At 71.5% G+C, this 56,907-nt stretch carries 46 protein-coding genes, 1 tRNA gene and 2 pseudogenes (2 of these 49 running past the window's edge); 24 read left to right on the top strand and 25 right to left on the bottom strand.

Features of this window, described 5'->3' with window-relative positions:
• Positions 1-2,831 carry the 5' portion of a DEAD/DEAH box helicase gene (locus tag E6P78_RS18065; protein ID WP_136204627.1) on the bottom strand. It extends 73 nt beyond the left edge of the window, so 2,831 of the gene's 2,904 nt are visible here — the first part of the coding sequence; the start codon lies at positions 2,829-2,831; its stop codon lies off the left edge, out of view.
• Between the two features lie 336 nt (positions 2,832-3,167).
• Positions 3,168-4,244, bottom strand: coding sequence for a slipin family protein (locus E6P78_RS18060; protein ID WP_240799256.1), 1,077 nt, complete (start codon positions 4,242-4,244; stop codon positions 3,168-3,170).
• 257 nt (positions 4,245-4,501) lie between these two features.
• Here E6P78_RS18060 and E6P78_RS18055 point away from each other — a divergent pair, with 257 nt between their 5' ends.
• Positions 4,502-4,849, top strand: coding sequence for a hypothetical protein (locus tag E6P78_RS18055; RefSeq protein WP_136204626.1), 348 nt, complete (start codon positions 4,502-4,504; stop codon positions 4,847-4,849).
• Positions 4,850-4,863: 14 nt separating this feature from the next.
• On the opposite strand, the gene E6P78_RS18050 is transcribed toward E6P78_RS18055, so the two are convergent.
• Positions 4,864-5,559, bottom strand: a complete 696-nt coding sequence (locus E6P78_RS18050) for a class I SAM-dependent methyltransferase (protein WP_136204625.1) — start codon at positions 5,557-5,559, stop codon at positions 4,864-4,866.
• Between the two features lie 52 nt (positions 5,560-5,611).
• Positions 5,612-6,007 (bottom strand): annotated as a pseudogene (locus E6P78_RS18045) (helix-turn-helix domain-containing protein); the annotation flags it as partial.
• Between E6P78_RS18045 and E6P78_RS18040 the strand changes: the two are divergent.
• The 4 genes and pseudogenes from E6P78_RS18040 to E6P78_RS18030 form a co-directional block, all read left to right on the top strand.
• Positions 5,975-7,489 (top strand): annotated as a pseudogene (locus E6P78_RS18040) (hypothetical protein); the annotation flags it as partial. The pseudogenes E6P78_RS18045 and E6P78_RS18040 sit on opposite strands and share 33 nt — an antisense overlap.
• A gap of 38 nt (positions 7,490-7,527) precedes the next feature.
• A complete protein-coding gene (locus E6P78_RS33455; RefSeq protein WP_240799253.1) occupies positions 7,528-7,803 on the top strand; it encodes a hypothetical protein in 276 nt (91 codons plus the stop codon).
• 82 nt (positions 7,804-7,885) lie between these two features.
• Entirely contained in the window at positions 7,886-8,236 is a 351-nt protein-coding gene (locus E6P78_RS33450) for a tyrosine-protein phosphatase (RefSeq protein WP_240799251.1), read from the top strand.
• 161 nt (positions 8,237-8,397) lie between these two features.
• Complete coding sequence (locus tag E6P78_RS18030; protein WP_136204624.1) at positions 8,398-8,661, top strand: DUF6343 family protein; 264 nt, start codon at positions 8,398-8,400, stop codon at positions 8,659-8,661.
• 30 nt (positions 8,662-8,691) lie between these two features.
• Here E6P78_RS18030 and E6P78_RS18025 read toward each other — a convergent pair whose 3' ends face one another.
• The 3 genes from E6P78_RS18025 to E6P78_RS18015 all read right to left on the bottom strand — a co-directional run bounded on the left by E6P78_RS18025 (position 8,692) and on the right by E6P78_RS18015 (position 10,808).
• Positions 8,692-9,060, bottom strand: coding sequence for a tetratricopeptide repeat protein (locus E6P78_RS18025; protein ID WP_136204623.1), 369 nt, complete (start codon positions 9,058-9,060; stop codon positions 8,692-8,694).
• A 69-nt stretch (positions 9,061-9,129) separates the two neighbouring features.
• Positions 9,130-9,732 (bottom strand): dephospho-CoA kinase, encoded by a 603-nt coding sequence (gene coaE / locus E6P78_RS18020; protein ID WP_136204622.1) that lies wholly within the window; start codon positions 9,730-9,732, stop codon positions 9,130-9,132.
• A 137-nt stretch (positions 9,733-9,869) separates the two neighbouring features.
• Positions 9,870-10,808: a PAC2 family protein gene (locus E6P78_RS18015; RefSeq protein ID WP_206307833.1), complete on the bottom strand. Its 939-nt coding sequence runs from the start codon at positions 10,806-10,808 to the stop codon at positions 9,870-9,872.
• A 156-nt stretch (positions 10,809-10,964) separates the two neighbouring features.
• On the opposite strand from E6P78_RS18015, the gene E6P78_RS18010 reads away from it, so the two are divergent.
• On the top strand, positions 10,965-11,927 hold the full coding sequence (locus E6P78_RS18010; RefSeq protein WP_136204621.1) for a right-handed parallel beta-helix repeat-containing protein: 963 nt from the start codon (positions 10,965-10,967) through the stop codon (positions 11,925-11,927).
• A gap of 90 nt (positions 11,928-12,017) precedes the next feature.
• Here E6P78_RS18010 and rpsA read toward each other — a convergent pair whose 3' ends face one another.
• Positions 12,018-13,529: a 30S ribosomal protein S1 gene (rpsA, locus tag E6P78_RS18005; protein ID WP_018555634.1), complete on the bottom strand. Its 1,512-nt coding sequence runs from the start codon at positions 13,527-13,529 to the stop codon at positions 12,018-12,020.
• Positions 13,530-13,925: 396 nt separating this feature from the next.
• Between rpsA and E6P78_RS18000 the strand changes: the two genes are divergently transcribed.
• Together E6P78_RS18000 and hrpB are read left to right on the top strand one after the other, a co-directional pair.
• On the top strand, positions 13,926-14,738 hold the full coding sequence (locus E6P78_RS18000; RefSeq protein ID WP_136204620.1) for a class I SAM-dependent methyltransferase: 813 nt from the start codon (positions 13,926-13,928) through the stop codon (positions 14,736-14,738).
• A 49-nt stretch (positions 14,739-14,787) separates the two neighbouring features.
• Positions 14,788-17,295 carry an ATP-dependent helicase HrpB gene (gene hrpB / locus E6P78_RS17995; RefSeq protein WP_136204619.1) on the top strand — a complete coding sequence of 836 codons (2,508 nt, stop codon included), beginning with the start codon at positions 14,788-14,790 and terminating at the stop codon, positions 17,293-17,295.
• On the opposite strand, the gene E6P78_RS17990 is transcribed toward hrpB, so the two are convergent.
• From E6P78_RS17990 to E6P78_RS17980, 3 genes are all read right to left on the bottom strand, one after another.
• The gene (locus tag E6P78_RS17990; protein WP_136204618.1) at positions 17,282-18,259 is read right to left on the bottom strand and encodes a DUF3068 domain-containing protein; all 978 of its coding nucleotides are present in this window, start codon (positions 18,257-18,259) and stop codon (positions 17,282-17,284) included. The genes hrpB and E6P78_RS17990 overlap by 14 nt on opposite strands.
• Before the next feature lie 36 nt (positions 18,260-18,295).
• Positions 18,296-18,433 (bottom strand): SPW_0924 family protein, encoded by a 138-nt coding sequence (locus E6P78_RS17985; protein WP_136204617.1) that lies wholly within the window; start codon positions 18,431-18,433, stop codon positions 18,296-18,298.
• 138 nt (positions 18,434-18,571) lie between these two features.
• The gene (locus tag E6P78_RS17980) at positions 18,572-20,326 is read right to left on the bottom strand and encodes a lytic murein transglycosylase (RefSeq protein ID WP_136204616.1); all 1,755 of its coding nucleotides are present in this window, start codon (positions 20,324-20,326) and stop codon (positions 18,572-18,574) included.
• A 223-nt stretch (positions 20,327-20,549) separates the two neighbouring features.
• Between E6P78_RS17980 and E6P78_RS17975 the strand changes: the two genes are divergently transcribed.
• Positions 20,550-21,431 carry a DUF4184 family protein gene (locus E6P78_RS17975; protein ID WP_136204615.1) on the top strand — a complete coding sequence of 294 codons (882 nt, stop codon included), beginning with the start codon at positions 20,550-20,552 and terminating at the stop codon, positions 21,429-21,431.
• Here E6P78_RS17975 and polA read toward each other — a convergent pair.
• Positions 21,417-24,128 (bottom strand): DNA polymerase I, encoded by a 2,712-nt coding sequence (gene polA / locus E6P78_RS17970; protein ID WP_136204614.1) that lies wholly within the window; start codon positions 24,126-24,128, stop codon positions 21,417-21,419. The two genes, E6P78_RS17975 and polA, sit on opposite strands and share 15 nt — an antisense overlap.
• 157 nt (positions 24,129-24,285) lie before the next feature.
• Between polA and E6P78_RS17965 the strand changes: the two genes are divergently transcribed.
• The 7 genes from E6P78_RS17965 to E6P78_RS17935 all read left to right on the top strand — a co-directional run bounded on the left by E6P78_RS17965 (position 24,286) and on the right by E6P78_RS17935 (position 33,491).
• Entirely contained in the window at positions 24,286-26,559 is a 2,274-nt protein-coding gene (locus E6P78_RS17965; protein ID WP_136204613.1) for an FdhF/YdeP family oxidoreductase, read from the top strand.
• A gap of 108 nt (positions 26,560-26,667) precedes the next feature.
• Positions 26,668-27,138: a hotdog fold thioesterase gene (locus E6P78_RS17960; RefSeq protein ID WP_136204612.1), complete on the top strand. Its 471-nt coding sequence runs from the start codon at positions 26,668-26,670 to the stop codon at positions 27,136-27,138.
• A 647-nt stretch (positions 27,139-27,785) separates the two neighbouring features.
• A complete protein-coding gene (locus E6P78_RS17955) occupies positions 27,786-29,003 on the top strand; it encodes a branched-chain amino acid ABC transporter substrate-binding protein (protein WP_136204650.1) in 1,218 nt (405 codons plus the stop codon).
• Positions 29,004-29,102: 99 nt separating this feature from the next.
• On the top strand, positions 29,103-30,032 hold the full coding sequence (locus E6P78_RS17950; protein WP_136204611.1) for a branched-chain amino acid ABC transporter permease: 930 nt from the start codon (positions 29,103-29,105) through the stop codon (positions 30,030-30,032).
• Between the two features lie 5 nt (positions 30,033-30,037).
• The gene (locus tag E6P78_RS17945) at positions 30,038-31,822 is read left to right on the top strand and encodes a branched-chain amino acid ABC transporter permease (protein ID WP_136204610.1); all 1,785 of its coding nucleotides are present in this window, start codon (positions 30,038-30,040) and stop codon (positions 31,820-31,822) included.
• Positions 31,823-31,827: 5 nt separating this feature from the next.
• The gene (locus tag E6P78_RS17940) at positions 31,828-32,778 is read left to right on the top strand and encodes an ABC transporter ATP-binding protein (RefSeq protein WP_136204609.1); all 951 of its coding nucleotides are present in this window, start codon (positions 31,828-31,830) and stop codon (positions 32,776-32,778) included.
• Entirely contained in the window at positions 32,775-33,491 is a 717-nt protein-coding gene (locus E6P78_RS17935) for an ABC transporter ATP-binding protein (RefSeq protein ID WP_136204608.1), read from the top strand. Before E6P78_RS17940 ends, E6P78_RS17935 begins: the two co-directional genes overlap by 4 nt.
• Positions 33,492-33,554: 63 nt before the next feature.
• On the opposite strand, the gene E6P78_RS17930 is transcribed toward E6P78_RS17935, so the two are convergent.
• Positions 33,555-34,205 (bottom strand): response regulator, encoded by a 651-nt coding sequence (locus tag E6P78_RS17930; RefSeq protein ID WP_136204607.1) that lies wholly within the window; start codon positions 34,203-34,205, stop codon positions 33,555-33,557.
• Between the two features lie 100 nt (positions 34,206-34,305).
• Here E6P78_RS17930 and E6P78_RS17925 point away from each other — a divergent pair.
• Both E6P78_RS17925 and E6P78_RS17920 read left to right on the top strand, forming a co-directional pair.
• Positions 34,306-34,378: transfer RNA gene (locus E6P78_RS17925), tRNA-Leu, on the top strand.
• 111 nt (positions 34,379-34,489) lie between these two features.
• Complete coding sequence (locus E6P78_RS17920) at positions 34,490-35,269, top strand: helix-turn-helix domain-containing protein (protein ID WP_136204606.1); 780 nt, start codon at positions 34,490-34,492, stop codon at positions 35,267-35,269.
• 10 nt (positions 35,270-35,279) lie between these two features.
• On the opposite strand, the gene pyk is transcribed toward E6P78_RS17920, so the two are convergent.
• Entirely contained in the window at positions 35,280-36,713 is a 1,434-nt protein-coding gene (pyk, locus tag E6P78_RS17915; RefSeq protein ID WP_136204605.1) for a pyruvate kinase, read from the bottom strand.
• 145 nt (positions 36,714-36,858) lie between these two features.
• Complete coding sequence (locus E6P78_RS17910; RefSeq protein WP_136204604.1) at positions 36,859-37,554, bottom strand: SIMPL domain-containing protein; 696 nt, start codon at positions 37,552-37,554, stop codon at positions 36,859-36,861.
• Positions 37,555-37,839: 285 nt separating this feature from the next.
• On the opposite strand from E6P78_RS17910, the gene E6P78_RS17905 reads away from it, so the two are divergent.
• A complete protein-coding gene (locus E6P78_RS17905; protein ID WP_136204603.1) occupies positions 37,840-39,651 on the top strand; it encodes a 5'-nucleotidase C-terminal domain-containing protein in 1,812 nt (603 codons plus the stop codon).
• Between the two features lie 82 nt (positions 39,652-39,733).
• Here E6P78_RS17905 and E6P78_RS17900 read toward each other — a convergent pair whose 3' ends face one another.
• From E6P78_RS17900 to E6P78_RS17880, 5 genes are all read right to left on the bottom strand, one after another.
• The gene (locus tag E6P78_RS17900; RefSeq protein WP_136204602.1) at positions 39,734-41,137 is read right to left on the bottom strand and encodes a SidA/IucD/PvdA family monooxygenase; all 1,404 of its coding nucleotides are present in this window, start codon (positions 41,135-41,137) and stop codon (positions 39,734-39,736) included.
• Positions 41,134-42,537 (bottom strand): aminotransferase class V-fold PLP-dependent enzyme, encoded by a 1,404-nt coding sequence (locus E6P78_RS17895; protein WP_136204601.1) that lies wholly within the window; start codon positions 42,535-42,537, stop codon positions 41,134-41,136. The genes E6P78_RS17900 and E6P78_RS17895 overlap by 4 nt, the downstream gene beginning before the upstream one ends.
• A gap of 247 nt (positions 42,538-42,784) precedes the next feature.
• Positions 42,785-45,325 carry an aminopeptidase N gene (gene pepN / locus E6P78_RS17890; RefSeq protein WP_136204600.1) on the bottom strand — a complete coding sequence of 847 codons (2,541 nt, stop codon included), beginning with the start codon at positions 45,323-45,325 and terminating at the stop codon, positions 42,785-42,787.
• Between the two features lie 72 nt (positions 45,326-45,397).
• Positions 45,398-45,715 carry a chorismate mutase gene (locus E6P78_RS17885; protein WP_136204599.1) on the bottom strand — a complete coding sequence of 106 codons (318 nt, stop codon included), beginning with the start codon at positions 45,713-45,715 and terminating at the stop codon, positions 45,398-45,400.
• A gap of 25 nt (positions 45,716-45,740) precedes the next feature.
• Positions 45,741-46,619 carry an AraC family transcriptional regulator gene (locus E6P78_RS17880; RefSeq protein ID WP_136204598.1) on the bottom strand — a complete coding sequence of 293 codons (879 nt, stop codon included), beginning with the start codon at positions 46,617-46,619 and terminating at the stop codon, positions 45,741-45,743.
• Positions 46,620-46,765: 146 nt separating this feature from the next.
• Between E6P78_RS17880 and E6P78_RS17875 the strand changes: the two genes are divergently transcribed.
• The 3 genes from E6P78_RS17875 to E6P78_RS17865 all read left to right on the top strand — a co-directional run bounded on the left by E6P78_RS17875 (position 46,766) and on the right by E6P78_RS17865 (position 50,576).
• Positions 46,766-48,553, top strand: coding sequence for a glycoside hydrolase family 35 protein (locus E6P78_RS17875; RefSeq protein WP_136204597.1), 1,788 nt, complete (start codon positions 46,766-46,768; stop codon positions 48,551-48,553).
• 70 nt (positions 48,554-48,623) lie between these two features.
• Positions 48,624-49,532 (top strand): hypothetical protein, encoded by a 909-nt coding sequence (locus tag E6P78_RS17870; RefSeq protein WP_136204596.1) that lies wholly within the window; start codon positions 48,624-48,626, stop codon positions 49,530-49,532.
• A 39-nt stretch (positions 49,533-49,571) separates the two neighbouring features.
• Positions 49,572-50,576, top strand: coding sequence for an ankyrin repeat domain-containing protein (locus E6P78_RS17865; RefSeq protein WP_240799249.1), 1,005 nt, complete (start codon positions 49,572-49,574; stop codon positions 50,574-50,576).
• A gap of 32 nt (positions 50,577-50,608) precedes the next feature.
• On the opposite strand, the gene E6P78_RS17860 is transcribed toward E6P78_RS17865, so the two are convergent.
• From E6P78_RS17860 to E6P78_RS17845, 4 genes are all read right to left on the bottom strand, one after another.
• Positions 50,609-52,213 carry a DEAD/DEAH box helicase gene (locus E6P78_RS17860; RefSeq protein WP_136204595.1) on the bottom strand — a complete coding sequence of 535 codons (1,605 nt, stop codon included), beginning with the start codon at positions 52,211-52,213 and terminating at the stop codon, positions 50,609-50,611.
• 85 nt (positions 52,214-52,298) lie between these two features.
• Positions 52,299-52,502, bottom strand: a complete 204-nt coding sequence (locus E6P78_RS17855; RefSeq protein ID WP_018555593.1) for a cold-shock protein — start codon at positions 52,500-52,502, stop codon at positions 52,299-52,301.
• 209 nt (positions 52,503-52,711) lie between these two features.
• Positions 52,712-53,323, bottom strand: coding sequence for a TetR/AcrR family transcriptional regulator (locus E6P78_RS17850; protein ID WP_136204594.1), 612 nt, complete (start codon positions 53,321-53,323; stop codon positions 52,712-52,714).
• Between the two features lie 60 nt (positions 53,324-53,383).
• Positions 53,384-53,890 (bottom strand): pyridoxamine 5'-phosphate oxidase family protein, encoded by a 507-nt coding sequence (locus E6P78_RS17845; RefSeq protein WP_136204593.1) that lies wholly within the window; start codon positions 53,888-53,890, stop codon positions 53,384-53,386.
• Positions 53,891-54,076: 186 nt separating this feature from the next.
• Here E6P78_RS17845 and E6P78_RS17840 point away from each other — a divergent pair, with 186 nt between their 5' ends.
• Both E6P78_RS17840 and E6P78_RS17835 read left to right on the top strand, forming a co-directional pair.
• Positions 54,077-55,000 carry a rhomboid family intramembrane serine protease gene (locus E6P78_RS17840; protein WP_136204592.1) on the top strand — a complete coding sequence of 308 codons (924 nt, stop codon included), beginning with the start codon at positions 54,077-54,079 and terminating at the stop codon, positions 54,998-55,000.
• 35 nt (positions 55,001-55,035) lie between these two features.
• Positions 55,036-56,265 carry an SLC13 family permease gene (locus E6P78_RS17835; RefSeq protein ID WP_136204591.1) on the top strand — a complete coding sequence of 410 codons (1,230 nt, stop codon included), beginning with the start codon at positions 55,036-55,038 and terminating at the stop codon, positions 56,263-56,265.
• A gap of 117 nt (positions 56,266-56,382) precedes the next feature.
• On the opposite strand, the gene E6P78_RS17830 is transcribed toward E6P78_RS17835, so the two are convergent.
• Positions 56,383-56,907: the 3' portion of a glutamate synthase subunit beta gene (locus E6P78_RS17830; protein ID WP_136204590.1), read on the bottom strand. The gene runs 936 nt beyond the window's last position; the window shows 525 of its 1,461 coding nt (coding positions 937-1,461); its start codon lies off the right edge, out of view; its stop codon occupies positions 56,383-56,385.

The raw sequence follows: 56,907 nt of genomic DNA, 5'->3' as shown, positions 1-56,907 counted from the left end.
GTGCCTAGGACGGCGTCGGCCAGGGCGCGCTTGGCGAGCAGCATCTCGCCGATGCGGTCCTCCACCGTGCCCTCGGCGATCAGCCGGTGCACCTGGACGGGCTGGGTCTGGCCGATGCGGTAGGCGCGGTCCGTGGCCTGTTCCTCGACGGCCGGGTTCCACCAGCGGTCGTAGTGGATGACATGCGCGGCCCGGGTGAGGTTGAGGCCGGTGCCGGCCGCCTTCAGGGAGAGCAGGAAGACCGGGACCTCGCCGGACTGGAAGCGGTCCACCATCCGTTCCCGCTCGGGCACCGGGGTGCCGCCGTGCAGCAGCTGGGACGGGATCGCGCGCGAGGTGAGGTGCGCGGACAGCAGCCGGGCCATCGTCACGTACTGGGTGAAGACGAGGACGGAGCCGTCCTCGGCGAGGATCGTGTCGAGGAGTTCGTCCAGCAGGGCGAGCTTGCCCGAGCGGCCGGTGAGGCGGGCCTGGTCCTCCTTCAGGTACTGCGCGGGGTGGTTGCAGATCTGTTTGAGCGAGGCCAGCAGCTTCATGATCAGTCCGCGCCGGGCGATGCCTTCCGACGCCTCGATGTACGCCATGGTCTCGCGCACGGTGGCCTCGTAGAGCGTGGCCTGTTCGCGGGTGAGGAAGACGGGGTGGTCGGTCTCCGTCTTGGGCGGCAGCTCGGGCGCGATGCCGGGGTCGGACTTCTTGCGGCGCAGCAGGAAGGGCCGGACCAGCCGGGAGAGCCGTTCCACCGCCTCGTCGTTGCCGAGGCCCGCCGCCGTGCCGGTGTTCTCCACGATCCGGGCGTGGCGGGCCCGGAACGCCTTGAGGGGGCCGAGCAGTCCTGGCGTGGTCCAGTCGAGCAGCGCCCAGAGCTCGGAGAGGTTGTTCTCCACGGGGGTGCCGGTCAGGGCGACCCTCGCCGGGGAGGGGATGGTGCGCAGGGCCTTCGCGGTGGAGGAGTGGGGGTTCTTCACGTGCTGCGCCTCGTCGGCGACGACCAGTCCCCAGCTGTGGGCGGCCAGTTCGGCCGCGCTGGAGCGCATCGTGCCGTACGTGGTGAGGACGAAGCCGCCGTCGGCTCCGGCGAGGGTGCGGCCGGTGCCGTGGAACCGGCGCACGGGCACCCCGGGTGCGAAGCGGTTGATCTCGCGGTGCCAGTTGCCCAGCAGGGACGCGGGGCAGATCACCAGGGTGGGCGCGGGGTGGGCGCGGTGCAGGTGGAGGGCGATCAGGGTGATCGTCTTGCCGAGGCCCATGTCGTCGGCGAGGCAGCCACCGAGGCCGAGCGAGGTCATCCGGTCCAGCCAGGCGAGCCCGCGCAGTTGGTAGTCGCGGAGCGTCGCGTGGAGTCCGGGCGGCGGGGCGAGGGGTGCGTGGTCGGCGAGGATGCGCGTACGCAGCTGGGCCAGCGCGCCGAGCGGCACCGCCTCGACCTGCTCGCCGTCCACGTCCGCGCTGCCGGTCAGGGCGACGGCCAGGGCGTCCACGGGGTCGAGCAGGCCCAGCTCCCGCTTGCGCGCCTTGCGTACGAGCGCGGGGTCGACCACGACCCACTGGTCGCGCAGCCGCACCACGGGCCGGTGGGCCTCGGCGAGCGCGTCCATCTCCGCCTCGGTGAGCTGCTGGTCGCCCAGGGAGAGCTGCCAGTTGAAGGCGAAGAGCTGTTCGGCGTCGAAGAACGAGGTGCCGTCCGTGGCGGTCCCGGGTGCGGGTCTGACCACGGCCGCCGCGGTGAGGGAGCGGGCCAGTTCCCTGGGCCAGTGCACGCTCACCCCGGCGGCGGACAGCCGGGCCCCCGCGTCGCCCAGCAGTTCGTACAGCTCGTCCTCGTCGAGGGCCAGCGCGTCGGGCACCGGCTGGTCCAGCAGCCGTTCGAGCGGGGCCCAGACCCGGGCGGCGCGGCGCAGGGCGAGCGCGGTGTCGACCCGCGCCCGGGGGCCGAAGGGCTCGCCCACCTCGCCGGCCCACAGGGCGGCGGCGTCGACCACGTGGGTGGGGTCGGCGAGGCTGTGGACCTGGGTCACGGCGGCCGCGGCATGCCGTGCGGCGGCCGGGGCCGTGTCGTCCGGTGCGGTGTCCTCGGGGTCGTACGCCGTGTCGGCGGGGCCGGTCGTGTCGAAGAGTTCGTACGCGGAGAGGTCCAGGCGCAGCGAGACCCGCACCCCCGCGTCCAGCCCCGAGGCGACCTCCACGGCCCACTCCCGCGCCCCGGGCAGGTGCTGGGGCTCGGGCGCGGCGAAGGGCGCGCCCATGGCGAACGCGGCGGCGGGGGTACGGGGCAGCGTGTCGGCGACCGCATCGAGGAAGGAGCCGATGAGCGCTTCGGGGTCGGGGAGCCGCAGCGGGGTCCGGTCGGGCAGGGGAACGGCGTACCCCTGCCACGGCAGGGCGGCGGCCACCGCCCGCAGGTGGGCGACGTCCCCGGCGTCACGGGGGCCGGCCCGCCAGGCGTCGTGGTCGTCGGCCGTCAGCCCGGGGAGCGTACGGCCGCCGGCCACCAGATGCAGCGCGTGCAGGGCGGCGGCCCCCCAGCACCGGGTCGCGGGGTGGGCGGAGCGCAGGTGCCGGGCGCGGGCCAGCAGGGGCAGGGCTTCGGCGACGGGCAGCAGGAGGGCGGGCACGGTGTGCCGGCGGACCTCGCCCTCGTCACCGTACGGCCGCACCACCGTGATCTCTTCGCTCCGGGCACCGCCGTCCGCTCCCGCGGGCAGCGGGGCGTCCTGCGGGTCCCAGAAGGCGATGCGCCCCCGGCGGGGCGGCGTACCGGGCAGGAAGACGGCGGCGCAGCGCAGCAGACGGCCGTCGTCCGCGTCCTGCGGCGGTGATGCGGTGCCCACCGGTCCCTCCCCTCCCGTGACGCGCGGCCCCGGGCCGCGTCCTCATGCTCCGTGCCTGGTCAGCACGGGAATCCTCGGAATCGAATCCTCTGACTCGCGAGTCTAGGCGGGGGGTCTGACAACGGACCGGCCGCCGCCGTTCCCGCAGCTCGTACGGGTCGTGCGACGGCGGCCGGGGAAGGGGCCGCGCGGGCGGCACGAGCCTGACCCGTGCCTCTGGCGGCTCCGGCGGCTCCGGTCGCTCGGGGCGCCCAGGTGGCCCCGGGTCGCTCCGGCTGCTCCGGTCACTCCGGCCGCTCCGGAGCAGCCGGAGCAGCCGGAGCCATCGGTAACCGGTCAGTGCCTGGCGAACCGCTGCGACGCGCCGGGTGTCTGCGACGCCGCGGGGTCGGGCGCCTGCGACCCCACAGGGTCCGGCGCCTGCGGCCCCACCGGGTCCGGCGCCTGCGACCCCATAGGGTCCGGCGACCCCGCCGCGTCCGGCGCCTGCACCACATCCGGGCCAGGCTCGGGCGGCTGCTCCGGCGGCGCGGACCGCGTCACCGGCGGCTCGGGCGGCGCGGGCGGGCCGGACTGCTCGGCCCCCGTCGCCGCCTGCTGGGGCCGCTCGGGCCGGGCCGTCTGCGGCGGCGCGGTCTGCTCCGGCGCCGGCCCCGGCTGGGCCCGTTCCAGGAAGCGCAGCAGCTCCACCGGGAACGGCAGCACCAGCGTGGAGTTCTTCTCGGCCGCGACCGCCACCACGGTCTGGAGCAGTCGCAGCTGGAGCGCCGCGGGCTCGGCGGACATCTCCGACGCCGCCTCGGCCAGCTTCTTGGACGCCTGGAGCTCCGCGTCCGCGTTGATGACCCGGGCGCGCCGCTCACGGTCCGCCTCGGCCTGGCGGGCCATGGAGCGTTTCATCGTCTCCGGCAGCGAGACGTCCTTGATCTCGACCCGGTCGATCTGGATGCCCCAGCCGACCGCCGGGCTGTCGATCATGAGTTCCAGGCCCTGGTTCAGCTTCTCCCGGTTGGAGAGGAGGTCGTCCAGATCGCTCTTTCCGATGATGGAACGGAGCGACGTCTGCGCCATCTGCGAGACCGCGAAGCGGTAGTCCTCGACCTCGACGACCGCGCTCGCCGCGTCGACCACCTTGAAGTAGATGACCGCGTCCACCCGGACCGTGACGTTGTCCCGGGTGATCCCGTCCTGGGCCGGCACGGGCATGGTGACGATCTGCATGTTGACCTTGCGCAGCCGCTCGACACCGGGCAGCACCATCGTGAACCCGGGCCCGCGCACGTCGTCGCGGAGCCGGCCGAGTCTGAGGACCACACCCCGTTCGTACTGCTTGACGATCCGGGCGGCGCACGCCATGTACAGGGCGGCCGCCGCCACCACCACGATCACCGCGATCAGGAGTTCCTGGACCATGACGGCCCCCTGCCAGCCGAAAGAACCGGACCCGCTACTCACACTTCCTCGCACCCCGCAGGGCGCTGTTACCACGGTATGCCCGGTTTTGCCGTGGGTCGAACTGCTCTTCGCACGCCCGTCCTCGTCCCTCTCCCCCACCCGGCCGACTCCCGGATGCCGGGGTCCGGGGAAGCGGGCAGGGTGACCAGCACCGGCACGTACACCGGCGCGTGCACCGCGGTGTGCGTGGTGACGAGACAGACGAGGACCCCGCCATGCCCGTGATCGACCGCCGACGCCGCCGGCTCGGCATCGCCGCCCAGGCCGTGTTCCTGACCCTCACCGTCGCAGGCTGTTCGAGCCTCGGCCGGACCGCGGTCGGTCCGGTCATCTACACGACCGACCGGGACGCCGTGGTCGAGGTGAACAGCCCCTTGGTCAAGGGCTGCCACCGGCTCGCCCACGGGGGTGCGAAAGAGGTCGCCAACGACACCCTGATCGACATCGTCCTGTACCGGACACCGGACTGCACCGGACCGGGCACGACGTATCTGGCCACCACGTTCTCCGACGTCAACCCGTCCAGCGCGCAGCCCTGGCGCAGCTTCACCACCGTCCACTGACCGCCGCGACGCCCCTACGCGGGCACGGCCCGCACCCAGATGCCGTCGTCCGTCAGATAGCGGTCCACCCTCAGACCGGCCGCCGCCACGTACCCCTCGAACGCCTCCTTCGTCAGTTCCCGGGACAGGAAGGTCTGCGTCCACCGGGCGTCGTCGAACTCGTACTCGGCGCGCACCGAGCGCACCCCGTCCCCGACCGGCTCCGACGAGACGATGCGCACCGTGTAACCGGCGGGGTGGACGCGCTCGCGCGGGAGGGCGTCGTGGTAGTCGGCGCCCTCGCGCTGGATGAGCACCGCGCCCCCGTCGCGCACATATCTGCGGCAGGTCCGCAGCAGCCCGTCGCGCACCCGGTGATCGCCCGAGTGCACCAGGAACGACGCCAGCATCACCACGTCGAAGGTCTCGTCCCCGAGCTCCAGCGACTCGATGGGGCTGCACACCGTCCGCGCGCCGCGCACCTGTTCCAGCATCTGCGCCGACTCGTCCACCGCCGTGACCCGGAAGCCGCGCTCGACCAGCGGATGCGTCACCCGGCCCGCCCCGCAGCCCAGTTCCAGGATGCTCGCCCCGGCGGGGACGGCCGCCTCGATCACGTCCGGTTCGTCGCCCACCGCCAGCCGTGTGTACAACTCGACCGCGCAGCCGTCCGGGGTGATGGCGCCCGGCCCCGTCCCTGAGTAACCCTCACGTACCAGTTGTCCGCTCATACGGGACGAACGAGCGTTCATTCGCGGCCGTTCCCGGCCCGCTTCCGGGGTCTCACACCGAGCGGCGCGCGACCAGGGCCGCGCTCAGGTGCTGGAGGTCGGCGGGGCGGGCCGGGGAGGGGCCGGTGAGGCGGTCGATGCGGCGGATGCGGTAGTCGACGGTGTTGGGGTGGACGTGCAGCGCGGCTGCCGCGGCCCGGCGGTCCAGCCCGTGCCCGAGGTACGTCTCCAGCGTGTGCAGCAGCTCCGGTTTGGCCTCCAGCGGGTTGAGGAGGCCCGCGAGCCCGCGCAGCGCCTCGCTCGGCCTGCTCAGCTGGTACTCCAGCAGTACGTCGGCCAGCCGGTAGAGGCCGGGGGCCCGTCCGGTACGGGCGACGAGGTCGACGATCTCGGCGTTACGGGCCACCGCCGCGGGCACCCCAGCCGGTTCCGCGGTCTCGGCGGCGGCCACCACTACGCAGTGGCGCTGCGGCGGCTCAGGGACGGCGCGGGCCGCACCATCCCGGCCGCCGCCCCGTTCGCCGCCGTCGCCGGGAAACGGCTGCCGGCGCACGATCCGCTGCGCGCCCGCCAGGACCGGCTGCGACCCGCGCTGACCGCCCTGCGCAGGGCCGGAGTCGGCACCCAAGGGCTCAATCTGGCCTGGGACTTCACGGTCGCCTCCACCCGCGGCCTCACCGGCGACCTCTTCACCATCCGCGACGACGCGTTCCGCCGCCTCGGCAACCGCTCACCCGACTTCACGGTCACCGGGGTCAGGGACTTCACCGCGGACCAGGACCCCCGGATCGCCCGCGAGGTCACCGGGCAGCTCACCGTCCCCGGTTATCTGGACCGGCCCGGCGGCCCGCCCGGCTCCGTGCTCCACCGCGACCGCGACGGCACCCCGCGCAGGCTCCCGCTCGCCACCCAGCTCGCCACGTTCCGCTGCGAGATCCCGCGCGCCGCGTTCCGCAACCCCTCCCGGCCCTCGCTCCACGGGCACGGGCTGCTCGGCTCCCGCAACGAGGTGGGCGCGGGCAACGTCAAGGACATGGCCGCCGAGCACGACTTCACCTTCTGCGCGACCGACTGGATCGGCATGGCGAAGGACGACGTCCCCGTCGTGCTGGCCGCGCTCGCCGACCCGAACCTCTTCCCGGCCGTCCCCGAGCGCAGCGAACAGGGCATGCTGAACGCCCTGTTCCTCGGCCGCGCCCTGATCCACGCCAAGGGCCTGACCAGCGACCCGGCGTTCCGTACCGCCGGCGGGCGTCCGCTCGTCGACATCCGGCACGGTCTGGCGTACGACGGGAACAGCCAGGGCGGCATCCTCGGCGGGGCCCTGGTCGCCGCCTCGTCCGACATCCGGCGCGGGGTGCTCGGCGTCACCGGCATGAACTACGGGCTGCTCCTCGACCGCAGCGCCGACCTCGCCCCGTTCCAGCGGGTCCTGGACGTCGCCTACCCGGACGAGCTGCGCCGGCAGCTGGTCCTCCAGCTGTTCCAGATGGTCTGGGACCGGGGCGAGACCAACGCGTACGCGAACCACCTCACCGACCACCACCAGGTCCTGATGCACATCGCGTACGGCGACCACCAGGTCGCGAACGCGGCGGCCGACGTGGAGGCGCGGACCATCGGTGCCCGGCTGCTCTCCCCCGCGCTCACCGCCGGCCGGAGCCCGGACACCGTCCCGTACTGGGGCATCCGCCGCATCGGGCCTGGCCACCTGCCCTACCGGGGCTCGGCCATGACCGTCTGGGACAGCGGCACGCCCACGCCCCCCGTCAGCAACACCCCGCCCGCCGGGCCGGCCTACGGGCACGACCCGCACGAAGATCCCCGCAACTCGCCCGCCGCGCGTCAGCAGAAGGCCACCTTCCTGACCACCGGCCGTGTCATCAATGTCTGCGGCACCACCCCGTGCACCGCCTCACCGACCTCCTGACGCCTCCCCTGCCCTACAGGGACCTGACAAGGAGCACCATGCGTACGCACCGCATAGCCGGAGCCGCCCTCGCGGCCGCCCTCCTCACCGGTACGGCCGTGGCGCCGGCCGCGTTCGCCGCGCCGCCCGCGGCCGCGTCGGCCGTCGCGCAGTCCGCCGTACCGTTCACGGCGGCCACCGCCGCGCGCACGGCCGACGGCGGCCACACCCTCTCCTGGGCCTCGCCCGCCGGATCGGTGACCGTCACCGCCGTGACCTCGCCCGACGCCACCACCGGCACCGCGCTCGGCACGGCACCGGGACCGGCTCGCTGACCGTGGCCCCCGGGACGCTCCCGGAGGCCGGGCGCTCTTCTCCGGCTCGTCCGACCTGGGCCAGTCCATCGGCTACCCGTTCATGGTCAACTTCGTGGGCGCGGACTACGCCTTCCGCGACCTCGTCACGGCCGTCACCACGAACACCTCGGGCGCCACGGTCTTCCACTGCAGCGCCGGAAAGGACCGCACCGGCTGGGGCACCGCCGTCCTGCTGACCCTGCTCGGCGTCCCCCGGGAGACGGTCGAGGCGGACTTCCTCGCCAGCAACCAGTACACCGGCAACCCGAGGGCCGTCGAACTGAGCTGGCTGCGCGCCGCGTTCGCGGAGGTGGACCACATCTACGGCGACTTCGACACGTACGTACGCGAGGGGCTGAAGCTTGACGCGGCGACCGTGACGACGCTGCGCGCCAAGATGCTGACCGACTGAGCCGTATCCCCGGCTCCCGGCCGCCGGGGCAGCGGTCGTGGGGCCGGTCGACGGCGTGCTCGAACTCCGCAGCGAGGCCGTCGGCCGCCCCAGTGCGGCCCCGATCGCCCCCGCTGCACATGCACCGCCGCGGGTCCATGCTGGGTAGGTGAGGCGATGCCATGCGTACCGGCAATGAACCGACGACCGCCCGCAGTCCGCTGCGGATGCGGCTCTGGCTGAGTCTGTGGGGACTGGCCTGGGCCGTCTTCGGCGTGACTGCCTTCGCCGTGAACGGCCGCACCGGCTGGGCGGCGGTCTGCGGGGTGCTGCTCGCGCTGGTCCTCGCGGACCTGTGCGTGGTCGTGTACCGGCTGCGTCACGGCACGCAGCCGGGCCGCTCCGAGCCGCCGGACGAGCCCGGCAGCGGGAAACGCAGACGCTGAGGGCCGTCAGTCCGCAGACGCTGGGGGCCGTCAGTCCTTCGTGTCGAAGCGGGCCGCCCGCAGGTACTCCGGCTTCGGGTCGAGCGCGGCGGCCAGCCGGAAGTGGCGCACGGCCCGCTCGGGGTGGCCGGAACGCTCGAAGGTGCGCGCGAGGGCGAAGTGCGCGAAGGCGTTGTCCGGCTCCCGTTCGAGCACCAGCTCGAATTCCAGCTCGGCGGGGCGCAGCTGCGCGGCCGCGAAGAACGCGCGGGCGCGCAGCAGACGGGCCGCGGTGTTCTCCGGGTGGGCGGCGATCACCGAATCGAGCAGCCGCACGGCGCCGCGGGGGTCGCGCGCGGCGAGCAGCTGTTCGGCCGCGCGGAAGTCGATGACGTCGGTTTCCGGGTTCCTCTCGGGCACGGTCGCTTCCTTCCCTCGTCCGTGCCGGGGTGAACATCGGCCCGGCCGTCGGTATTCCGGCCCCGGGGGTCAGCCGGTCTCGGCCCGCCGTACCAGCTCCGCCCAGACCGCACGCACCTGCGCCTCCAGCTCCTCGACCGGCCCGTCGTTGTCGATGACCAGGTCCGCCACGGCGCGCCGCTGCTCGCGGGTGGCCTGGGCGGCCATGCGGGCGCGGGCGTCCTCCTCGGTCATGCCGCGCAGCCGTACGAGCCGGTCGAGCTGGGTCCGCGGGGCGGCGTCGACCACGACGACCAGGTCGTAGAGGGAGGCGAGCCCGTTCTCGGTGAGGAGCGGCACGTCGTGGACGACGACCGAGTCGGGGCCCGCGGCCTTCTCCAGTTCGGCGGAACGGGCGCCGACGAGGGGGTGGACGATCGCGTTGAGCGCGGCGAGGCGGCCGGGGTCGGCGAAGACGATGGAGCCGAGCGCGGGCCGGTCCAGGGTGCCTTCCGGGGTCAGGATGTCCGGGCCGAACTCCGCGACGACGGCGGCGAGGCCCGGGGTGCCGGGCTCGACCACCTCTCGGGCGATCCGGTCCGCGTCGATGAGGACGGCTCCGTGGCCGACGAGCAGCCGGGACACTTCGCTCTTGCCGGCGCCGATGCCACCGGTCAGGCCCACTTTCAGCATGGGCGGCAGCCTAGCGCCCGCCACCCCCGGCTCTCAGGCCCTGCCGTCGCATTCCCGTCTGCCGCCCTCCGGGCGAACGACGGGAATGCGACGACAGGGCCCCAGGCGCGGGGCGGCGGGCAGGAACCTGCCACGGGTCAGGCGTCGCCCTCGCGTTCGGCGAGGAACTTCTCGAATTCGCGGCCGATCTCGTCGGCGGACGGCAGGTCCGCCGGTTCGGCGACCAGGCTGCCCCGGGTCTCGGCGCCCGCGACCGCGTCGTACTGGTGCTCAAGGCCCTCGACCAGCGAGACCAGATCCTCGTCACCCTGGTCGATCTGGCGGTCGATCTCGGTCTGGGTGCGGTGCGCCTCGGTGCGCAGGGCGTGCGCGATGGACGGCAGGACCAGTCCGGTCGCGGCCGTGATCGCCTCCAGGGCGGTGAGCGCGGCGTCGGGGTAGGAGGAGCGGGCCACGTAGTGCGGTACGTGGGCGGCGACGCCCAGCACGTCGTGTCCGGCCTCCATCAGCCGGTACTCGACCAGCGCCTCGGCGGAGCCGGGCACCTGCGCCTCCTCGAAGGGGCTGCGGTGGCCGGGCGTCAGGTCGGTGCGGTTGCCGTGCGGGGTGATGCCGACGGGGCGGGTGTGCGGGACGCCCATCGGGATGCCGTGGAAATTGACGGCGAGGCGGACGCCGAGCCGCTCCACGATCTCCTCGACGGCGGCGGCGAACCTCTCCCACTCGACGTCGGGCTCCGGCCCGGACAGCAGCAGGAACGGCGCCCCGGTGGCGTCCTGGACCACGCGGACGTCCAGGGTCGGGGTCTCGTACGCCGACCAGCGGTCGCGCTTGAAGGTCAGCAGCGGGCGCCGGGCCCGGTAGTCGATCAGGCGGTCGTGGTCGAAGCGGGCCACGACCTGGTGCGGCAGCGATTCCAGCAGGCCGTCGACGATCTGCTCACCCGTCTCACCCGCGTCGATGTATCCCTCGAAGTGGTAGAGCATGACCAGGCCGGCCGACTCCTGGGCGAGCGCCATGTCGACGACAGCCAGGCCCTTCGGCTCCCATTCGTACAAACTCTGCGGATCAGGCACGGTTACCGCTCCTCCTTGTATTCCTGGGGAAGAACGTCCCGCGGATCACGAGCATTCCCGTACACGCCCTTTCCCCGGCGGAACTTGCCGATCTTCGCCGGGGGGAAGTCTCAAGTGCCAGAACATCCTGACACCCCTTCACGGGAAGGCACCCCCATGCACACCCGCACCCTGCTCCCCGCCCTGGTGAGCACCGCCCTCGCCACCGGCGGCCTGGTCCTCGGCTGCGCCGGCAGCGCCGGCGCCGCGTCCGTCATCGAGGTGAGCACCGCCGCCCAGCTCAAGGCGGCGCTGACCGCCGTCGCCCCCGGCGACACGATCCACCTCGCGGACGGCGCGTACACCGGGAACTTCAAGGCGCTCGTCCCCGCGACCGTCGCCGCGCGCATCACACTGACCGGCTCCGCCGGGGCGGTCCTGACGGCCGGCGGCGGCTACGGGCTGCACCTCAACGGCGCCTCGTACTGGACGGTGCGCGGCGTCACCGTCACCGGCGGCCAGAAGGGCATCGTGACCGACGGCGCGAACGGCGTGGTCATCGAATCGGTGACCGTGCACGACCTCGACATGGAGGGCGTCCACTTCCGCACGTCCAGCAGCGACGGTGTCATCCGGAACTCGCGGATCTACGACACCGGGCACAACGGCCGCGGCATGGGCGAGGGCGTCTACGTCGGCACGGCCGGCGATCTCTCCGACCACAGCGACCGGGTGCGGATACTGGACAACACGATCGGGCCGGACGTCGGCGGCGAGAACGTCGACATCAAGGAGGGCACCACCGGCACCCGCGTCGTCGGCAACACCTTCGACGGCAGCGGACTGACCGGCGCCAACTACGACGACTCCTGGGTCGACGTGAAGGGCAACGACGTCCTGGTCCAGGGCAACCACGGCACCCGTACGACCAACAACGGCTACGAGACGCACACCCAGCAGAGCGGCTGGGGCTGCGGGACCGTCTTCAAGGACAACACCTCGGACCTGTCGGGCGCGACCGGCGACAAGCGGATCGCGTTCAACGTCACCAACTACGGCACGGGCTGCCCCACGACGGTCTACGCGAGCAACACCGTCTCCGGCGGCAACGGCCTGACCAACATCCCGGTGACCCCGTAGGCAGGAACGCGTGAGGCCCGCTCCCCGAGGGGGAGCGGGCCTCACGGTCACCTACAACCGCAGCCGATGACCGGCCGGAGGGTCAGAGCGTCAGCTCTGGCCGCCCGCCAGCTTCTCGCGCAGCGCGGCCAGGGCCTCGTCCGACGCCAGGGCGCCGGAGTTGTCCGCCGACTCCGAGGAGTAGGAGCCGCCACCGCTGCCGCCCGAGGCGGCCGGGGCGTTGCCGGCGGGGGCGGCAGCGCCCTCGGCGGCAGCGGCCTCGTCGGCCTCGCGGGACTTGATGACCTGGGCCTGGTGCTGCTCGAAGCGCTGCTGCGCCTCGGCGTACTGGGTCTCCCAGATCTCGCGCTGAGCCTCGAAGCCCTCGAGCCAGTCGTTGGTCTCGGGGTCGAAGCCCTCGGGGTAGATGTAGTTGCCCTGGTCGTCGTAGGACGCGGCCATGCCGTACAGGGTCGGGTCGAACTCGACCGAGGCCGGGTCGCCACCGAAGGACTCGTTGGCCTGCTTCAGCGAGAGGCTGATGCGACGGCGCTCCAGGTCGATGTCGATGACCTTGACGAAGATCTCGTCGTTGACCTGGACGACCTGCTCCGGGATCTCCACGTGGCGCTCGGCCAGCTCGGAGATGTGGACCAGGCCCTCGATGCCCTCGTCGACGCGCACGAACGCACCGAACGGAACGAGCTTGGTGACCTTACCGGGGACGACCTGCCCGATCTGGTGCGTACGGGCGAACTGCTGCCACGGGTCTTCCTGCGTCGCCTTGAGCGACAGGGACACGCGCTCGCGGTCCATGTCCACGTCGAGGACCTCGACGGTGACTTCCTGGCCGACCTCGACAACCTCGGAGGGGTGGTCGATGTGCTTCCAGGACAGCTCGGAGACGTGCACCAGACCGTCGACGCCACCCAGGTCCACGAAGGCACCGAAGTTGACGATCGAGGAGACGACGCCGGAGCGGACCTGACCCTTCTGGAGGGTCGTGAGGAACGTCTGACGGACCTCGGACTGGGTCTGCTCGAGCCAGGCACGGCGGGACAGGACCACGTTGTTGCGGTTCTTGTCCAGCTCGATGATCTTGGCTTCGAGCTCCTTGCCCACGTACGGCTGGAGGTCACGGACGCGGCGCATCTCGACGAGCGACGCCGGCAGGAAGCCACGGAGGCCGATGTCGAGGATGAGACCACCCTTGACGACCTCGATGACGGTACCGGTGACGATGCCGTCTTCTTCCTTGATCTTCTCGATGGTGCCCCAGGCACGCTCGTACTGAGCGCGCTTCTTCGAGAGGATCAGGCGGCCTTCCTTGTCCTCCTTCTGGAGAACCAGGGCCTCGATCTCGTCACCGACCTTGACGACCTCGTTCGGGTCGACGTCGTGCTTGATCGAGAGCTCGCGGCTCGGGATGACACCTTCGGTCTTGTAACCGATGTCGAGGAGAACCTCGTCCCGGTCAACCTTGACGATGACACCGTCAACGATGTCGCCGTCGTTGAAGTACTTGATCGTCTCGTCGATCGCCGCGAGGAACGCGTCCGCGTCGCCGATGTCGTTGACCGCAACCTGCGGAGTGGTGGCGGTGGTCTCGGTGCTGCTCGTCATGTGGGAAAGGGCTCCGGTACGGACAGTGAGTCGTAGGTACTGCTACGCCGAAAGCCCGTATCGCCTCTGCATAAGCCGGACAGCCTGGGAAACGCCCAGCCCGTGACCGGGAGGCGCCTCGTGAACCGAGGGGACATACAACAGATGCGAGCGCGGCCTGCTAGGTCTGAGGCGCGCAGGCTCGCAGCGCAACTTGTAGCATACGGGGGCAGCAGGGCACGGTCAATGCGCGAAGGCGCACACCACGGGCGGAACGACCCATACCCGGCACAACTCGGCCTCACCGGGGCCGGATCGGCCCCGACGAGGTCCGGACACACGGGCCCCGCGCTTCACAGGCCCCCTTGGTACGTACCGCGTACGACGGGGTGAAGGCAAACTACAACGACGGACACGATGAGCCAAGAGATGTACGCCGCCGAACCCGAGGCGACACGCCGTGACGCCGGTGAGGCCGAGAGCAGCCGGGCCAGCCGCGGCTGGTGGGACCGCAATGCCGACGAGTACCAGGGCGACCACGGCGCCTTCCTCGGCGACGACCGCTTCGTCTGGGGCCCGGAGGGCCTGGACGAGGCCGAGGCCCGGCTCCTCGGCCCCACCGGGGCGCTGAAGGGGCTCGACGTCCTGGAGATCGGCGCCGGCGCGGCGCAGTGCTCGCGCTGGCTGGCCGCCCAGGGCGCCCGCCCGGTCGCCCTCGACCTGTCCCACCGCCAGCTCCAGCACGCCCTGCGCATCGGCGAGGGCGTCCCGCTGGTCGAGGCGGACGCCGGGCGGCTGCCGTTCCGGGACGGCTCCTTCGACCTGGCCTGCTCCGCCTACGGCGCGGTGCCCTTCGTCGCCGACCCGGTCCGGGTCTTCCGCGAGGTCCACCGGGTGCTGCGCCCCGGCGGCCGCTGGGCCTTCTCCGTGACGCACCCCATCCGCTGGGCGTTCCCGGACGAGCCGGGGCCCGAGGGCCTGTCGGTGGCCGCCTCGTACTTCGACCGCACCCCGTACGTCGAGCAGGACGAGCGGGGCGACGCGGTGTACGTCGAGCACCACCGCACGCTGGGCGACCGGGTGCGCGACGTGGTGGCGGGCGGTTTCCGGCTGGCCGACCTGGTCGAGCCGGAGTGGCCCGCCTGGAACGACCAGGAGTGGGGCGGCTGGTCCCCGCTGCGCGGCAACCTGATCCCGGGCACCGCGATCTTCGTCTGCGTACGCGACTGAGCCACCGGCCGGTGCGGGGGGCGGGGCCGGGCCGTACGAGACTGGGGGCGTGATCCGCACCGACGCCCTCGACCGGCTGCCCGTCCGCTCCGCCGTGCCCGCGCTGCGGCGGGCGCTCGACGACCGCGGGGTCGCGGTGCTGTGCGCACCCCCCGGCACCGGCAAGACCACGCTCGTCCCCCTCGTCCTGGCCGGTCTGACCGGGGACGGTCCGGTGCGCCGGGTCGTGGTCGCCGAACCGCGCCGGATCGCCGCCCGCGCGGCGGCCCGGCGCATGGCCTGGCTGCTCGGCGAGCGCACCGGCGAGCGGGTCGGTTTCACCGTGCGCGGCGAGCGGGTGGTGGGCCCCGGCACCGTGGTGGAGGTCGTCACCACCGGGGTCCTGCTCCAGCGGCTGCAACGCGACCAGGAGCTGGCGGGCGTGGACGCGGTGATCATCGACGAGTGCCACGAGCGCCATCTCGACGCGGACACGGTGGCCGCGTTCCTCCTGGACGTGCGCGAGGCGATCCGCCCCGATCTGCGGCTGGTGGCCGCGTCGGCGACGACGGACGCGGAGGGCTGGGCGCGGCTGCTGGGCGACGCCCCGGTGGTGGAGGCGCAGGGCGTGTCGCATCCGGTGGAGGTGGTGTGGGCCCCGCCGGCCAAGCCGGTGCGGCCGCCGCACGGGATGAGGGTGGACCCGGCGCTGCTGAGCCATGTCGCCTCCGTGGTGCGGCGGGCCCTGGCCGAGCGGGAGGGCGACGTGCTGTGTTTCCTGCCGGGGGTGGGCGAGATCGGCCGGGTGGCCGGTGAGCTGTCCGGCGTGGGGGCCGAGGTGCTCCAGGTGCACGGGCGGGCCCCGGCTGCGGTGCAGGACGCCGTGCTCGCCGGATCGTCCGAGGGGCGGCGGGTCGTGCTGGCGACCTCGGTCGCGGAGTCGTCGCTGACCGTTCCCGGGGTGCGGACGGTGGTCGACTCCGGGCTGGCCAGGGAGCCGCGCACCGATCACGCCCGGGGGCTGAGCGCGCTGACGACGGTACGGGCCTCGCAAGCGGCGGGCCGCCAGCGCGCGGGCCGGGCGGGGCGCGAAGCACCGGGGACGGTCTACCGGTGCTGGGACCGGGCGGAGGACGGGCGGCTCGCCCGGTTCCCGTCCCCGGAGATCAAGGTGGCCGACCTGGCGGCGTTCGCCCTCCAGGCGGCCTGCTGGGGCGATCCGGACGCCTCGGGGCTCGCGCTGCTAGACGCGCCGCCGGACGGGGCGATGGCCGCCGCGCGCGAGGTGCTGGGCGCGGTCGGCGCGGTGGGCCCGGACGGGCGGGTCACCGAGCGGGGCGTGCGCATGTCCCGCCTCGGGCTGCATCCGCGGCTGGCCCGGGCGCTGCTGGACGGGGCGGCCGAGGTCGGCGGGCGCCGGGCCGCCGAGGTGGTGGCGCTGCTGAGCGAGGAGCCGCCGCGCGCGTACGGGGACGATCTGGCGGCCGCGCTGCGCACCGCGCGCCGGGGCCAGGACGGTTACGCGGGGCGCTGGCGCCAGGAGGTGCGGCGGCTGTCGTCCTCGGTGAAGGGCGAGGGCGGCGGGTCCGGCGGGCCGGGCACGGACGATGCGGCGGTGGGCCTGGTGGCGGCCCTGGCGTTCCCGGAGCGGGTGGCGCGGGCGCGGGGTGAGGGGGCGTTCCTGATGGCGTCGGGCACGGGTGCGGAGCTGGGCGAGGGCTCGCGGCTGCGCAGCGCGCCCTGGCTGGCCGTCGCGGTCGCGGACCGGCCGGCGCACGCGGCGTCCGCCCGGGTGCGCCTCGCGGCCGTCATCGATGAGGAGACGGCTCGCCTGGCGGCCGGGCATCTGCGGTTCGCGGGCGAGGAGGTCCGCTGGGACGGCCGGGACGTGGTGGCCCGCCGGGTGGAGCGCCTGGGGGCCGTCGAGCTGTCGGCGCGCCCGCTGAAGCAGCCCGGTCCGGCGCTGGTCCGTGAGGCCCTGGTGGAGGGGCTGCGGCGGGAGGGGACCGGGCTGCTGCGCTGGAGCCGGGACGCGGCACAGTTGCGGGAGCGGCTGGCGTTCCTCCACCGGGAGCTGGGCGAGCCCTGGCCGGATGTGTCGGACGAGGCGCTGCTGGACCGTCCCGGGCAGTGGCTGGAGCCGGAGCTGTCGCGGGCCCGGCGCCGGAGCGACCTGGCCGGGATCGACGCGGGTCAGGCGCTGCGCAGGCTGCTGCCGTGGGCGACCGGTGAGGCGGTCCGGCTGGACGAGCTGGCGCCGGAGCGGATCGAGGTGCCGAGCGGTTCGCGGATCAGGGTGGAGTACGGCGGGGACCAGCCGGTGCTGGCGGTGAAGCTCCAGGAGCTGTTCGGCCTCCAGGAGACCCCGAGGGTGGCCGGCGTGCCGGTCCTGGTGCATCTGCTCTCCCCGGCCGGCCGGCCCGCCGCGGTGACGGCGGACCTGGCGTCGTTCTGGCGGGAGGGCTACAAGGCGGTCCGGGCGGAGCTGCGCGGCCGGTACCCGAAGCACCCGTGGCCCCAGGACCCCACGACGGTGGAGGCGACCCGGTTCACCAAGGCGCGGCTCAGGCGGGAGTAGGGGGTGCTTGCGTGGTCGCGGGCCGCCGGGAGCGGGCCTCCAGCCACAGCGCGAGTGCCAGGAGCACGGCGGCCAGGGCGAGGAAGCCCCACGGCAGGTACGAGGTCAGCAGCAGGACCAGCAGCCGCTGGGACTTGACGAGGTCGACGATCGAGGCGATGTAGTCCTCGCGCATCTTCACGTCCCCGGCGAACACCGTGACGGTGTCCTGGGGCATGCCCATCGCCTTCGCGTTGCGCATCTCCTCGCGGTGGACCTCCTCGCCGTTGACCGGTGCTCCGGTGACGGGGTCGACCCAGAACATCCGCTTGGTGGTGTACCAGCGGGTCATGCCGGTCTTGGCGATCTGCTGCGGGGTGATCCCCTTGATGGGCATGGTCTTGGGCATGGGGACCTTGGTCCACGGGATGGTCTGCTCGAAGTAGTAGACCTCCAGGCCGCGGAAGGTGCGGGTGCCCTTGTAGTGGATGGGCGAGCTGGTGCGGGTCTGGGCGTCGAAGTACTGGTAGTCGCGCTTCTCGGTGAGGAAGGGCCACTTGAACTCGATGCCCTCGCGGGTGACGGGGTCGCCGTCGACCATCTCGCCGGTGGCGTGGACGGGGGCCTGGCTGTGGGCGTCGAAGATGTAGCGCTCGGGGATCTTGGAGACCATCTTGCCGTCGGGGCCCTGGACGTAGGAGAGCGCGTCCCAGACGACGACGTCGCGTCCTGCGGTGCGTTCGATCCGCTCGGACTCCTCGACGTTGCCCTTGAGCGTCTGCACGATGGTGATCTTGTCGACCTTCTTGGCCGTGAGGGTGCTGTAGTCGAGCAGGGTGGCGGGTTTCGCCTCCAGCACGGTCTCCTGGTACTGGCTGGGCGGGATCTTCGCGAGCCTCGGGAAGGCATACCAGCGCAGCAGCGGTGACAGCGCGGCGAAGAAGACGGCGAAGGCCAGGAGTACGAGGCCTGCTCGGCGGCGCATGGGGTGTCCTCCCTCGGCGGTGCGTGGCGCGGACAACTACTTCTTCGGGCCCGGGACGGTGGTCAGCAGCGGTTTGGGGGAGGTCTCGCCGGGCGGGGCGCCCACCGCGCTGATGGTGAGGACGAGGGCGAGGGCGGCGGCCAGTCCGATGGCGGCGGCGACGAGGGCACGCATGCTCGGCCTCCCGGAAGCGGGTAGCTGATGGGTCGTCAGGGCTGGGGCACCGTAGCAACCGGGGCGCGAGATGAGAACACGTCGAACAGCCCCTCCGCCGCGGAGGCGGCCGAGGGGCTGTTTCGGGGTGGGCCTGTGTCAGGAGGCGGCGGAGGCCGTGCGCTCCTGGACGGTCAGCTCGATGACGAGCGTGGCACCGCCCTCGGTGGTGAGGCGCAGCTTGTACGTGCCGGCCGGGCCGTCGGCGTAGATCTTCGGGAGGGTGAGCTTCCCGTCGGCGTCCGTGGTCAGGACGATGCTGCGGACGGGGTCGCCGTCGTCGTCCGTGCAGTACGGGCCCTTGTCGTTCTCGGCCGGCTCCGCGTCGTCGGTGATCATGGTGGCGGTGACGGCGACCCGGTCGGCGCTCTCGCCCTTGTAGGTGGCGGCGACCGTGATGTCCTCGAACGTCTCGCCGGCGAGAGCGGTCAGCTTCTCGGTACCGGTCCTGGCGAGGGCGTCGGCCTGGCGGGCGGTGACGGTCGCGGTGTACGTGACGGGGGCCAGCGAGGTGCCGGTGGCGGTGGCGCGCACGGTGAACTCGCCGGTCTTCTCGCCCGCTTCGAGGACCGGGGCGGTGACCGTGCCGTCGGTCCCGGTGGCCAGGGTGACGGTCTTCTTGCCGCCGGCGAACGTGGCGTCGGTGTCGCCGGTGACGGTGAAGGTCACGGAGGTCTTGGCGACCGGGCCGCCGAGGCCGTTGCGCGCCCGCACCTTGATCCGCTCGGCGAAGGCCTCGCCGGCCGTGGCGGTGAGCGTGCCGGTGCCGGCGTTCTGCACCCCGGCCACGGTCTCGGACGGGGTGGGGGCCGGTGTCGGGGTGGGCGACGAGGGCTTGCCGATGCCGCCCGGCTTCGAGGGCTCGGTGCTCGGCTCCGACGGGGTCTCCGGCTTCGTGGAGCCGCCCGGCTTCGTGGAGCCGCCCGGCTTCGTGGTCCCGCCCGGCTTCGGGGTGGTCGACGTCGAGGGCGTCGGGGACGGCGACGTCGACGGGCCGCCACCCACGTGGCCGGTACCGGGGCCCCGGTCGCGGCTCGTGGGGCCGGTCGGCAGGACGCCGGTGCCGTCGGGGACCTCGTGCGTGCCCCGGCTGTAGTACTCGAACCACGAGCGGACCGTACGCAGGTACTCGTCCGAGTGGTTGTAGCTCAGGACCGCGCGGTCCAGGTCGGTGGCGGTCGACAGGTCGCGGGAGCCGGCGCAGAGGTAGCGTCCGGCGGCGAGCGCCGCGTCGTAGATGTTGTTCGGGTCCTTGCGGCCGTCGCCGTTGCCGTCCTGGCCCCAGCTCTCCCAGGTGGACGGGATGAACTGCATCGGGCCGACCGCCCGGTCGTGCACCCGGTCCCCGTCGTAGGCGCCGTTGTCGGTGTCCTTGATCAGGGCGAAACCCTGACCGTCCAGGGCCGGCCCGAGGATCGGCGTGAGCGTGGTGCCCTGCGCGTCGACCCGGCCGCCCCGGGCCTGCCCGGACTCGACCTTGCCGATCGCGGCGAGCAGCTGCCACGGCAGCCGGCAGGCCGCGTCCGTGCCCGCGATGGTCTGCTGGGCCTTCTTGTAGGCCGCCAGGACCGAGGCGGGTATCCCCGACTCCGCACTCCCGGTCGCGGGCAAGTCGACGGAACTGCCCGGCTTGTCCGGTGTGTTCAGCGGCGGCAGGTCCGTGTAGTACGGCGAGTCGCCGGAGACGCTGCTGTCGCCGGTGGGCGTCGTCGCACCGGCGGCCGGCTGCTCGCCGTCCGCCGCGACCAGAGGAGACCCCGGGGCCTGCGAGGCGGAGAGCGCCGCCACGGCGGCGGCTGCCACGGCGGTCGTGGCCGCCCCTCTGTACAGTCGGCGACCGAATTGCGCTGCCATGACGTGTGGGCCCTCCCCGTCGTCGCGGTCGGCGCTCCCCTGCGCCTGGACTCAGGCGACCCTACGGCAACTCATGTCGCCCGCACACAGCGGACGGACCGGTTCTTACCGCTTTCTCACCTTCCTGAACACAGGATGTCCACGGGAGGGCGGGCATATGACGCCAGCTCACGCACGATGGGGCCACCCCTCTCTGTCCTCTCCGGGCACGCATACTGCCCGCATGCCCTTCACACTCAGCCATGCCGCCGCCGTGCTGCCGGGAATCCGGCGCGACGGTAGGGGCCGCGGCCCGCTCGTCGCCTCGGCCCTGGTCACCGGTTCGTTCGCCCCCGACCTGACGTACTTCGCGGACACGGCGATTCCGGGCGCGATGGAGTTCGGGGAGGTCACCCACGCGGTATGGGGTGTCGTCACGGTGGACGTCCTGATCACCGCGCTCGCGGTCGCCCTGTGGCTGCTGCTGCGCGAACCCCTGGTGGCGCTGCTGCCGGAGCGCCACCAGGGGCGCGTGTACGCATGCCTGCGCGGGCCCGCAACGGGCTCCGGTCGCCGGGCAGTTCGCCTTCGGGACGTGGCGTGGTTCGTGGTGTCGGCGGTCATCGGCTCGGCCACCCATGTCGTCTGGGACGCCTTCACCCACCACGACCGGTGGGGCGTACGGCTGGTGCCCGGGCTCGACGGCAGCGCCGGCGGCCTTCCCGTCTTCACCCTCGTCCAGTACGGCACGTCGGCGCCCGCCCTGGTGGTGCTCGCCTGGTTCGCCGCGTCGGCGCTGCGGCGGGCCGGCAAGCGGCCGGTGCCCGCGTCCGTACCGGTCCTGGAGCGGCCGTGGCGGCGGTGGGCGCTCGCCGGCATCGGGCTGTGCGTCCTGCTGGGCACCGCCCACCGCTGCGCCCGCTGGTACGCCTACTACGGGCACATCGACACACCGCTGGACATCATCCCGACCGCCTGCTTCGGCGCGGGCGCCGGACTGGCCGCCGGACTCCTGCTGCACGGGGCGGCGGTCCGGCTCACCCACCGCCCCCGCCCGGCAGCGCAGCAGCCGCCGAAGGCCGGGGCCGCCGCAGACCCCGGCACCTCGCGGTCAGTGCGCCGCTGACTCCCAGTCGCCGCCGACGCCGACCGACACGTCCAGCGGGGCCCGCAGGCGTACCGCCGTGGACATCTCGTGGCGCAGGATCTGCTCGACCTGCTCCCGCTCGCCCGCGGCGATCTCCAGCACGATTTCGTCGTGCACCTGGAGCAGCATCCGCGACTTCAGCTCCGCCTCGGTCAGCGCCCGGTCGACGTGCAGCATGGCGACCTTGACGATGTCGGCCGCGGTGCCCTGGATCGGGGCGTTGAGCGCCATCCGCTCGGCGGTCTCGCGGCGCTGGCGGTTGTCGCTGTTCAGGTCGGGCAGATAGCGGCGGCGGCCGAAGATCGTCTCCGTGTAGCCGGTGGCCCTGGCCTCCTCCACCACGCGGCGCAGGTAGTCGCGGACACCACCGAACCGCTCGAAGTAGGTGTCCATCAGGCCCCGGGCCTCACCCGCCTCGATGTTCAACTGCTGGGAGAGGCCGAACGCGGACAGCCCGTAGGCAAGCCCGTAGCTCATGGCCTTGATCTTGCGCCGCATCTCCGCGTCGACCGCCGACTTCTCGACGCCGAAGACCTGCGAGGCGACCGTGGTGTGCAGGTCCTCGCCGGAGGTGAACGCCTCGATCAGGCCCGCGTCCTCGGAGAGGTGGGCCATCACCCGCAGCTCGATCTGGCTGTAGTCCGCCGTCATCAGCGTCTCGAAGCCCTCGCCGACGACGAAGCCGCGGCGGATCGCCCGGCCCTCGTCCGTGCGGACCGGGATGTTCTGCAGGTTGGGGTCGGTGGACGAGAGCCGGCCGGTCGCCGCCACGGTCTGGTTGAACGTGGTGTGGATACGGCCGTCCGCCGCGATCGACTTCACCAGGCCCTCGACGGTGACCCGCAGCTTCGCCTGCTCGCGGTGGCGCAGCATGAGGACGGGCAGCTCGTGCTCGGTCCGGGCGGCCAGCCAGGCCAGCGCGTCCGCGTCCGTCGTGTACCCGGTCTTGGTCTTCTTCGTCTTCGGCAGGCCCAGCTCGCCGAACAGGACCTCCTGGAGCTGCTTGGGCGAGCCCAGGTTGAACTCCCGGCCCACCGCCGCGTGCGCCTCCTTCACCGCCTGCTGGACCGCACCGGCGAACTGCTCCTCCATGCCCTCCAGGTGGGCCCGGTCCGCCGCGATGCCGTGCCGCTCCAGGCGGGCCAGCAGGATCGACGTCGGCAGCTCCATGTCGTGCAGCAGCTCGGCCGCGCCGACCTCCTTCAGCCGCTCCGTGAACGCGTCGCCGAGGTCCAGGACCGCACGGGCCTGCGCCATCAGGGCGTCGGCCTCCGCCTGGTCGTCCGCGCCGAAGGCCAGCTGCCCGTCGGAGGCGGCAGCGGGGGCCAGCTCGCGGCCCAGGTACTCCACGGCGAGGACGTCCAGCGCGAAGGAGCGCCGGCCGGGCTTGACGAGGTAGGCGGCGAGCGCGGTGTCCATCGAGACGCCCTCGATCCGCCAGCCATGCTCCGGGAAGACCCGCATCGCACCCTTGGCGTTGTGCATGACCTTGGGGCGGGCCGGGTCCGCGATCCAGGCCGCGAACGCCTGCTCGTCCCCCTCGTCGAGCAGCACCGGGTCGAACCAGGCCGCCGCCCCGTCCGCCGCGGCGAGCGCGATCTCCGTCACCGTGCCGCTGCCGAGGGCCCAGGTGTCCACCGTGGCGACACCGAGCGGCTGCCCGCCGTGCTCCGCCAGCCAGGGGGTGAGCTCGCCCGCACCGAGCACCGCACCGTCCAGCGCGATGCCCGCGGCCGGCGCCGGTGCCTCGTCCTCGGCGGCGCCCGGGTCCACCGCGAGCAGCCGCTCGCGCAGGCTCGGGTTGCGGATCTCCAGCACATCGAGGACGCCGGTGACCGCCGTACGGTCGTAGGGCGCCCGCTCCAGGTCGGCCGGGGTCTTCGCCAGCTCCACGTCCCTGACCATCTCGGTCAGCCGGCGGTTCATCCGCACCGCGTCCAGGTGGTCGCGGAAATTCTGGCCCGCCTTGCCCTTGACCTCATCGGCCCGCTCCACCAGCTCGTCGAACGAACCGAACTGGTTGATCCACTTCGCGGCCGTCTTCTCACCGACCCCGGGGATGCCCGGAAGGTTGTCCGACGGGTCACCGCGCAGCGCCGCGAAGTCCGGGTACTGCCGGGGGGTGAGCCCGTACTTCTCCACGACCTTCTCCGGCGTGAACCGGGTCAGCTCGGACACGCCCTTGGTCGGGTAGAGCACGGTCACATCGTCCGTGATCAGCTGGAACGAATCGCGGTCACCGGTGACGATCAGCACCTCGAAGCCGGCCGCCTCCGCCTGCGTGGCCAGCGTGGCGATGACGTCGTCCGCCTCGAAGCCCTCGACCGCGAAGCGCTCCGCGTGCATCGCGTCCAGCAGCTCCCCGATCAGCTCGACCTGCCCCTTGAACTCGTCGGGGGTCTTCGACCGGTTCGCCTTGTACTCCGGGAACTCATCCGCCCGCCACGTCTTGCGGGACACGTCGAACGCCACCGCGAAATGCGTCGGCGCCTCGTCACGCAACGTGTTCGCGAGCATGGACATGAAGCCGTACACCGCATTCGTCGGCTGGCCCGCCCCCGTCGTGAAATTCTCCGCGGGCAGCGCAAAGAACGCCCGGTACGCCAGGGAGTGCCCGTCCATCAGGAGCAGGCGCGGTCGGTTGTCTGCCGTCTTCTTCGATGCCGTCTCAGCCACACCCCGATCCTGCCACGTACCACTGACAATCCGGACCGGCCACCGCCCGCGACGCCTCACCGGGCGCCCCGCCCGCCCCGCGTGCCAGGATCGGAACCAAGGAAACACACACGGCGGACCCGCGCAGGCGCCCGCAGCAGGACCGAAGGGGAACACCATGGCCAGCAAGCCGCCCGCAGGAGACCCCGTCCAGGACGCCCCGCAGGTCGAACCCGCCAAGCACGCCGCCGCCGGGCTGCCCGCCGTCGCCCAGAGCCTGCGCGTCGCCCAGCAGCAGATGGGCCTGCGCCGCACCGCGCAGACCCTCCTCAAGGTCAACCAGAAGGACGGCTTCGACTGCCCCGGCTGCGCCTGGCCCGAGGGCGACAAACGGCACACCGCGGAATTCTGCGAGAACGGCGCCAAGGCCGTCGCCGAGGAGGCGACGCTGCGCCGGGTCACCCCGGACTTCTTCGCCGCCCACCCCGTCGCCGATCTCGCCGGCCGCAGCGGCTACTGGCTCGGCCAGCAGGGACGCATCACGCAACCCGTGTATCTGCCCGAGGGCGCCGACCGGTACGAGGCCGTGACCTGGGAGCGCGCCTTCGAGATCATCGCCGAGGAACTGGGTGCGCTCGGCTCCCCCGACGAAGCGCTCTTCTACACCTCCGGGCGCACCAGCAACGAGGCCGCGTTCCTGCTCCAGCTGTTCGCCCGCGAGTTCGGCACCAACAACCTGCCCGACTGCTCCAACATGTGCCACGAGTCCTCGGGCTCCGCGCTCACCGAGACGATCGGCGTCGGCAAGGGCTCCGTATCCCTGGAGGACCTCCACCACGCCGACCTGATCATCATCGCCGGACAGAACCCCGGCACCAACCACCCCCGGATGCTCTCCGCCCTGGAGAAGGCCAAGGCCGCCGGAGCAAAGATCATCTCGGTGAACCCGCTGCCCGAGGCCGGCCTCGAACGCTTCAAGAACCCGCAGACCCCCCTCGGCATGCTCAAGGGCGCCGCACTCAACGACCTCTTCCTGCAGATCCGCATCGGCGGCGACCAGGCCCTCTTCCGGCTCCTGAACAAGCTGATCCTGGAGACCGAGGGCGCCGTCGACGAAACCTTCGTCGCCGAACACACCCACGGCTACGAGGAGTTCGCCGCCACCGCCGCCGAGGCCGACTGGGACGGCACGCTCGCCGCGACCGGACTCGACCGCGCCACCATCGAACAGGCCCTCGACCTGATCCTCGCCTCGCAGCGCACCGTCGTGTGCTGGGCCATGGGCCTCACCCAGCACAAGCACTCCGTGCCGACCATCCGCGAGATCGTCAACTTCCTCCTGCTGCGCGGCAACATCGGCCGCCCCGGCGCCGGAGTCTGCCCCGTGCGCGGCCACTCCAACGTGCAGGGCGACCGCACCATGGGCATCTTCGAACGGCCCGCACCCGCCTTCCTCGACGCCCTCGACAAGGAATTCGGGATCACCTCACCGCGCCACCACGGCTACGACGTGGTCCGCGCCATCCGGGCCCTGCGCGACGGCGACGCCAAGGTCTTCTTCGCCATGGGCGGCAACTTCGTCGCCGCCACCCCCGACACCGACGTCACCGAGGCCGCGATGCGGCGCGCCCGCCTCACCGTCCACGTCTCCACCAAACTCAACCGCTCCCACGCCGTCACCGGCACCCGGGCCCTGATCCTGCCCACCCTCGGCCGCACCGACAAGGACGTCCAGGCGAGCGGCAAGCAGTTCGTGACCGTCGAGGACTCCATGAGCAAGGTCCACGCCTCACGCGGCAACCTCACCCCCGCGAGCCCCCACCTGCTCTCCGAGCCCGCCATCGTCGCCCGCCTCGCCCGCGCCGTGCTCGGCCCCGCCTCCGCGACCCCCTGGGAGGAGTTCGAGAAGGACTACGCGACGATCCGCGACCGCATCTCCCGCGTCGTACCCGGCTTCGAGAACTTCAACGCACGCATCGCCCACCCCGGCGGCTTCACCCTCCCGCACGCCCCCCGCGACTCCCGCCGCTTCCCCACCGCCACCGGAAAGGCCAACTTCACCGCCGCCCCCGTCGAGTTCCCCGAACTCCCCGAAGGCCGCCTCCTGCTCCAGACCCTGCGCTCCCACGACCAGTACAACACCACCATCTACGGCCTCGACGACCGCTACCGCGGCATCAAGGGCGGCCGCCGCGTCGTCCTCGTACACCCCGACGACGCCGCGGCCCTCGGACTCGCCGACGGCGCCTACACCGACCTCGTCAGCGAGTGGAAGGACGGCGTGGAGCGCCGCGCCCCCGGCTTCCGCGTCGTCCACTACCCCACCGCCCGGGGCTGCGCCGCCGCCTACTACCCCGAGACCAACGTGCTGGTCCCCCTCGACTCCACCGCCGACACCAGCAACACCCCCGCCAGCAAGTCCGTCGTGGTGCGCTTCGAGAGCACGCGCTGAGCAGCGCGTGGAGGCCCCCGCCGGATACGCCCTAAGCGCTCGCTCAGTCGTCTGATAAGAACGACGCACACAGACACGCACCACCGCACAGAGACGAAAGGCGGCCCCATGGGCGAGCACACCGCACCCACGTTCCCCCAGGAGATCATCGACGAGTACGCCGCGCTCGGGGTCGACCTGCCCGCCCTGTTCTCCGCCGGCCACCTCGGCGAGCGCATGGGCGTACAGATCCTCGAAGCCTCCGCGGAGCGCGTCGTCGGCACCATGCCCGTCGAGGGCAACACCCAGCCCTACGGCCTCCTGCACGGCGGCGCCTCCGCCGTCCTCGCCGAGACCCTCGGCTCCGTCGGCACCATGCTCCACGGCGGCCCCGCCAAGCTCGCCGTCGGCGTCGACCTGAACTGCACCCATCACCGAGGGGTACGAAGCGGCCTCGTCACCGGCACCGCCACCCCCGTACACCGCGGCCGCACCACCGCCACGTACGAGATCGCCATCACCGACGAACACGGCAAGCGGGTCTGCACCGCCCGCCTCACCTGCCTCCTGCGCGACGCCCCCGCCCCCGAAGCCGCCTGACCCCACAGCACGCTCCACCACCCCTGCCCGGCCGTGACCCAAAACGGCCGGGCAGCGCCATTTCCGGGCACAACCACCAGCGCCCAAACGGAACTTGCCCGGCGCACCACGTCAACCCCCTTGCCCCGGCGCCCCGTTCCATGGCCCACTCAGCTCCCACACCCGGCCCACCCCACCGCCACACCGCGTCGCCGCACCCCCACCGACATAACGCTGCGTAATCAACGCCCGAGGCGAGGCACCCCGCCGCGACACGACGAGCCCGGCCCGCACCGCCGCCGGGCCCCCCGGCCTGCCCTCCCGCACCCCCGCGCACCCCGCACCGGGCGACAGCAGCAAGATCACTCCAAGCCCCTTAGCAGAGCTGGGCGTTCTCAGAATGCGGTCACTTCACGGTCCGGTAAAAAGCCGTACATGTCCGCACAGCCACCTCAAGCCTTGCTCAAGGGCATAACAAGACAGTCACATCCTGAGCCACCACCATCCCCGACCCCCACCACTGCCCTTAGAGTCACCGCCAGTCACCGCGCCGCCGGGCGCGTCTGCAGCACGGCCCTGTACCAACCCAGTACGGCCCGGCGAACGACACGGCACCTCAAGCAGAGGAGGCCGCGCCAGGGAAAGGACCTTTCGTGCGACACCGTTCTTTGCTCATCCTCACCACAGTGCTCACCACAGGAGCACTGACACTCACCGCCTGCGGGTCGCGCGACGACGACAACAAGAGCGACGGCAACAGCGGCAGCGGCAACCAGACCGTCGTCATCGGCCTCGACGCACCCCTCACCGGCGACCTCTCCGCCCTCGGCCTCGGCATCAAGAACTCCGCCGACCTCGCCGCCAAAACGGCGAACAAGGAGAAGACCGTCCCGGGCATCACCTTCGAGATCCAGCCGCTCGACGACCAGGCCCAGCCCTCCGTCGGCCAGCAGAACGCCACGAAGTTCATCGACAACAAGAAGGTCGTCGGCGTCGTCGGCCCGCTGAACTCCGGCGTCTCCCAGTCGATGCAGAAGCCGCTCAACGACGCCGGCCTCACCCAGGTCTCCCCCGCCAACACCGGCACCGAGCTGACCCAGGGCGACAACTGGAAGACCGGCGACAAGAAGCGCCCCTTCAAGACCTACTTCCGCACCGCCACCACGGACCAGATCCAGGGCGCCTTCGCCGCGAAGTACCTGTACAACAACGCGAAGGTCAAGCAGGTCTACCTCATCGACGACCAGAAGCCCTACGGCGCCGGTCTCGCGGCCTCCTTCAAGGCCACCTTCACCGACCTCGGCGGCAAGATCGTCGGCTCCGACCACGTCAACCCCGAGGACCGCGACTTCAACGCCGTCGTCACCAAGGTCAAGAAGTCCGGCGCCAAGGCCGTCTACTACGGCGGCGAGTACCCCGCCGGCGCCCCCCTGAGCCAGCAGCTCAAGGACAGCGTCCAGATCCCCCTCATGGGCGGCGACGGCATGTACAGCGCCGACTTCATCAAGCTCAACAAGAAGGCCCAGGGCGACATCGCCACCTCCGTCGGCAAGCCCGTCGAAGAACTCGACTCCGCCAAGAAGTTCATCGAGGACTACAAGACCGCCGGATACAAGGACGCCTACGAGGCCTACGGCGGCGGCACCTACGACGCCACCTGGTCGATCATCGAGGCCGTCAAGCTCGCCGTCGCCGAGAACGACGGAAAGCTCCCCGACGACGCCCGCGCCAAGGTCCTCGACGCCATGAGCAAGGTCAAGTTCGACGGCGTCACCGGCCCCGTCTCGTTCGACGAGTACGGCGACACCACCAACACCATGATGACCGCCTACCAGGTCGACGGCGGCAAGTGGGCCTCCAAGCTCAGCGAGGCCTACAAGCCGTAACAAGCTCCCGGTCACGCCCGACTGACCCCAGACCGCGCGGGAGCGCTACGAGCACTCCCGCGCGGTGCCATATCCGAACCACTCCACGGAGGCCCTGCGGTGCACGAACTGCCGCAACAGCTGGCCAATGGACTCATCCTCGGCGCGATGTACGGACTCATCGCGATCGGCTACACGATGGTCTACGGAATCATCCAGCTCATCAACTTCGCCCACGGCGAGATCTTCATGATCGGAGGCTTCGGAGCTCTCACCGTGTACCTCTGGATGCCGGCCGGCTCCAACCTCCTCGCAATCGTCCCCCTCATGATCATCGGCGGCGTCATATGCTCCGTCGCCGTCAGCGTCGCCGCCGAACGCTTCGCCTACCGGCCGCTGCGCAGCGCCCCCCGGCTCGCCCCGCTGATCACCGCGATCGGACTCTCCCTCGCCCTCCAGCAGGCCATCTGGAAGTGGTACCCCAACGCCACCAAGGACCGCCCCTTCCCCCAGTTCAAGGGCGAGGCCTTCGACATCTTCGGCGCCCACGTCCAGCGCGGTGACCTCTTCGTCCTCATCTCCGCCCCCGTCTGCATGATCGCCCTCGGGCTCTTCGTCTCCAAGACCCGCGCCGGCCGCGGCATGCAGGCCACCTCGCAGGACCCCGACACCGCCAAGCTCATGGGCATCAACACCGACCGCATCATCGTCATGGCCTTCGCCATCGGTGCCGCGTTCGCCGCCGTCGCCGCCGTCGCCTACGGGCTCAAGAACGGCCAGATCGGCTTCAAAATGGGCTTCCTCATGGGCCTCAAGGCCTTCACCGCAGCCGTACTCGGCGGCATCGGCAACATCTACGGCGCCATGCTCGGCGGCGTCGTACTCGGCGTCGCCGAATCCCTCGCCACCGGCTACATGAGCGACGTCCCCGGCATGGACCTCTTCGGCGGCGGCGCCTGGAAGGACGTGTGGGCCTTCGTCCTCCTCATCGTCGTCCTGCTGCTGCGGCCACAAGGCCTGCTCGGCGAACGCGTCGCGGACAGGGCGTGATACGGATGACCACCCAGACCCCGCTCATCCCGCTCCCCGCGCCCATCGCCCGGATCGCCACCCTCGCCGGCGCCGCCGCCGCACTCGCCGGCACCCTCCTCCCCTGGACCTGGACCTCCGAATTCCCCGGCGACCTCACCGTCACCGCCTACCCCGGCGGCCTCCAGGTCCTCACCCTCACCGGCGCCATCCTCACCCTGCTGTTCACCGCCACCGGATACGGCATCCCCGGACTCCGCTGGCTCACCCCCGGCGGCACCAACAGCCCCGTCCGCCTCCTCGCCCTCGCCACCCTCGGCACCACCGGCTACGCCATGGGCGCCATCTCCTACGAGCTCGGCGGCGTCGTCAACCTCGAACCCGGAGCCTGGGTCAGCGGCATCGGCGCACTCGTCGCCGTCATCGCCTCCCTCGCACTCCCCAGCGACGCACCACTCCCCGCCGACGGGCCCGAGCCGAACACCTGGCAGCGCTTCCGCAACAGCCTCGCCGCCCCCTCGGCACCCCGCGCCAAGGCCCTCCCCGCCTGGGCCGAGATCCTCGTCATCGCCGCCGCCTTCGGCCTGGCGCTGTACATCTTCACCTACGGGATCGACATCCCCACCGAGGACTCCGAACAGTTCATCGGCTTCCTCATCACCGCGGTCTTCGCGTTCACCGCGCTCACCCGGGCCGGACTCATCGCCCGCATCACCGCGCTGACCTCCAAGCACCGCAACGTCACCCTCACCGCAGCCCTGGTCGCGGCCTTCTGCTTCCCGTTCACCCAGAACACCGCGGAATACGCCCTCATCGGCGCGAACATCCTCATCTTCGCGACCGTCGCACTCGGCCTGAACGTCGTCGTCGGCCTCGCCGGCCTCCTCGACCTCGGCTACGTCGCCTTCCTCGGAGTCGGCGCCTACACCGCCGCCCTCGTCTCCGGCGCACCCCTCTCCGCGATCGGCGTCCAATTCCCCTTCTGGGCCGCCGTCCTCACCGGAGCCGTGGTCTCCCTGATCTTCGGCGTCCTCATCGGCGCCCCGACCCTGCGACTGCGCGGCGACTACCTCGCCATCGTCACGCTCGGCTTCGGAGAGATCTTCCGCGTCACCGTGAACAACCTCAACGGCAACAGCGGACCCGACCTCACCAACGGCTCCCAGGGCATCCCCAGCATCCCCGACCTCAACCTCTTCGGGATCGACTTCGGACTCACCCACGACATCGGCCCCTTCACCCTCAGCAGACCGGCCAACTACTACCTGCTGATGCTCGTCGTCACCGCCGTCGTCGTCCTCGTCTTCCGCCGCTCCGGCGACTCCCGCATCGGCCGCGCCTGGGTCGCCATCCGCGAGGACGAGACCGCAGCCACCGCCATGGGCATCAACGCCTTCCGGCTCAAGCTGCTCGCCTTCGCCCTCGGCGCCACGCTCGCCGGCCTCGCCGGCACCGTACAGGCACACGTCAACTACACGGTGACACCCGAGCAGTACCAGTTCGCCGGCTCCGTGCCCCCGAACTCCGCGTTCCTCCTCGCCGCCGTCATCCTCGGCGGCATGGGAACCCTCAGCGGACCCTTCGTCGGCGCCGCCCTGCTCTACCTCATCCCGGCCAAGCTGCAGTTCATGCAGGACTACCAGCTCTTCCTCTTCGGCATCGCGCTCGTCCTCCTCATGCGCTTCCGCCCCGAGGGCCTGGTCGCCGACCGCAGGAAGCAACTCGAATTCCACGAGACCGACCAGCTCGACGTGCCCAAACCCCGGAAGTCCGACGAGACGGACGCCGGCATCGCCAAGGCGGGGGCGTAACCACCATGACCACCACAAACACCGCCACCACCGCGACGACCGTCCTGGACGCCAGCGGAGTCACCATGCGCTTCGGCGGCCTCACCGCCGTACGAGGCGTCGACCTCACCGTCAACGCCGGCGAGATCGTCGGCCTCATCGGCCCCAACGGCGCCGGCAAGACCACCTTCTTCAACTGCCTCACCGGCCTCTACGTCCCCACCGAAGGCAAGGTCAGCTACAAGGGCACCGTCCTGCCGCCCAAGCCCCACCTCGTCACCAAGGCCGGCATCGCCCGCACCTTCCAGAACATCCGCCTCTTCGCCAACATGACCGTCCTGGAAAACGTCCTCGTCGGACGCCACACCAGGACCAAGGAAGGCCTCTTCTCCGCCCTCCTGCGCCTGCCCGGCTACACCAAGGCCGAGAACGGCAGCCGCGAACGCGCCATGGAACTCCTCGCGTTCATCGGCCTCCAGGACAAGGCCGACCACCTCGCGCGCAACCTCCCCTACGGAGACCAGCGCAAGCTCGAAATCGCCCGCGCACTCGCCAGCGACCCCGGACTCCTCCTCCTGGACGAGCCCACCGCCGGCATGAACCCCCAGGAAACCCGCGTCACCGAAGAACTCATCTTCGCCATCCGGGACCAGGGCATCGCCGTCCTCGTCATCGAGCACGACATGCGCTTCATCTTCAACCTCTGCGACCGCGTCGCCTGCCTCGTCCAGGGCGAAAAGCTCGTCGAAGGCACCGCCTCCGTCGTCCAGAGCGACGAACGCGTCATCGCCGCCTACCTCGGCACCCCCTTCGAAGGCGCCCCCGGCGCCGAAGAGGTCGCGGAGGTCGAAGCCGCCGAAGCGGAAGCGGAAGCCACGGCGACACCGGAAGCGGCCGCCCCGGCCGCCCCGGCCGCCCCGGCCGAGGAAACCCCCGCCACCACCACCGCTCCCACCGAAGAGGAGGACAACCGATGACCGCACTGCTGGAGGTCGAGGACCTCCGCGTCGCCTACGGCAAGATCGAAGCCGTCAAGGGCATCTCCTTCACCGTCGAGACCGGCCAGGTCGTCACCCTCATCGGCACCAACGGCGCCGGCAAGACCACCACCCTGCGCACCCTCTCCGGGCTCCTCAAACCGCTCGGCGGCCGCATCCTCTTCGAAGGCAAGCCGCTCACCAACGTCCCCGCACACAAGATCGTCTCCCTGGGCCTCGCCCACTCCCCCGAGGGCCGCCACATCTTCCCCCGGCTGACGATCACGGAGAACCTCCTCCTCGGCGCCTACCTCCGCAGCGACAAGGCGGGCATCGAGAAGGACGTCCAGCGCGCCTACGACCTCTTCCCCATCCTCGGGGAACGCCGCAAGCAGGCCGCCGGAACCCTCTCCGGCGGCGAACAGCAGATGCTCGCCATGGGCCGCGCGCTCATGTCCCAGCCCAAGCTCCTCATGCTGGACGAGCCCTCCATGGGCCTCTCCCCGATCATGATGCAGAAGATCATGGAGACCATCGTCGAGCTGAAGTCCTCCGGCACCACGATCCTCCTGGTCGAACAGAACGCCCAGGCCGCGCTGTCCCTCGCGGACCAGGGCCACGTCATGGAGATCGGCAAGATCGTCCTCTCCGGCACCGGAGCGGACCTCCTCCACGACGAGTCCGTCCGCAAGGCGTACCTCGGCGAGGACTGAGCCGTACCGGCACGAGAAAGGCCCGCGCCTCCTGGCGCGGGCCTTTCCCCTGTCCCACGGAACCTACTCCGCGGCCTTCTTCTTCTCCTCGGCGTCCTCGATCAACGCCTCCGCGAGCTGCTGCATCGACAGCCGGCGGTCCATCGACGTCTTCTGAATCCACCGGAACGCCTCCGGCTCCGACAGCCCGTAATCCGTCTGCAGAATGCTCTTCGCCCGGTCCACCAGCTTCCGCGTCTCCAGCCGCTGCGCCAGGTCCGCGACCTCGCTCTCCAGCGCCTTCAGCTCGGAGAACCGCGAGACGGCCATCTCGATGGCCGGTACGACGTCGCTCTTGCTGAACGGCTTCACGAGGTACGCCATCGCCCCGGCGTCCCGGGCCCGCTCCACGAGGTCGCGCTGCGAGAACGCGGTGAGCATGAGGACCGGCGCGATGGACTCCTCGGCGATCTTCTCGGCGGCGGAGATCCCGTCGAGGACCGGCATCTTCACATCGAGGATGACCAGGTCCGGCTTGTGCTCCCGGGCCAGCTCGACGGCCTGCTGCCCGTCCCCGGCCTCGCCGACGACCGAGTAGCCCTCTTCTTCGAGCATCTCTTTGAGGTCGAGGCGGATGAGCGCCTCGTCCTCGGCGATGACGACGCGGGTCGTCAGCGGCGGGACGTGCGACTTGTCGTCGTCGGCGACGGGCTGGGGCGACTCGGGGGTGGTCACGGGGCTCCTTGGTCAAGACAGGGGTGCTGCTCCCAAGAGCCTACCTAGTTACGGTATGTTTGAGGCACGGAGGGTCGCGCGCGTCCTTCGTTTCGAAGGGGCCCCGGTAGCCCAGCGGTAGAGGCCATGGATTCAAAACCCATACAGCGTCGGTTCGAATCCGACTCGGGGCACTTCTCCTTCGATTTTAAGGCTGCGCAGGATATTGGCGATCTTCACCCTTGCTGATGAACGCGCTCTCAAGTCGGGCACGAGTCTGCGAAGGTCGAACAAGACTCGGCCGCATGGAACAGCACAATCCGTCAATACGCGACGAAGCACTCGCCCTCTTGCGGAGCGGAACCACGAACCGTGCGGTTGCGGAACTGCTCAAGGTGCCGCGCGGAACAATCGGCTGGTGGCTGCATGAGGATCGAAAGCAACGCGGGATTCAATTCGAGCGGCCTACCGACTGCCCAATGTGTACGGGCCGAGCATTCGATCGCCTCGCCTACGCGTACCTGCTTGGCCTTTACCTGGGCGACGGCCACATCATCTCAAAGCGGAAACAGCACCACCTGTCGATCTTCTGCGGCGAGGCGCACCCAGGGCTGATCGACGAAGCCGAGTCGGCCATCCGCCGAGTGATGCCTGTGCCGCGCACTGCGCGCCGCCACAGAAATGGATGCGTCGAAGTCAAGTCCTTCACGCAGCACTGGACGTGCCTCTTCCCTCAACACGGCCCCGGCAAGAAGCACGACCGCCCCATCCTCCTCACCTCCTGGCAACAGGAGATCGTCGACGCCCACCCCTGGGACTTCATCCGCGGCCTCGTCCACTCCGACGGCTGTCGGACCATGAACTGGACAACCAGGGTGGTCGGCGGCGTGAAGAAGAAGTACGAGTACCCCCGGTACTGGTTCACCAACGTCTCGGACGACATCAGACAGCTCTACACCGACACCCTCGACAAGCTCGGCATCGAGTGGACGCACTGCACACGCGCGGGCAAGAAGTACAACATCTCCGTAGCCCGACGGGCATCCGTCGCCCTCATGGATGCACACGTCGGGCCGAAATACTGAGCGCGCCGCCCTACTTCGGGCTGTCGTCCTCGCCGATGTGGTGCACGCGTACCAGGTTCGTCGTGCCTGCCATCCCCGGCGGGGAGCCGGCCGTGATCACCACCACGTCGCCCTTCTGGCAGCGGCCGATCTTCAGCAGTTCCTCGTCCACCTGGGCGACCATCGCGTCCGTCGAGTCCACGTGCGGGCCGAGGAACGTCTCCACGCCCCACGTCAGGTTCAGCTGGGAGCGGGTGGCCGGGTCCGGGGTGAAGGCCAGGAGGGGGATGGGCGAGCGGTAGCGGGAGAGGCGCTTGACCGTGTCGCCGCTCTGGGTGAACGCGACCAGGAACTTCGCGCCGAGGAAGTCGCCCATCTCGGCCGCCGCGCGGGCCACCGCGCCGCCCTGGGTGCGGGGCTTGTTGCGGTCGGTGAGGGGCGGGAGGCCCTTGTCGAGGATGTCCTCCTCGGCGGCCTCCACGATGCGCGACATCGTGCGGACCGTCTCGACGGGGTACTTGCCGACGCTGGTCTCGCCGGAGAGCATCACCGCGTCCGTGCCGTCGATGACGGCGTTGGCGACATCGGAGGCCTCGGCGCGGGTGGGCCGGGAGTTGTCGATCATCGAGTCGAGCATCTGGGTCGCGACGATGACCGGCTTCGCGTTGCGCTTGGCGAGCTTGATCGCGCGCTTCTGGACGATCGGGACCTGCTCCAGCGGCATTTCGACGCCGAGGTCGCCGCGGGCGACCATGATGCCGTCGAAGGCGGCGACGATGTCCTCGATGTTGTCGACGGCCTGGGGCTTCTCGACCTTGGCGATGACGGGGAGGCGGCGGCCCTCCTCGTCCATCACGCGGTGGACGTCCTCGATGTCGCGTCCGCTGCGGACGAAGGAGAGGGCGATGATGTCGGCGCCCGTGCGGATGGCCCAGCGGAGGTCGTCGATGTCCTTCTCGGAGAGCGCGGGGACGGAGACGGCGACCCCGGGGAGGTTGAGCCCCTTGTGGTCGGAGACCATGCCGCCCTCGACCACGGTGGTGCGGACGCGGGGGCCGTCGACCTCGGTGACTTCGAGGGCGACGCGGCCGTCGTCGATCAGGATGCGTTCGCCGGGGGTGACGTCGGCGGCGAGGCCGCTGTAGGTGGTGCCGCAGGCGTGGCGGTCGCCTTCCATGGGTTCGACGGTGATGGTGAAGTCGTCGCCGCGTTCAAGGAGTACGGGGCCTTCGCGGAAGCGTCCGAGGCGGATCTTCGGGCCTTGAAGGTCGGCGAGGATGCCGACGCTGCGGTGGGCTTCGTCGGACGCCTTGCGGACGCGGTGGTAGCGCTCTTCGTGTTCGGCGTAGGTGCCGTGGCTGAGGTTGAGGCGGGCGATGTCCATTCCCGCTTCGACCAGGCCCTTGATCTGGTCGTATGTGTCGGTGGCGGGTCCCAGGGTGCAAACGATTTTGGCTCGGCGCATGGTTCGACCCTAGACCTTACCTATGGGTAGGTAATTGGCTCTGCATGACTGCCCAACGAGCTTTGAATGAAGGGTTATTGACAAGTGTTGAATTGTGCGGTGGCGCGCTCGGATGAGCGTGCCGGGGCGTGCCGGGGGCGGGAATTCAGAGTTTCGGCGGGGTCATGATGAAGCGGGCGTTCACCTGGGCGTAGACGGTCTGCTGCTGGGGTTCGAGGTCGAGGGCGGGCGGGTCATCGGCGTCTGCGAAACCTCCGAGCGCGAGGGCGGCGGCGCCGCGCTGGGCGTAGGCGGCGGGGGCGGGGGGCTCCGCGCCGATGTCGGCGAGTTCCACGAGGGCGGCGAGTTCCGCGCCGACGGCGGCGGCGTATTCGCGGGCGCGCTGGACGGCTTCGCGGACGGCTTGGCGGCGGGCTTCGCCGTGGGCGGGTGAGGTGGGGCGCAGGGCCCACCAGGGGCCGTCGACGCGGGTCATGTCGAGGTCGCCGGCGCGGGTGATGAATTCGCCGAGGGCGGTGAAGTCGTTGAGGACGGCGGTGATGTGGACGCGGCCGTGGTAGGCGCGGATCTTTTCGTCGCGGCCGCGCTGGGTGAGTTCGGGGGTGATGGAGAGGGTGCCGGTTTCGAGTCGTTCGATGGCGTCCCCGTAGTTGTGGGCGAGTTCGAGGACGGTGGTGTTGCGGCGGGTGAGGTCTTCGAGGGCGGTGCGGCGGTCTTTGCCGCGGGCGGTGACGGTGATGGAGAGGTGGGCGGTTTCGGGGTCGACTTCGAGGCGGGCTTCGCCTCGGACGGCGAGGCGGGGTTGGTGGGGGGTGCCGTAGGGCTGTGCGGTGTCGGTCATGGGTTCACTGTGGCACCCGGGTGTGGCGGTCGTGTGTGGCGCCCGGGTGTGGCGGTCGTGTGTGGCGGTCGTGTGTGTCTCCGTGGGGTCGTCGGGGGGACAACGGGTGGTCATGGGGCGGAAACGCGCCGGGGGTGTTGCCGGGGGTGGTGCGTGGGTGATTATCTACGCGCGTTGTCCGCTCATGCGTGTGGTTGTTGTCTACGCGCGTCATATGTGAGCGGAGCGGACAGAACCGCGCATGACGGAACTTCGCACCAAGAGAACTGAGATGTGGGAGACGAGATGCCGCTGAACCGAAGGACGTTCCTGGGGACATCGGCCGCGGCCGGCGCGGGTGCGGTGATCGCGGGTGGTGCCGCGGCGCCGGCCCAGGCGCACGGGCGGGGGCAGGGTCATGGGCACGGGCGTCCGCAGAAGCGGTATTCGTTCACCGTGATGGGGACGACCGATCTGCACGGGAACGTCTTCAACTGGGACTACTTCACCGACGCGGAGTTCGATGACAGCGATCACAACGACGTCGGTCTGGCGAAGATCTCGACGCTGGTGAACCAGGTGCGGCGGGAGAAGGGCCGTCACAACACGTTGATGATCGACGCGGGTGACACGATCCAGGGCACGCAGCTCTCGTACTACTACGCGAAGATCGACCCGATCACGGCGAAGCGTGGGCCGGTGCATCCGATGGCGCGGGCGATGAACGCGATCGGTTACGACGCGGCGGCGTTGGGCAACCACGAGTTCAACTACGGCATTCCGGTGTTGCGGAAGTTCGAGGAGCAGTGCGATTTCCCGCTGCTCGGGGCGAACGCGCTGGACGCGAAGACGTTGCGGCCGGCGTTCGCGCCGTATGTCATCAAGAAGCTGCGTACTCCGCACGGCCGGGATGTGAAGGTGGCGGTCCTGGGTCTGACGAATCCGGGGATCGCGATCTGGGACAAGGCGAATGTGGGCGGGAAGATGGTTTTCCCGGGTCTGGAGGAGCAGGCGGCGAAGTATGTGCCGCGGCTGCGTTCGATGGGTGCGGACGTGGTGATCGTGTCGGCGCACTCGGGTAACAGCGGGACGTCGTCGTACGGGGATCAGATTCCGTATGTGGAGAACGCGGCGGGTCTGGTGGCGGAGCAGGTGGCGGGGATCGACGCGATTCTGGTGGGTCACGCGCATCTGGAGATTCCCGAGTACTTCGTGGAGAACAAGAAGACGGGGAAGAAGGTCGTGCTCTCGGAGCCGTTGAAGTGGGGGCAGCGGCTGACGCTGTTCGACTTCGATGTGGTGTGGGAGAAGGGGCGCTGGGTGGTCGAGAAGGCCGGTTCCCGGGTGCTGAACTCGAACACGGCGGCGGAGGACCCGAGGATCACGAAGCTGTTGACGGGTGAGCACAAGAAGGTCGTGGCGTACGTCAACCAGGTGATCGGGACGTCGACGGCGGCGATGACGACGGCCGAGGCGGCGTGGAAGGACGAGCCGATCATCGACCTGATCAACGTCGTCCAGACGGAGACGGTGAAGGAGGCGCTGGCCGGTGGTGAGTACGCGGAGCTGCCGGTGTTGTCGCAGGCGTCGTGTTTTTCGCGTACGGCGCGGATTCCGGCCGGGGATGTGACGATCAAGGATGCGGCGGGTCTGTATCCGTTCGAGAACACGCTGGAGGCGCGGTTGTTGACGGGGGCGCAGGTTCTGGACTATCTGGAGTTCTCGGCGCGGTATTACGTGCAGACGGCGGTGGGTGCGCCGGTGGACCCGGAGAAGTTGACGAATGCGGACGGCACTCCGGATTACAACTATGACGCGGTGTCGGGTCTGACGTATGAGGTCGACATCGCGAAGCCTGCCGGTTCGCGGATCGTGAATCTGTCGTTCGGGGGGAAGGCGATCGATCCGGCGGCGCAGTTCGTGCTGGCGGTGAACAATTACCGGGCGAGTGGTGGGGGCAATTTCCCGCATGTTCCGGGTGCGAAGCAGTTGTGGGCGAATTCGGAGGAGATCCGGAACACGATCATCGGCTGGGTGCGGGCGAAGGGTTCGGTGGACGGTGCGCGGTTCGCTTCGGTGGACTGGCGGCTGACGCGGGGCGGTACGCCGGTGTTCTGATCGCTGCGGGTTTGCTGGAGGCGGTCGTTCCTCTTCCCTGTGCGGGTGGTGGGGCGGCCGCCTTTTCTGTGTGTGTGGGTGGTCAGTTGTTGCGGGTGAGGGGGGCGGGGGTGGGGTTCTGGGTGGGGATGGTGGGTTGGGTGAGGCCGAAGGTGGTGAAGGCGGAGCGTTGTGGGAGGGGGTAGGGGGTGGTGCCGGTGAGGTTGTTGAGGATGGTGGCGCTGCGCCAGGCGGCGAGGCCGAGGTCGGGGGCTCCGACGCCGTGGGTGTGGCGTTCGGCGTTCTGTACGTAGATGTGGCCGGTGACGGCGGGGCCGAGGTCGAGGCGGTAGTGGTCGTCGATGCGGGGGCGGCCGGAGGTGTCGCGGCGCAGGTGGGGGGTGAGGTTGTCGAGGATGTGGTCGAGGGGGCGTTCGCGGTAGCCGGTGGCGAGGATGACGGCGTCGGTGGTGAGGCTGGTGCGGGTGCCTTGTTGGGTGTGTTCGAGGTGGAGTTCGACGCGGGTGTTGGCGACGCGGCCGGCGGTTCGTACGGCTACGCCGGGGGTGAGGGTGGCGTCGGGCCAGCCGCCGTGGAGGGTGCGGCGGTAGAGCTCGTCGTGGATGGCGGTGATGGTGTCGTGGTCGATGCCTTTGTGGAGCTGCCATTGCTGGGGGAGGAGGGCGTCGCGTGCGGGTTCTGGGAGTGCGTGGAAGTAGCGGGTGTAGTCGGGGGTGAAGTGTTCGAGGCCGAGTTTGGAGTACTCCATGGGGGCGAAGGCGGGGGTGCGGGCGAGCCAGTGGAGTTTTTCGTTGCCTGTGGGGCGGGCGCGGAGGAGGTCGAGGAAGATCTCGGCGCCGGACTGGCCCGATCCGATGACGGTGATGTGGTCGGCGGTGAGGAGGCGTTCGCGGTGGTGGAGGTAGTCGGCGGAGTGGATGACGGGGACGGTGGTGGCGTCGGCGAGGGGTTTGAGGGGTTCGGGGATGTGGGGTTCGGTGCCGATGCCGAGGGCGATGTGGCGGGTGTGGGTGCGGCCGAGTGATGCGGCTTCGCCGAGGGCGTCGAGTTGGGTGTAGTCGACTTCGAAGTGGGCGGCTTGGGGGTTCCAGCGGACGGCGTCGACCTGGTGGCCGAAGTGGAGGCCGGGGAGTTGGTCGCTGACCCAGCGGCAGTAGGCGTCGTATTCGGTGCGGTGGATGTGGAAGCGCTCGGCGAAGTAGAAGGGGAAGAGGCGGTCCTGGGTGCGTTGGTAGTTGAGGAAGCTCCAGGGGCTGGTGGGGTCGGCGAGGGTGACGAGGTCGGCGAGGAAGGGGACTTGGAGGGTGGCGCCGTCGATGAGGAGTCCGGGGTGCCAGTGGAAGGCGGGGCGTTGTTCGTAGAAGGCGGTGGTGAGGGGGGTGGTCAGGCCGTGGGCGAGGGCGGCGAGGGAGAGGTTGAAGGGGCCGATGCCGATGCCGACGAGGTCGTGCGGCCGGTGGGGGTCGGGGGTGGGCCGGTCGGTCATCGGAGGGTGCTGCCTTCCTTGAGTTCGGTGGTGAGGTGGGTGACGAGGTCGAGGAGGCGGCGGAGGTCGTCGGGGGTGGTGTGGGGGTTGAGGAGGGTGACCTTGAGCCAGAGGCGGTCGTGGGCGTGGGTGCGGCCGAGTACGGCGTGGCCGCGGGTGAGGAGTGTGCGGCGGATGGTGGCGACGGTGTGGTCGTCGGCGGCGGTGGGGCGGAAGAGGACGGTGCTGATGGTGGGGCGGTCGTAGAGGTCGAGGGTGGGGGTGCGGGTGATGAGGTCGGCGAGGTGGTGGGCGGCGGCGCAGGTGCGGTCGATGAGGTCGGCGAGTCCGGTGCGGCCGAGTGCTCGGAGGGTGATGGCGATCTTGAGTGCGTCGGGGCGGCGGGTGGTGCGCAGGGAGCGGCCGAGGAGGTCGGGGAGGCCGGCTTCGGTGTCGTCGTCGGCGTTGAGGTAGGGGGCGTGGTGGTGGAGGGGGTGGAGGTGGCGGCGGTCGGGGACGGCGAGGATGCCGGCGGATGCGGGTTGCCAGCCGAGTTTGTGGAGGTCGAGGGTGACGCTGTCGGCGCGGTCGAGGCCGTCGACGTGGTGGCGGTGGGTGGGGCTGAAGAGGAGGGGTCCGCCGTAGGCGGCGTCGATGTGGAGTTCGGCGCCGTGGTGGGTGCAGAGGTCGGCGATGGCGGTGAGGGGGTCGATCTGTCCGGTGTCGGTGGTGCCGGCGGTGGCGGTGACGAGGAGGGGGCCGCGTCCTTGGTTGCGGATGAGGGTGTCGTGGAGGGCGGGGAGGTCGATGGTGCCGGTGGGGGCGGGGACGGTGAGGGGTGTGGGGAGGCCGAGGAGCCAGGCGGCGCGGGCGATGCTGTGGTGGGCGTTGGCGCCGGTGATGGTCTGGACGGGGCCGTGGCGTTCGCGGGCGAGGAGGAGGGCGAGTTGGTTGGCCTCGGTGCCGCCGGTGGTGATGACGGCGTCGGGTGCGGGGTGGTGGGGGTAGATCTCGGCGGCGAGCGCGGCGGTGGTGTCGGCTTCGAGGGTGGAGGCGGCGGGGGCCTGGTCCCAGGAGTCCATGGAGGGGTTGAGGGCTGAGGCGGCGAGGTCGGCGGCTGCGGCGAGGGCGAGGGGCGGGGTGTGGAGGTGGGCGGCGCAGAGGGGGTCGGCGGGGTCGGCGGTGCCTTCGGTGAGGGCTTGGACGACGGTGGCGAGGGCGTGGTGGGGGCCGGTTCCCTGGTCGGGGATGAGGGGGGTGAGGGCGGTGCGCATGCGGGGGGTGACGGTGTCGGGTCCGCCTGCGGGGAGGGGGCCGTCGCGGCGGCGGGCGCCTTCGGTCAGTGCGGTGAGGACGGTGTCGAGGAGGGGGCGCAGCGCGGTGGGTCCGGTGGTGGACCCGGCGAGGGGCGGGGTGGGCATGGGGTGGTTGGTCCTTCGGGCGCGCGTGGGTGGGTGGTGTGCGGGCATGGGTGTGCATGCCAGCTTGTCCGGGTTTCGGGTGGCGCGTCCGGGGAGCCGGGTGATCTGAACTCGAAAGGGTGACCGGTGCGATTGGGCGCGGGCTGTCGGGGGGCGGGGTGGTATGGGGGTGCTGTTGTACGGGTGTGCCCGGCCTGCTCCTCGGTGGTGAGGGGTGGGCCGGGCACGGGTGGGTGTGCGGGTTGGGTCAGTGGGCGTTGCGTACGGTCAGGGCGCGGCGCAGGTCGTCGATCTGGTCGGTGAGTTTGCGGCGCAGGGCGGGGGTGAGGGCTTGGTCGGTGAGGGCTTCTTCGCCGAGGCGGAGGCTGTCGGCGTCGATGGCGTGGACGGGGAAGGCGTGGGTTCCGGCTGCTTCGGCGATGGCGGGGCCGCGGCGGACGGCGAGTTGGGCGGCGTCGGGGTAGTAGCGGGGCACGTATGCGCGTACGAGGTCGGTGTGTTCGGGTTGCCAGAAGCCTTGGGCGGTGGCGGTGAACAGGTAGTTGGAGAGGCTGTCGTCGCTGAACATGGCGTGCCAGGCGGCGGCTTTGGCGTCGGGGGTGGGCAGGGCGGCGCGGCAGCGGGCGGCGCCTTCCTGGCCGGTGGCGCTGGGGTCGGCTTCGAGGGCGGCGGCGATGGCGGTTTCGTCGGTGGCGCCGAGGACGGCGAGGCGGGTGAGGATGCGCCAGCGCAGTTCGGGGTCGAGTTCGGGTCCGCCGGGGACGGTGTCGTCGGCGAGCCATGCCTGGATGGTGTCGGGCTGGGTGGTGGCGTCGATGAGGTGGCGTACGGCGGTGAGGCGGAGGCCGGGGTGGGTGCCGTCCTCGGTGCGGCGGATGAGGTCGCGGCACAGGGCGGTGAGGGTGGCGAGGGCGGCGGGCCGGTCCTCGGGGGTGGTGTAGCGGCCGGCGGCCCGGGTGTCGGCGAAGGTGAGGACGCCTTGGAGGAGGGCGAGGTCGGTCTCGTACGGGAGGTGGGCGCGGGCGGCTTCGAGGTAGGTGCTGGGGGCGAGTTCGCCGTCGCGGACCATGTCGCGGGCGGCGTTCCAGATCACGGCGCGGGTGAGGGCGTCGGGGATGCCGGAGAGGCTGTCCAGGACGGTGTTCCAGGAGTCCGGGTCGAGGCGGATCTTGGCGTAGGTGAGGTCTTGGTCGTTGAGGACGACGAGGGCGGGGCGGCGGCCGGGGCGGGTGACGGGGGTGTCCCCGGGGATGCCGGTGTCGAAGCGTTCGCGCAGGACGAGGGGGGTGGGGCCGTGCTGGGTGTCGAGGGTGTGGTCGTAGGCGCCGACGGTGATGCGGTGGGGGCGGGTGCCGTGGTGGTCGACGGTGAGGGACCAGGTGGTGTCGGTCTCGGTGGTGTGTGCGGTGAGGGTGTCGATCCCGGTGGTGCGCAGCCACTGGTCGGCCCAGCCGTGGACGTCGCGGTCGGTGGCGGAGGCGAGGTTGTCGATGAAGTCGGCGAGGGTGGCGTTGGCGAACTTGTGGCGGGCGAAGTGCGTGTTGATGCCCGCGAGGAAGTCCTTCTCGCCGAGCCAGGCGACGAGTTGGCGCAGGGCGGAGGCGCCCTTGGCGTAGGAGATGCCGTCGAAGTTGAGGAGGGCGGAGGCGGTGTCGGGGACGTCGGCGGGGTCGGGGGCGACGGGGTGGGTGGAGGGGCGCTGGTCGGCGTCGTAGCCCCAGCCCTTGCGGGCGACGCCGAAGTCGACCCAGGTGTCGGGGAACGGGGTCTCCCCTGCTCGTGCGGGGTTGGGGGCTTGGGGAAGGGTGGCTTCGGCGAGGGTCTGGTAGCCCATGTACTCGGCGAAGGACTCGTTGAGCCAGATGTCGTCCCACCAGGCGAGGGTGACGAGGTCGCCGAACCACATGTGGGCCATTTCGTGGGCGATGACCACGCCGCGGGTCTGGCGTTCGGTGTCGGTGACGGCGGAGCGGTAGACGTACTCGTCGCGGAAGGTGACGAGGCCGGGGTTCTCCATGGCGCCGGCGTTGAATTCGGGGACGAACGCCTGGTCGTAGGAGTCGAACGGGTAGGGCTCGTCGAACTTCTCCTGGAACCGGTCGAAGCAGGCGCGGGTGATGCCGAGGATTTCGTCGGCGTCGGCGTCGAGGTGGGGGGCGAGGGACCGGCGGCAGTGGATGCCGAAGGGCAGGCCGGCGTGCTCGGTGGTCACGGAGTGCCAGGGTCCGGCGGCGACGGCGACGAGGTAGGTGGAGAGCGGCGGTGTGGGGGCGAGGGTCCAGCGGCCGTCGCCGGTGTGTTCGGCGATCCCGTTGCCGAGGACGGTCCAGCCTTCGGGGGCGGTGACGGTGAGGGCGAAGACGGACTTCAGGTCGGGCTGGTCGAACGCGGCGAAGACGCGCTGGACGTCCTCCATGAACAGCTGGGTGTAGACGTACGTCTCGTTGTCGCTGGGGTCGGTGAAGCGGTGCATGCCTTCGCCGGTGCGCGAGTAGTTCATCGCGGCGTCGACGCGCAGCTCGTGGGAACCGGCGGCGAGGCCGCTCAGGGGGTACCGGTTCTCGGTGAGGTCCGCGGGGTCGAGCGGCTGCCCGTCCAGGCTGATGGAGCGCAGGGCCGCGGGCTTGAGCTCGATGAACGTGTCACCGGCCGTGCGGGCGGTGAACTCGATCACGGTTCGGGAGTCGAAGGTCTCCTCCCCCGCGGTGAGATCGAGTTCGACCGTGTATCGCTGTACATCGAGGATCTGGGCTCGGGCCTGCGCTTCGTCGCGCGTCAGTACGGACATGGGGACATGCTGCCGTATGGGCGGGGCGGTGTGCAGGCGGGACCGGGCGGGGGCGGCGTCGGGAGCCGGGGGCTACGGCTTCACCGACTCCTCCGCGATGCGTTCGTGGTGGCGGATGACCTCGGCGACGATGAAGTTCAGCAGCTTCTCGGCGAAGGCCGGGTCCAGGTGGGCGCTCTCCGCGAGTTCGCGCAGGCGGGCGATCTGGCGGGCCTCGCGGGCCGGGTCGGCCGGGGGCAGCTGGTGGGCGGCCTTGAGGTGGCCGACCTGCTGGGTGCACTTGAAGCGTTCGGCCAGCATGTGGACGACGGCCGCGTCGATGTTGTCGATGCTCTGGCGCAGCCGGTTCAGTTCGACGCGTACGGAGTCGTCGATGTCGCTCGTGGTCATGGTCAGCGAGCTTAGACGGACAGGGCTACGGGGTGATCGTCGGCGGGTGCTGCGGGTCGGGTACCCGGTCGCTCCAGCCGCCCGGCACGCTGCGGCCCTGCTGTTCGCGGAAGCGGACCGGGGCCATGCCCACGCGGCGGGCGAACAGGCGTGAGAAGTACGCCGGGTCGTCGTAGCCGACGCGGCGGGCGACGGCCGCGACCGGCAGGTCTCCGGTGGCGAGGAGTTCCTTGGCGCGGCCGAGCCGGATGCCCAGGAGGTAGTCCTTCGGGCTGCACCCCGCGCCCCGGCGCACCGCCGTACGCAGCTCGGCGGAGGTCATGCCGTGCCGGGCGGCGTGCTCGGCCACCGACAGCGGCTGGAAGGCGTCGCGGGCCAGGGCCTGGAGGACCGGGTCGCCGTCCGGTCCGACGTCGGCGCGGGCCCTGCGCAGCGCGACGAGGAGTTCGTGCACGGCGGCCCCGGTCTCCACCTCCAGCAGCGGGTTGCCGCGGCGGGCCGCCCGGACCATGCGGCCGACCGCGGCGCGCGGGGCGGCGGTGTCGGAGAGCGGGACCAGGGGGCGGTCCGGCTCGATGTAGCCGAGCTCGGTGTACGTGGCGGTGGCGGGCCCGGTGAAGTCGACGAAGCTCTCGTCCCAGCCGGTCGCCGGGTCGGCGCCGTAGTGGTGCGGGGTGCCCGGGGTCAGCCAGATCAGGCTGGGCGCGGTCACGGGCACGCGGCGCCCGTCGGACCCGGCGAACCACCCGCTGCCGGAGTTGATGACGACGGCCACGTGGTGGTCGAGGGTGCGCGGGCCCACGGTCGGCAGCGTGCCGTGCTGGAGGCCGACCCCGAGGCAGACCAGGCCGAGGCGGTGGTGGAGCGGGCTCGGGGTGAAGAAGCGCATCCAGGTGTGGTACATCGGCCTTCACTCCCCGGTCCTCGCGTCGTGCGCCGCACGGGTACGGGCGCTGCGTCCAAACAGCCATGATCTTTGTCCATGGACCGGCCGCACGCCAGGGGTGAGGCTGGGCCGAGACATTCCGCGCACAGGAGAGAACGAGCACGATGGCTGACTTCACCGTGGGGGACGACGGCTTCCGGATCGACGGGAGGCCCGTACGGCTGCTGTCGGGGGCCCTGCACTACTTCCGGGTGCACGAGGCCCAGTGGGACCACCGGTTGTCGATGCTGCGGGCGATGGGCCTGAACTGCGTGGAGACGTACGTCCCGTGGAACCTGCACGAGCCCCGGCCCGGCCGCTTCCGGGACGTCGGGGCGCTGGGCCGGTTCCTGGACGCGGCGCACCGGGCCGGCCTGTGGGCGATCGTGCGCCCGGGGCCCTACATCTGCGCCGAGTGGGAGAACGGCGGTCTGCCCGCCTGGGTGACCGGGCGGTTCGGGCGGCGGGTGCGGACCCGGGACGAGGACTATCTCGACGCGGTGCGCTCCTGGTTCGCCGCGCTGCTGCCGCAGGTCGCGGAGCGCCGGATCGGCCGCGGCGGCCCGGTGATCATGGTGCAGGCGGAGAACGAGTACGGGAGTTACGGCACCGACGAGGTCTATCTGCGCCGGGTGGCCGACATGCTGGGCGAGTTCGGGGTGGGCGTGCCGCTGTTCACCTCGGACGGGCCGGAGGACCACATGCTCACCGGTGGTTCGGTGCCCGGTCTGCTCGCCACGGCGAACTTCGGCTCGGGCGCCCGTGAGGCGTTCCGGGTGCTGCGCCGCCATCAGGCGACGGGCCCGCTGATGTGCATGGAGTTCTGGTGCGGCTGGTTCGAGCACTGGGGTGCGCCGCCGGTCGTGCGTGACCCGGCGCAGGCCGCCGGCGCGCTGGCGGAGATCCTGGAGTGCGGGGCCTCGGTGAACATCTACATGGCGCACGGCGGCACGAACTTCGCCGGCTGGGCGGGCGCCAACCGCTCGGGTCCGCTCCAGGACCGGGAGCTGCGGCCGACGGTGACGTCGTACGACTACGACGCGCCGATCGACGAGTACGGCCGGGCCACGGAGAAGTTCCGCCTGTTCCGTGAGGTCCTTGCCGCGTACGCGGACGGGCCGTTGCCCCCGCTGCCGCCCGAGCCGGTCGGGCCGAAGGCCCCGGTGCGGGCGGAGCTGGCCGAGTGGGCGCCGCTGCCCGCCGTGCTGGAGGCGCTGGGCGACGAGGAGTCGGCGGAGTGCGGGGTGCCGCCCACGTTCGAGGAGCTGGGGGTCGACCGGGGCCTGGTGCGCTACCGGGTCGCCGTGCCGGGTCCGCGCCGCCCGTACACCCTGGGCGTCTCGGGGCTGCGGGACCGGGCCGTGGTGTACGTGGACGGGGTGCGCCGGGGCGTCCTGAGCGAGGAGGCGGCGGACCTGGCGGAGCCGGTGGCCGGGCCCGCCGATGTGGAGCTGTGGGTGGAGTCGCTGGGCCGGGTCAACTACGGGCCGCGCCTGGGCGAGCCGAAGGGGATCACCGGGGGCGTGCTGCACGAGCGCCAGTACCTGCACGGGGTGCGGGCGCGGGGGCTCCGGCTCGACGCGTTCGACGAGCCGGGCGCGGTGGCGGGCGTCCCGTTCGCACCGGTCGACGGGTCCGGCGGGACGGGCCTGTACCGGGGCACGTTCGAGATCGCGGACGCGCACGGCACGGATCACGCCGGTCTGGAGCTCCCCGGCTGGACGCGCGGGTTCGTCTGGGTGAACGGCTTATGCCTCGGGCGCTACTGGTCGGTGGGCCCGCAGCGGACGCTGTACGTGCCGGGGCCCGTGCTGCGGGTCGGTGCCAACGAGGTGTGGGTGCTGGAGACGGAGGGCGCGGGCGCGCCGTACGTGGAGCTGGGCCCGGGGTTGCCCGTGCGCACGGGCGGCTGACAGCCCCGGGCCCGCCCGCCCCGGTCTACAGTGGGGAGGAGTCGAGCGTCGCGGGAGCGGGGGTGGGGACGTGACGGACAGCCCCCGCCGCAGCCCGGTGGAGCACGGTTTCCCGCATCTGGCCACCGTCCGCTCGGCGATCACCGCGCTGTACCGGCGCCTTTCGTACGACGGTGTGCAGCAGTTCGCCTCCAGCCTCGCCCCCGTGGACGCCGCGTTCGCCGACACGGACGATCTGCACCTGGGTGCGCAGCGGGTGGCGCGGGCGATGGTGCGCCACTTCCGGCTGCCGGACGCCCGGATGATCGTGGCGTTCCGTGCGATGGAGCACGCGGGCAGTGTCGAACTCGCGGCGGGCCCCGAGTACTTCATCGAGCTGAACGACCGCTTCCGTACGCACCGCCGGGACATCGGCGCGGCCCTGTCGCACGAGGTCACGCACGTGCTGCTGCACCGGCTCGGCCTCGGATTCCCCGGAACCCGTGACAACGAGATCCTGACCGACACGGCGGCGGCCTATCTGGGGGCGGGCTGGCTGTTGCTGGACGCGTTCCGCGAGGACGCCGTCACCAGCCAGAAGCTGGGCTACCTCACGCCGGAGGAGTTCGGGTACGTCCTGGCCAAGCGGGCGCTCGTGTTCGGCGAGGACCCCTCGCCGTGGTTCACCAGCCCGCAGGCGTACACCGCGTACGAGGAGGGCCGGGCGCGGGCCCTGCGGGAGAGTGCGCAGCCGCCGCTCACGGCGGCCGGCTGGGCGGGCCGCCGCAGGTACGCCAGGGACCGGCGGTACGCGCAGGACCATCCGGGCGGGGGCGCGGCCCCGGGCCGGGAGGTCCCGTACGCCTTCGAGACCGCCGGGGACGGGTTGCGGGTCTCCTTCCCGTGCCCCACCTGCCACCAGCGCAACAGGGTGCCCGTCCGGGGCCGGGTGCGGGCCAGGTGTGCGCTGTGCCGCACGGTGCTCGACTGCACGACCTGAGCCGACGGGCTTTCGCACACGGCGTATTACAGTCGAAATGTGACAGAAGATCCGAGGTTGCGGGCCGTGGGGGCGGCGGGCGGGCAGAGCCTGTTCGACGCCTTGTACGAGGGCGACGACGCCGTCGTACGGCTGCTGCGCGCCGGCGCGTCCGCCGAGTCGGTGGACGCGGAGGGGATGAGCGCGCTCTACCTCGCGGCGGTCTCGGACCGGCCGGGCGCGGTGCGCCTGCTGCTCGCGGCGGGCGCCGACCCCGACCGGGCCTGCGGGCCGGAGTCGGGTGATCTGCCGCTGTGCGGGGCGTCGTGCGGGGGTCATACGGAGGTGGTCGAGGCGCTGCTCGCCGCCGGGGCGCGGCCGGATCTGCCCGAGCAGTTCGGGTTCACGGCGCTGCGCTGGGCGGTGGGGCTCGGTCACGCGCGGACGGCGGGCGTGCTGCTCGCGTACGGCGCCGACCCGTGCCGCCCGGGCCCGGAGGGCGAGGCGCCGCTGCTGACGGCCGCCCGCCGGGGTTCGCTCGCGACCGTACGGGAGTTGCTGCGGCACGGCGCGGGAGCGCGACGGCACACGGTCGAGAAGGCACTCGGCGAGGCGCGGCGCCTGCTGGAGACCGACCTGGAGCAGGAACTGCGGGCCGGTTTGCACGAGATGTACGGGGCCGAGGCGGCGTACGAGGTCGTGGTGCGGCGCGATGTGGTCGACGGTGGCGAAACCCTCACCGTCGAACTGGTGCGTGACGGACAGTCGTTCGCGGGCCGGGACCAGCAGACGGGCCACGGCGCGATCGCCACGGCCCTGGAGGGCGAACTCGGCGTCCGGGCCCCCTACGAGGAGCTGGCCCGCCGGGCGCTGCGGTCCGGGGGCCCGGGGCTGGACAACTGGCGGGTGGCGGTGGAGGCGCTGGCCGAGCGGGGCGACGAGGAGACCCGGCAGGCGGCGGCCGCGTGGTGTGCGAGCGGGGACGGGGCGCGTCGGGCGTTCGGAGCGGAGGTCGCGGGGGCGCTGCCCCTGAACCCCCGCTCCTCGATCGCCGGAGGGGCTTGATCGCCCGGCCCTCGATGCCGGAGCGGGTCGAGCTAGGCGGCGCGGCGGCTGCGCGTGGGCGCGCCGCCCCGGCCGGTCCCGCGCGAGGCGCCGCCGGTTCCCCGTGAGGCGCCGCCGGTCCCGCTCGTGCCCTGCGTGCCGGTGCCGCCCGCGCCACCGCCGCCGCGACGTCCGCGGCCCCGGCTGCCCGAGCGGACCCGGGTGCCGGTGCCCGTGCCGGCTCCGGCCGGCCGCGTGCGCGGCTTCGGCTGGGTCGGCTGGGGTACCTCTATGACGACCGCGACACCGGACGGCTCGCGCGCCCCGGTGATCCGGGACAGCTCCTCGTCGCTGGACTTGATCCGGGTGGTGCGCGGCGCGATGCCCGCGTCCTGCATCAGCCGGGTCATGTCCCGCTTCTCGTCGGGCAGCACCAGCGTGACGACGCTGCCGGACTCGCCGGCGCGCGCGGTGCGCCCGCCGCGGTGCAGGTAGTCCTTGTGGTCGGTGGGCGGGTCCACGTTGACGACGAGGTCGAGGTCGTCGACGTGGATGCCGCGCGCCGCCACGTTCGTCGCGACGAGGGCGGTGACCTGGCCGTTCTTGAACTGGTCCAGGGTCCGGTTGCGCTGCGGCTGCGAACGCCCGCCGTGCAGCGCGGCCGCCCGTACCCCGCTGGCCAGCAGCCGCTTGGCGAAGCGGTCGGCGGCGCGCTTGGTGTCCACGAACATGATCACGCGGCCCTCGCGGGCGGCGATCTTCGTGGCGACGGCCTTCTTGTCGGTCTCGTCCAGGACATGGAGGACGTGGTGCTCCATGGTGGTGACCGCACCGGCGGACGGGTCGACCGAGTGCACGACGGGGTCGGTGAGGAACATGTTGACCAGGCGGTCGATGTTCTTGTCCAGGGTCGCGGAGAACAGCATCCGCTGCCCGTCCGGCTCGACCTGCTTGAGCAGGGCGACGACCTGCGGCATGAAGCCCATGTCGGCCATCTGGTCGGCCTCGTCCAGGACGGTGATCGAGACCTGGTCCAGGCGGCAGTCGCCGCGCTCGATGAGGTCCTTGAGCCGGCCCGGGGTCGCGACGAGCACCTCGGCGCCGCGCCGCAGCGTGGCCGACTGCTTGGTGATCGACATGCCGCCGACGACGGTGGCCAGGCGCAGGTTGACCGCGGTGGCGTACGGCGTCAGGGCGTCGGTGACCTGCTGGGCGAGCTCGCGGGTCGGGACGAGGACGAGGACCAGGGGTGCCTTCGGCTCGGCGCGGCGGCCGGCGGTGCGGGCCAGGAGCGCGAGGCCGAAGGCGAGGGTCTTGCCGGAACCGGTGCGGCCCCGGCCGAGGATGTCCCGGCCGGCCAGCGAGTTCGGCAGGGTGGCGCCCTGGATCGGGAACGGTTCGGTGACGCCCTGCGCGGCAAGGGTCTTCAGCAGGGCGGCGGGCATGTCCAGCTCGGCGAACGCCTCGACGGCGGGCAGTGCGGGGGTGATGGTCTCGGGCAGCGCGAATTCGCCCTGCGGCGGCGTGGCCCTGCGACGGGGCGACGCCTTTCCGGTTCCCTTGCCGGAACCCTGTGCGGTTGCCTTTGCCTGGGCCGTGCCGCGCCCCCTCGACGGGCGGTTGCGGGCGGGACGGTCCTGACGTTCGGAGCGGGTCATAACGGAATTGCCCTCCTGGGACAGCACGAGCCGGGGCCCGCACCTTGACGGTGCGGGCCCCGGCTGCGAGGTACGCGTCCGGCGATTAGGCCGGGACGATGTTCTCCGCCTGCGGGCCCTTCTGGCCCTGCGTGACGTCGAAGGTGACCTTCTGGCCCTCAAGGAGCTCGCGGAAGCCCGAGGTGGCGATGTTCGAGTAGTGGGCGAAGACGTCGGCGCCGCCGCCGTCCTGCTCGATGAAGCCGAAGCCCTTTTCAGAGTTGAACCACTTCACGGTTCCAGTAGCCATGTCATTCTCCTAAGGAGGTGCAGTGCCGGAAATTCGCACTTTACGAATTCCAAGTCGCCGCATTGAGCCCCATCCGGAGAAAGCCGGAAAACAATAAAGCGCCTGACGAAGCATTCCCGTCAGGCGCACATAAAGTTCATGGGTACCAAAACTGCAACGGGACTACCGTAGCACGATCCGGCGGCGGGCGGCGGGTGATCTCGGCCGTTTCAGTGCCGCAGGGCGATTCCGTCCAGGACCATCGACAGGTACTGGCGGGCGATCTCCTCGGGGCTGTGCCGCCCGCCGGGCCGGTACCAGGACGCGGCGACCCAGACGGTGTCGCGGACGAAGCGGTAGGTCAGGCGGATGTCCAGGTCGGCGCGGAAGGTGCCGTCGGCGACGCCGCGCTCCAGGGTGCCGAGCCACGCCTTCTCGAACTTCTGCTGCGAGTCGTCCAGGTACTGGAACCTCGGCTGGGCGGCCAGGTGCCGGGCCTCCTTCTGGTAGATGGCGACGGCGTCGCGGTGCCGGTCGATCTCCCGGAAGGACTCGGTGACCAGCGCCTCGATGGTCTCCCTGGGGCCGAGCCCGGCTTCGAGCACGGCGTCGTACCCCTCCCAGAGCTCGTTCAGGAAGGTGGAGAGGATCTCGTCCACCATCGATTCCTTGGAGTCGAAGTGGTAGTAGAGGCTGCCCGCGAGCATTCCGGCCGCGTCCGCGATCCTGCGCACGGTCGTGGCGTTGTATCCCTGGGCGGCGAAGACCTCGGCGGCGGTGGCGAGCAGTTCGGCGCGGCGCTCGGGCGAGGGGGTCCCCTGGGGCTTCTTCTTGGTAGGCACCCGCCCATTCTCCGCCCCGCCGCCCCGCCCGCCGCGCGGCCCCGGGCCGGGAGGCCGCGCTCAGAGGTCCCCGGAGAGCGTCCCCTCGTCGTTGCCCCTGCGGATCGTGCGCAGCGGCCGGCCGGGCCGCCAGGTGCTGATGACGAGGGTGTCGCCGCCCTTCAGGCCGACGCGCACCACCTCGGTCGGCTCGACGCGGAACAGGTGGAAGGGCTCGGGCGGCTTCCTCTCGTCGATGAAGCGGGCGAGTACGTCCGGATCGGTCACCTCGACCGCGCGCCCGGAGATCCGGACGTCCCCGTCGGCCATCTCGGCGTCGGGCCCGGGGTTGGCGTGCACGCAGAATCGGGGGTCGCGGCGCAGGTCGAGGGCCTTGCGGGAGTTCGGCATCATCCCGAGGTGCGGCTCGTCCCGCCAGAAGTCCACCTCCAGGCCGGTGAGCCGGGGCGACCCGTCCGTGCGGAGCGTCGCGAGGACGTGGTGGCGGTACCGCTCGAACCGCCGACGCACGGTGTCGGCGAGGGCCGGCTCGGCGGTCCGGAAGTCTGTCCAGGAAATCGGAGTCATGACGCCATCGAACTCGGGAAACCCGACATCCTCTGTCGGGTTTCCGGCGGGAGGGGCCGTGGCCCACCCGTTCGGGTGCCGTCGTGACCTGCGGAGCCCGGGTGCGGGGTGCCGTGCCGCGTTCGCTATCTTGATCGCCGCCGCCCCCACCGGCCTCTGGTCCCCGTACAGACGAAGGAGCCGGCCATGGAGGCCGCCGTCACCACGTGCTACCGCCACCCCTCGTACGAGACGTACGTGAGCTGCGTCCGCTGCGAGCGCTTCATCTGCCCGAGCTGCATGCGCGAGGCGGCGGTCGGCCATCAGTGCGTGGAGTGCGTGAAGGAGGGGCAGCGCTCGATCCGGCAGGCGCGGACCGCGTTCGGCGGTGCGGTGCCCCGCAACGCGGTGCCGATCGTCACCTATGTGCTGATCGGCCTCAACATCCTGGCGTACCTGGCCGAGCTGATCCGCCCGGGGATCGTCGACCGGTTCGCGATGGCGGGGGCCGGGCTGTCCGGTCCGGACGGCGGGCGGTACGTGTACGTCGACGGGGGCTACCCCGGGTACGACGTGTTCGGGGTGGTGGACGGTGAGTGGTACCGGCTGCTGACCGGGGCCTTCCTCCATCTGCCGCCGGACGGCTCGTCGTTCGGCTCGGTGCCGTTCGGGGTGCTGCACATCGTGTTCAACATGTACGCGCTGTGGAACCTGGGCCGGGTGGTCGAGGAGCAGTTGGGCCGGGTCCGCTTCCTCGCCCTGTATCTGCTGGCGGCGCTGGGCGGTTCGGTGCTGGTGTACCTGGTCGCGCCGTCCGGCGACACGGTCGGCGCCTCGGGGGCGATCTTCGGTCTCGCGGCGGCGTTCTACGTCATCGGCCGGCGCCTGGGCCGGGACATGCGGGCGGTGAACCGCTTCCTGGCCGTGTTCCTGGTCTGGATGCTGATCTCGGCGGGCTTCACCTCCTGGGAGGCGCACCTGGGCGGGCTGCTCACCGGGGCGGCGGTGACGGTCGTGTACGCGTACGCCCCCGCCGGGCGGCGTACGGCGGTGCAGGCGGCCGGGTGCGTGGTGCTGGCTGCGGTGCTGGTGCTGCTGGTGGTCCTCAAGACGTCCGCGCTGACGGGCTGAGCGGGGGCGGGTGCCCGGTCTGACACGATGACCGCATGCGGAACGATCACTCCACGCCGGGGGGCTCGCGCCTCGGTGCCCTGGTCCGGCGGCTGCATCCGCTGGACTGGCTGGCGGGCGGGCTGCTCCTGGTCGGTGTGATCGCCGCGGCGACCGGGCTGCTGCCCGCCGGTCCGGCGCAGGACCAGATGCGGCGCGTCGGGCCGCTGCTGGCGTTCCTGGCCACCGTGATCGTGCTGGCGGAGCTGGCGGGCCGGGCCCAGGTCTTCGACGTGGTCGCGGCCTGGGTGGCCCGGGCGGGCCGGGGCCGCTATCCGCTGCTGTTCGGGCTGTGCGTGGCGTTCGCCTCGCTCACCACGATCACCCTGAACCTGGACACCACGGCCGTCCTGCTCACGCCGGTGATGCTGGCGCTGGCCGGCCGGGTGGGCATCGCGGCGGTGCCGCTCGCCATGACGACGGTGTGGCTGGCCAACACCGCGAGCCTGCTGCTGCCGGTGTCGAACCTGACCAACCTGCTGGCGGCGGACCGGGTGGCGCTGACGCCCACCGGGCTCGCGGCCGTGATGTGGCTGCCGCAGCTGGCCGCGATCGGGATGACGGCGCTGTGCCTGTGGGTGTTCTACTGGCGCCGCGGTCGGCGGGGCTCCGACACGTACACCCCGCCGCCGGTGCCCTCCCCCGACGACCGGGTGCTGCTGGGCGTCTGCTCGGTGGCGTGCGCCGGGTTCCTGCTGGCGATCCTGGTCGTGGACGTGCCGCTGTGGGCGGCCTCGCTGGTGGCGATGGCGGTCGTGGTGGCGGCCTACGCGGTGCGGCGCCGCGAGGAGCTGCGCCTGTCGCTGGTGCCGTGGCGGCTGCTGGTCCTGGTGCCCGGGATGTTCCTGGTGGTGGAGACGGTCGACGCGCACGGGCTGCACGAGCTGCTGGTACGGGCGGTCGGCTCGGACGACGGCTTCGCGGGCATGCTGCGTACGGCCGGGGTCGGCGCCGGGCTCGCCAACGTACTCAACAACCTTCCGGCGTACGTGGCGGGCGAGGCGGTCGTCCCGGCGGGCAACCACCACCAGCTGCTCGCCCTGCTGGTCGGGGTCAACGCGGGGCCGCTCGTCGCCCCGTGGGGATCGCTGGCGACGCTGCTGTGGTTCGAGCGGTGCCGGTGGCAGGGGACGCGCATCGGTGTACGGCGCTTCGCGCTGACCGGTCTGGTGCTGGCGGTGGGGGCGACGGGCGCCGCGACCTGTGCGCTGGCCCTGACCGTCTGAGGCCGGGCGCCGGCTGCCCCCGGACGCGCCACGGCGCCTGCCGAATCGTCCGGTCGGGGACGGGCAGGCGCCGCGTTCAGTTCCGTACGCCGTTGTACGGGACGTCTGTGTGCCGTGTCAGACCGTCAGGGAACGGTCCGTCGGGCGGATCGGGGCCGGCAGTGCGCTGGCTCCGGTCAGGAAGCGGTCCACGCCGCTTGCCGCGGAGCGGCCCTCGGCGATGGCCCACACGATGAGGGACTGGCCGCGGCCCGCGTCTCCGGCGACGAAGACGCCGTCGACGTTGGTGGCGTAGTCCTCGTCACGGGCGATGTTGCCCCGTGCGTCGAGTTCCAGACCGAACTGCTGGACCAGGCCGTTGGCCTGGTCGGTGCCGGTGAAGCCCATCGCGAGCGTGACCAGTTGCGCGGGGATGGTCCGCTCGGTGCCGGGCTTCTGCTCCAGCTTACCGTCCTTGAACTCCACCTCGACAAGGTGGAGGGCCTGGACGTTGCCGTCCGCGTCGCCCTCGAAGTGCGTGGTCGAGACGGAGTAGACCCTCTCGCCGCCCTCCTCGTGCGCGGAGGTGACCTTGTAGAGCATGGGGAAGGTCGGCCAGGGCTGGTTGGCGTTCCGTTCCTCGCCCGGCCGGGGCATGATCTC

The organism is Streptomyces sp. A0958, assembly GCF_004795035.1.
Taxonomy (GTDB): domain Bacteria; phylum Actinomycetota; class Actinomycetes; order Streptomycetales; family Streptomycetaceae; genus Streptomyces.
This window is presented reverse-complemented; position numbering and strand designations above follow the sequence as displayed.

What these genes read in the sequence shown, in the direction of transcription:
- E6P78_RS18060 (WP_240799256.1), bottom strand. Translation starts at nt 4,244, where the DNA reads ATGGTCCAGGAACTCCTGATCGCGGTGATCGTGGTGGTGGCGGCGGCC.
- E6P78_RS18055 (WP_136204626.1), top strand. Translation starts at nt 4,502, where the DNA reads ATGCCCGTGATCGACCGCCGACGCCGCCGGCTCGGCATCGCCGCCCAG.
- E6P78_RS18050 (WP_136204625.1), bottom strand. Translation starts at nt 5,559, where the DNA reads ATGAGCGGACAACTGGTACGTGAGGGTTACTCAGGGACGGGGCCGGGC.
- E6P78_RS33455 (WP_240799253.1), top strand. Translation starts at nt 7,528, where the DNA reads ATGCGTACGCACCGCATAGCCGGAGCCGCCCTCGCGGCCGCCCTCCTC.
- E6P78_RS33450 (WP_240799251.1), top strand. Translation starts at nt 7,886, where the DNA reads ATGGTCAACTTCGTGGGCGCGGACTACGCCTTCCGCGACCTCGTCACG.
- E6P78_RS18030 (WP_136204624.1), top strand. Translation starts at nt 8,398, where the DNA reads ATGCGTACCGGCAATGAACCGACGACCGCCCGCAGTCCGCTGCGGATG.
- coaE (WP_136204622.1), bottom strand. Translation starts at nt 9,732, where the DNA reads ATGCTGAAAGTGGGCCTGACCGGTGGCATCGGCGCCGGCAAGAGCGAA.
- E6P78_RS18010 (WP_136204621.1), top strand. Translation starts at nt 10,965, where the DNA reads ATGCACACCCGCACCCTGCTCCCCGCCCTGGTGAGCACCGCCCTCGCC.
- rpsA (WP_018555634.1), bottom strand. Translation starts at nt 13,529, where the DNA reads ATGACGAGCAGCACCGAGACCACCGCCACCACTCCGCAGGTTGCGGTC.
- E6P78_RS18000 (WP_136204620.1), top strand. Translation starts at nt 13,926, where the DNA reads ATGAGCCAAGAGATGTACGCCGCCGAACCCGAGGCGACACGCCGTGAC.
- E6P78_RS17990 (WP_136204618.1), bottom strand. Translation starts at nt 18,259, where the DNA reads ATGCGCCGCCGAGCAGGCCTCGTACTCCTGGCCTTCGCCGTCTTCTTC.
- E6P78_RS17985 (WP_136204617.1), bottom strand. Translation starts at nt 18,433, where the DNA reads ATGCGTGCCCTCGTCGCCGCCGCCATCGGACTGGCCGCCGCCCTCGCC.
- E6P78_RS17980 (WP_136204616.1), bottom strand. Translation starts at nt 20,326, where the DNA reads ATGGCAGCGCAATTCGGTCGCCGACTGTACAGAGGGGCGGCCACGACC.
- E6P78_RS17975 (WP_136204615.1), top strand. Translation starts at nt 20,550, where the DNA reads ATGCCCTTCACACTCAGCCATGCCGCCGCCGTGCTGCCGGGAATCCGG.
- E6P78_RS17965 (WP_136204613.1), top strand. Translation starts at nt 24,286, where the DNA reads ATGGCCAGCAAGCCGCCCGCAGGAGACCCCGTCCAGGACGCCCCGCAG.
- E6P78_RS17960 (WP_136204612.1), top strand. Translation starts at nt 26,668, where the DNA reads ATGGGCGAGCACACCGCACCCACGTTCCCCCAGGAGATCATCGACGAG.
- E6P78_RS17945 (WP_136204610.1), top strand. Translation starts at nt 30,038, where the DNA reads ATGACCACCCAGACCCCGCTCATCCCGCTCCCCGCGCCCATCGCCCGG.
- E6P78_RS17940 (WP_136204609.1), top strand. Translation starts at nt 31,828, where the DNA reads ATGACCACCACAAACACCGCCACCACCGCGACGACCGTCCTGGACGCC.
- E6P78_RS17935 (WP_136204608.1), top strand. Translation starts at nt 32,775, where the DNA reads ATGACCGCACTGCTGGAGGTCGAGGACCTCCGCGTCGCCTACGGCAAG.
- E6P78_RS17920 (WP_136204606.1), top strand. Translation starts at nt 34,490, where the DNA reads ATGGAACAGCACAATCCGTCAATACGCGACGAAGCACTCGCCCTCTTG.
- pyk (WP_136204605.1), bottom strand. Translation starts at nt 36,713, where the DNA reads ATGCGCCGAGCCAAAATCGTTTGCACCCTGGGACCCGCCACCGACACA.
- E6P78_RS17910 (WP_136204604.1), bottom strand. Translation starts at nt 37,554, where the DNA reads ATGACCGACACCGCACAGCCCTACGGCACCCCCCACCAACCCCGCCTC.
- E6P78_RS17905 (WP_136204603.1), top strand. Translation starts at nt 37,840, where the DNA reads ATGCCGCTGAACCGAAGGACGTTCCTGGGGACATCGGCCGCGGCCGGC.
- E6P78_RS17900 (WP_136204602.1), bottom strand. Translation starts at nt 41,137, where the DNA reads ATGACCGACCGGCCCACCCCCGACCCCCACCGGCCGCACGACCTCGTC.
- E6P78_RS17895 (WP_136204601.1), bottom strand. Translation starts at nt 42,537, where the DNA reads ATGCCCACCCCGCCCCTCGCCGGGTCCACCACCGGACCCACCGCGCTG.
- pepN (WP_136204600.1), bottom strand. Translation starts at nt 45,325, where the DNA reads ATGTCCGTACTGACGCGCGACGAAGCGCAGGCCCGAGCCCAGATCCTC.
- E6P78_RS17885 (WP_136204599.1), bottom strand. Translation starts at nt 45,715, where the DNA reads ATGACCACGAGCGACATCGACGACTCCGTACGCGTCGAACTGAACCGG.
- E6P78_RS17880 (WP_136204598.1), bottom strand. Translation starts at nt 46,619, where the DNA reads ATGTACCACACCTGGATGCGCTTCTTCACCCCGAGCCCGCTCCACCAC.
- E6P78_RS17875 (WP_136204597.1), top strand. Translation starts at nt 46,766, where the DNA reads ATGGCTGACTTCACCGTGGGGGACGACGGCTTCCGGATCGACGGGAGG.
- E6P78_RS17860 (WP_136204595.1), bottom strand. Translation starts at nt 52,213, where the DNA reads ATGACCCGCTCCGAACGTCAGGACCGTCCCGCCCGCAACCGCCCGTCG.
- E6P78_RS17855 (WP_018555593.1), bottom strand. Translation starts at nt 52,502, where the DNA reads ATGGCTACTGGAACCGTGAAGTGGTTCAACTCTGAAAAGGGCTTCGGC.
- E6P78_RS17845 (WP_136204593.1), bottom strand. Translation starts at nt 53,890, where the DNA reads ATGACTCCGATTTCCTGGACAGACTTCCGGACCGCCGAGCCGGCCCTC.
- E6P78_RS17840 (WP_136204592.1), top strand. Translation starts at nt 54,077, where the DNA reads ATGGAGGCCGCCGTCACCACGTGCTACCGCCACCCCTCGTACGAGACG.
- E6P78_RS17835 (WP_136204591.1), top strand. Translation starts at nt 55,036, where the DNA reads ATGCGGAACGATCACTCCACGCCGGGGGGCTCGCGCCTCGGTGCCCTG.